This is a genomic window from Allobosea sp., assembly GCF_017308075.1.
Classification (GTDB): Bacteria; Pseudomonadota; Alphaproteobacteria; order Rhizobiales; family Beijerinckiaceae; genus Allobosea.
This window is the reverse complement of record NZ_JAFKFX010000026.1, coordinates 1-56,310: the sequence shown is the minus strand read 5'-3', so window position 1 is coordinate 56,310 and position 56,310 is coordinate 1. Positions and strand designations below refer to the sequence as shown.

Genomic DNA, 56,310 nt, shown 5'->3' with positions numbered 1-56,310 from the left:
GCCTGACCGGCATCGCCTGGCAGGGGGCCTGGCTCGTCTTCGCCGCCCTCGCCATAGTCAGTGTTCTCGTCGGTCGCATCGCGACAAGGCGCAAGGACGAGGAGCCCGATGCCGCCCACGGTCTCAACGATCGCGGTCGGCAACTGATTGGCCGGGTCTTCAAGCTCGAGGCGACCATGACCGGCGGCGAGGGGCGCGTCCGCGTCGGGGATTCCTCCTGGCGCGTCACCGGCCCGGAACTGCTCGCCGGCTCCGAGGTCCGCGTCGTCAGGGTCGAAGGCGCGACGCTGATCGTCGAGAAGGCCTGAACCGCCGCTGCTGCTCCCGTCTGCTTGCACCGAATGCGACGGATGGGCTTAACCCGCCATTGAGCCTTGCGCGTCCCTGCCATGGACCGGCATGGCCGGTGCTGGCATGACGACACCGCGCCGCGCTCCCTCGGGCCCGCGACAAGCCGGAGCGACACGTCATGAGCATCCCGCACGGACCGATCGACTTCTTACTCGCCGCCGCCCTCTCACTGCTGATCGCAGCCTTGGCAGCCGGCAGCGTCCTTGCCTGAATCCGAGCAGATTCAGGCGTGATTCATCCTGAATCGACCGTTCACCATCTTGCTGAACCGGCGATTCACCCGGGCCTTCGTCAAATCGCCTGCGAGGCGGCAGCTGCCGCGCAGGAGGTGAAGGACATGACCCGCCGGCAAGGGCCGATCGATTTCATTCTCGCGGCGGGTTTCTCGCTGCTGCTGATGCTGCTGGCGCTGCGCCCGGTCCAGGCGCGCGAGGTCGTGGAATTTCCCGACCATCGCTACCAGCCGGGCACGATCGTCATCCGCACCGCGGAACGGAAGCTCTACTTCATCGCCGCGCCCGGCCAGGCGCTGCGCTACACCATCGCCGTCGGCAAGGCCGGCAAGCAATGGCGCGGCGTGAAATACATCGAGGAGCTCGCAATCGAGCCTTCCTGGAGCCCGCCGGCCTCGGTCAAGCGCGACAATCCCTCGATTCCCGACATCATCCCGAGCGGCGCCCCCAACAACCCGATGGGCGCCCGCGTCATCGGCCTCGGCCCCGGCGGCGAATATGCCATCCACGGCACCAATAATCCGCGCTCGGTCGGCACCGCCGCATCCTATGGCTGCTTTCGCATGCACAACCGGGATGTGATCGACCTCTACGCCCGGGTCCGCATGGGCGCCCCGGTCGTCGTCATGCCCTGAGACGGCCGGCTTTACGGCAGGAAGCCACCCTGCCGTAAAGTCGCATCGGATTCGCCCGCCCCCCTCGCCTGCGGGAAGAAAGCCGGATATCGTTCGCCGCGCGCGACGCCAGTCTTGCTCAACTTCGAACCGCAGTGTCTCAGAGGGGCTACCGATGGATCATCTCGCCGACGTCAAGAAATTCGCCAAAAAGGCTGTCAACGAACCGGCCTTCGCCGGAATGTCGAAGTCCTATGCACTGGTCATGAGCAAGCCGGATACGCGCTATGTCGCCTGTTCCGACCCGGCCGAACTGGAGCGCGTCCGCGAGAACTTCCTGAAGAAGAAGCTCGGCCTGAATGGCGGCGATCTCGACGCCTCGATCAAGGCGGTCTGCGAGCACATGAAGGCCGACAAGACCAAATCGCGCCTGACCTTCTACTATCTTCTCGCCGAGCATTACGGAAAGCTCGATGCCTTCGTGAAGAAGTAGGAACCGGTTTCGCGGCCTGGCCGCAGGGCGCCTTCCGAAGGGGAGGCGCCTTTTTTATGGTCCGCCACCCGCCGTCTTCCATCCCCGCAGGCGAAACCGCGGCTGATCCCGCCAAACCCCCGGCATGACGCATCGCCGCGTCGGGGGATTTCGCCATGTTCTCGCTTTCCCGCACCGCCGTCGCCAGCAGCACCCCGGCCATTCTCGCCGGCCTCGAAGCCGCGCTCGTCGCCGTCATCGTCTTCGGCGCCGGTCTCGCGCTCGCCGTCACCATCGGCTTCTTCTGAAGGTGCCGCCATGCCGGCCCCGCAAACCTCCGTCGCCTCCCGGCCAGGCTGCCCGCATTTCGAGGTCGGGCGCGACCGCGAGGGCTTCTGGATCGCCGTCGATACACATGGGCGCGGCGGCGGCTATTTCGCCAGCCTCGACGCCGCCCTGCATTATGCCCGCTTCAGCGCCGGGCGCGAGCCCGGCGGGGTGACGCTGGCGACCCGCCCGCTCGAGCTGCTGCCGCCGCGGCTGTCCTGAGCCCGCGCGCTCAGCGATAAAGATCCTCGCGCGACAGCGGCAGGCCGGACGGGCCCTTGCGGCGCTTGGAAACCAAGGTCTGGTTGACCAGCGCGCCGCCGCGCTCGAAGGCGAGCGAGCAACCGGCGAGATAGAGCAGCCACATCCGCGTCCGCTCGGCGCCGATCTCGGCCTCGGCCTCGGCCTTGCGGGCGTTCAGCCTCTCCCACCACAGCCGCGTCGTGCGCTGGTAGTGCTCGCGCCAGCCCTCGACATCATGGACCTCGAAGCCGTTGCGCTCGAGATTGGCGATCGACATGCCCAAATGGTCGAGCTCGCCGCCCGGGAAGATATAGCGCACCAGGGCGCGGTATTCGGCCGGCATCTTGTTGAAGGCCTTGTCGGTCTTCTTCGCGCGGCGCGAAATGGTGTGGTGCAGATAGAGCCCCCGCGGCCGCAGCAGCCGGTTCACCGCCTGGAAATAGGTCGTGTGGTTGCGGATGCCGACCTGCTCGAACATGCCGATCGAGGAGATCTTGTCGAAGACGCCCTCCATCTGGGTGAAATCCTTGAGATGCAGCGTGACCCGGTCCTGCAGCCCGAGCCGCTCGACCTTCTCGCGCGCAAACTTCAGCTGCTCCTCGGCCAGCGTCACCCCATGCGCCTCGACCCCGTAATGCTGAGCGGCGTGGCAGATCAGGGCGCCCCAGCCGCAGCCGATATCGAGCAGCTTGTCGCCGGGCTTCAGCCGCAGCTTGCGGCAGATCATGTCGAGCTTATCGCGCTGCGCGCGGGCGATATCACCGTGATCCTCGGCGAAGTAGGCGCAGGTATAGACCATCTCCTCATCGAGGAAGAGCCGGTAGAATGCGTTCGAGACATCGTAGTGATAGGCGACATTGGCCTTGTTGGTCGCTGGGTCGCCATCGCGGGCGATCTCGTCGCCCTTGCGATGCGTCACCGCCGCCGAAGCCTTGCCCGGCGCGAAGATGAAGCGCCGGACCAGGTCGAAGACCGCCGCCTTCGAAATGCCGCGCGCCAGGCGCCCGACCTTGCCCTCCGGCCGCGCCGCGGCGAGGTCGAAGATCGAGCCGTTCTCGATCGCGATCCGGTCGGCGATATGCAGATGCAGCAAGGTGTCGAGCTTCGGCTTGCGCAACAGCGCCGCGACGACGCCGGAATCGCGGATCGCGATCATCAGCCCGTCCTGCGGCCAGTCGGCCGGCACGCGCGAGCCATCCCATAGCGAGAAGCCGAGTTTCAGCCCGAGCTTCGCATGGGCCTCGGACAGAAGCCGCCGGAGTGCCTCGATACGTTCGACGTCGCCACCCATGCCGATACCTTGCTCGTTGACCTTGCGGCCTTTAGGCCGCAGGACGCCGGCCATTGCAACCGCGTTCACGCATGCGCCCGGCAATGCACTGGCATGCACGCGGCGCAACAGCGCCATGCACCGCAGCATCGGCGCCCGCGAACCTGCACAATCATTAACCTGCGCTGATCCAAAGACGACGTGGCGCCACCGCGCCGACCGATTCTGGAGCCCATGATGTCGTCAGCCGACCATCTCAGCCGTCGTCTTGATTTCCTGAAGTTCGACGCCGAGACGCGCGCGCATATGGCCGATGTCGAGGATGTGGTTCGTGCCGCTCTGCCCGCGGCGCTCGACGCCTTCTATGATCAGATCGCCCGCTTCCCCGAGGCGAGCGCCTTCTTCAAATCGGCTGGCCAGGCCGACAAGGCCAAGAGCCGGCAGCTCGATCACTGGCGGGCCATCGCCAGCGGCCGCCAAGATCAGGACTATGTCCGCTCCGTCACCACCATCGGCGAGGTCCATGCCCGCATCGGGCTCGAGCCGCGCTGGTACATCGGCGGCTATGCCCTGCTGCTCGAGCAGATCATCGGCAAGGTGCTGGAGGAGCGCTGGCCGAAAAGCCGCTTCGGCGGCAGGATTCCCGGCGCGGCCCAGCGCGGCGCCGAGATCGGTGCCATCCTCAAGGCCGCCATGCTCGACATGGACTATGCCATTTCGGTCTATGTGCAGGCCTCCGAGCAAGCGCGGATGAAAGCCGAGGCCGAGGCCCGTGCCCAGGATGAGGCCAAAACCCGCCTGCGCGACAAGGCCATCGGTTATGTCGGCGCCGCCATGGCCGCGCTCGCCGAAGGCAACCTCAGCCACCGCGTGCCCGACGACATGCCGGAGGAATATGCCAGCATCCGCGAGCATTTCGACCATGCCATGAACCGGCTCGGCGAGATAGTCACGACCATCAAGGCGAGCTCGATCGCGATCGCGGCATCCTCGCAGGAAATCAATTCGGGCGCGGACGATCTCTCCTCGCGCACCGAGCAGCAGGCAGCCGCCCTGCAGCAGACGGCGGCCACCACCGAGCAGCTCAACGCCTCCGTCAAGAGCTCCGCCCAGTCCTCGCGCGAATCCCTCGTTCTGGCCGATAATGCCTCCAACGTCGCCCGCACCGGCGGCGAGATCGTCAGGGACGCGATCAAGGCGATGGAGCGGATCGAAGAGGCCTCGAAGAAGATCTCCGAGATCACCAGCGTCATCGACGGCATCGCCTTCCAGACCAATCTCCTGGCTCTGAACGCCGCCGTCGAGGCCGCCCGCGCCGGCGATGCCGGGCGCGGCTTCGCTGTCGTCGCGGCCGAGGTGCGCGCGCTGGCGCAACGCTCGGCCGGTGCCGCCAAGGACATCACCGCCTTGATCGGCTCGTCCGACGCCGAGGTCGTCGAGGGCGTGCGCCTGGTGCGTCAGGCCGGCGAGACGCTGGAGAAGATCGTCAATGCCTCGACGCAGGTCTCCTCGACCGTCGGCGAAATCGCGGCCGCGGCCGGCGAGCAGGCCAATGGCATCGACGAGATGGCCCGTACCGTCAGCCATATGGACGAGATGACCCAGAGCAACGCCGCCCTGGCCGAGCAGAGCGCGGCTTCCGCCCGGACCCTGCTCGAGCAGATCGAAAGGCTCAACCTGTTGATGAGCGCCTTCCGGACGACGGACAGCACAGCCGCGAAGCCCCCAGCTGACCGGCACGCCGCCTGAAGGCCTTTGACCAAGCCTCGCCGGCGCGCTCAGAAGTCGCTGGCGATGCCCTTCACTTCCCAGTCGTCATAGCGCACCGGTTCGAGACCGCCGCGCCCGGCGATCTCCTTGTCACGCCCGAGTTGCGCCGCCTTGGCATCGAGGGCGGCCCGCCGGGCCGCCGCCTCGGCGAGGGCGCGTTGCGCCGCCGGCGACAATGTCCTGGCGGCCGGCTGCTCGACAGCCTCGCCCTTCTCCGCTTTCGCGCCCATACTCGCACCATTCTCTTGCAGGATACGCCTCGTCTTCACCACATAGGGATGAATGCGGCGCCAGGCGAGGCCAGACCGGCGCAAAGGCTCGAACCCGCGAGGAAAAGCGATGAACTACGTCCGTACCGGCATGCTGATGGCGGCCTTGACCGCGTTGTTCGGCGCGGTCGGCTATCTGCTGGCCGGCGCCGGCGGCATGATGATCGCGCTCGGCATCGCGGTCGCGACCAACCTGTTCAGCTATTGGAACTCGGACAAGCTCGCGCTCGCCGCCCATAATGCCGAGGAAGTCGACGAGCGCCGCGCGCCGGAGCTCTACAGCATGGTGCGCGACCTCGCGGCACGAGCCAACATGCCGATGCCGCGCGTCTACATCATCCACGAGGACCAGCCCAACGCCTTCGCGACCGGCCGCAATCCGCAAAACGCCGCGGTCGCCGCCACGACGGGCATCCTGCGCACGCTCAGCTATGACGAGCTTGCCGGCGTGATGGCGCACGAGCTGGCCCATATCAAAAATCACGACACGCTGACCATGACGATCACCGCGACCATGGCCGGCGCGATCTCGACCATCGCCAGCTTCGGCATGTTCTTCGGCTCGCGCGACCAGCGTCCGAACTTCATCGTCCAGCTGCTCGTCATGGTGCTGGCGCCGCTGGCGGCGACGATCATCCAGATGGCGATCTCGCGCTCGCGCGAATACGAGGCCGACCGCCTCGGCGGCGAGATTTGCGGCAATCCGGCCGCGCTCGCCGACGCGCTCGCCAAGATCGCCGGCGGGGTCGCCCATATTCCCAACGAGACGGCGGAACAGAAGCCTGCTACGGCGCATATGTTCATCATCAACCCGCTGAGCGGACGCGGCATGGATTCCCTGTTCTCAACCCACCCCGACACCGGCAATCGCATCGCCGCGCTGATGGAGCAGGCGCGCGCCATGGGCCTTTCCGGCCAGGCCGGCGGCTTCCTGCGCGGCGCGGCGCAAAGTCCTTTCGGCAGCGGCCGCGAACCTGGGCCTTGGGGCTGAGATGGCACACTCCGAAACCGCCGCGCCCTCGCCCGAAGCAAAGCCGCGTGACGATGCCCCCGGGCTCGCCGCGCGCCGGCTGGCAGCGGAACTGATCGACGAGGTCCTGCGCGCCGGGACCGCCCTCGACGAGACCTATGAACGCATGGCTGCAATGGCGAAGCTGGAGCCGGCCGATGCCGGTCTCGCCCGCGCCATCGCCACGGTCGCCTTCCGCCGCCTCGGCGCGATCCGCCACATCATCGCTGCAAGGCTCGAGCGCGGCAGCCCGCGCAATGCCGGACCATTCGAGCCGATCATGGTCGCCGCGGCGGCACAATTGCTCTTTCTCGACGTTCCCGACCATGCCGCCGTCGACCTTGCCATCCGCCATCTCCACGAGGATGCGCGCTCGTCACGCTATGTCTCGCTCGGCAATGCCCTGCTGCGCCGACTGGCGCGGGAGCGCGACACCATCCTCGCCGAACTCGATCCCCTGATCGATGCGCCGGAATGGCTGGGCGAGAGCTGGATCCGCCATTACGGCGCCGAGACCGCCAGCGCCATCGCCCTGGCCCATGCGCAAGAGCCGCCGCTCGACCTGACCGTCAAAGCCGACGCCGCCGGCTGGGCCGAAAAGCTCGACGGCATCGTGCTGCCGACCGGCTCGGTCCGGCTGCGAGGCCGGGAGAGCGTCACCTCCCTGCCCGGTTTCGCCGAGGGCGAATGGTGGGTCCAGGACGCCGCCGCCGCCCTGCCGGCCCTGCTGCTGGCGGCCAAGCCCGGCGAGCGTGTCGCCGATCTCTGCGCCGCTCCCGGCGGCAAGACGGCACAGCTCGTAGCCGCCGGCGCCGAGGTCACGGCGGTCGACCGCTCCGGCCCGCGCCTGCGCCGCCTGGCCGCCAATCTGGAGCGGCTCGGCCAGAAGGCTCAGATCGTCACCGCCGATGCCGCCCGCTATGAGGCGGAGCCCTTCGACGCCGTGCTGCTCGATGCACCCTGCAGCGCCACCGGCACGATCCGCCGCCATCCCGACGTCGCCTGGACCAAGCGCCCCGAGGACATCGCCAAGCTCACCGCCCTTCAGGCACGCCTGCTCGACCAGGCCGCGAAGCTGACACGCCCCGGCGGCCGCCTGATCTACTGCACCTGTTCGCTCGAGCCGGAGGAAGGCGAGGCGCAGATCGCAGCCTTCCTCGAACGCCAGCCCGGTTTTGCCCGGCAACCGATCGCAGCGACGGAAATCGGCGGGATCGCCGAGGCCCTGACCCCTCTCGGCGAGCTGAGGACGCTCCCGCACCAGCTTGCCGGCGAAACGCCGCGGCTTTCGGGATGGGCGGGATTTTACGCATGTCGCCTGATCAGGCTATGACTTTGCCGGATTCGTCACATGGCGCGTGGCGAAAGGGCGGAACGGACAGCGGCATTGAAGAGCTGGTCTGAGCGGGGAGGCTTGGCACGCGCGGCGACCGCCCGCGCGGCAAAGCGCACGCGCGGGCAGATCGTCGGAGCCGTCCGCGCACTCTGGCCGTTCAGACGCATGAAGGCGAACCGCCTGCTCTTTGCGCCGCACGACCTGCGCACCGCCGACCCGACCACGGCAAGCGACATCTATTCCGGCTATTTCGCCTTCGCCGGCCGAACGGTGAACAGCCACGGCGAATCGCCTTTCGAGATCGAGCCGCCGACACCGGCCTGGGCGGAGGCGCTGCTCGGCTTCTCCTGGCTTCGGCATCTGCGTGCCGCCGACACCGCGATCGCCCGCGCCAATGCCCGCGCTTTGGTCGAAGAATTCATCGGCAACCGGCATGATCGCGGCGAGATCGCGCGCCGGCCGGCCGTCGCGGCACGGCGGCTGATCTCCTTCCTCTCGCATTCGCCGCTCCTGCTCGAGGGCGCCGACCATGTCTTCTACGAGCGCTTCGTCCGCCAGATCGTCCAGACCGCGGACCGGCTGCAGCTGGCTCTGGCCGGCGCGGTCGAAGGCGTGGCGCGCCTGCAATGCCTGATCGCAGTCTCCTTCGCGGCAATCAGCCTCGACGGCCAGGAGCGCCGCCTGCGGCGCCTCGAAGCGGCATTGTCGGACGAGCTGGAACGGCAGATCCTTCCCGATGGTGGCCATCTCAGCCGCAATCCGCGCATCATCATCGAATTGCTGCTCGACCTCTTGCCGCTGCGCGAGACCTTTGCAGCGCGCGGCCTGGAGCCGCCCCGCAGCATCATCATGGCGATCGACCGGATGATGCCGCATTTGCGGCTGTTCCGGCATGGCGACGGCGCGCTCGCCCTGTTCAACGGCATGGGCGCGACCCCGCCCGACCTGATGGCCACCCTCGCCGCCTATGACGACGCCCGGGCCCGGCCGATCGAGCATGCCGCCTATGCCGGCTATGATCGGCTCGCTGCCGGCACGGGCACGGTGATCGTCGATGCCGGCCCGCCGCCTCGCGGCGCGAACTCCGTCGAGGCCCATGCCGGCTGCCTGAGCTTCGAATTCTCCAGCGCCGCGCAGCGCATCATCGTGAATTGTGGTGCCAGCCGCTACGGCTCGCCGGAATTGCGGCTCGCCGCCCGCGCCACGGCAGCACATTCCACCGTGACCCTCGACGACCGCTCCAGCTGCGTCTTCGGGCTGGTGCTCGGCGAGCGGCGGATCACCGCCGGCCCCGCCGATATCCGTGCCGCCCGCCAGGAGACCGAGCAGGGCGTCGAATGGGTCGCCAGCCATGACGGCTACAAGCGGAGCTTCGGCGTCGTCCATACGCGTCGCCTGGTGCTTGCTCCGGGCGGCAACCAGTTGCTCGGCGAGGATGAGATCAGCCCCTCGCCGACCATGGCGAGTCTGCCCGCCGCCGCGCGCTTCCACCTCCACCCGAACGTCAAGCCGAGCCTGATCCGCGAGGGCCAGGGCGCGCTGCTGGCGCTGCCCTCCGGCGAGGTCTGGGCCTTCGAGGCTTCGGGCCTGCCCGTCACATTGGAGGAAAGCGTCTTTTTCGCCGCGGCCGACGGCCGCCGGCGCACCTCTCAACTGATCATCGAGTTCGACGCCGCCACGACTCCGCGGATTTCCTGGCGCCTTGCGAAGCTTGGCACCGCCGGACGGCTTCCCCCCGGGACCGATACGGAAGCGGAAGGCGGGCCGGCCCCGGTCGATCAGCCGCCGCAAGGCTGAGAGACGATAAGGACAGGGCCGGGTTGCCTCGGTTGTGCTTTGCAGCGAGGCGCTGGCGTGATAGGGCGCGCGAGACTTTTTGCGGTGTGCCGCGCAACTTTTGGACCTTTTTCCTCATGCCGAATGAACTTCGCCGCATCGAGCGCGCGCTGCTTTCCGTCTCCGACAAGACCGGCCTGATCGAGTTCGCACGGGCGCTCTCGCGCCTGGGCATCGCGCTGGTCTCGACCGGCGGCACCGCCAAGGCGATCGCCGAAGCCGGGCTCGCCGTGACCGACGTCTCCGACCTCACCGGTTTCCCGGAGATGATGGATGGCCGCGTCAAGACCTTGCACCCCAAGGTCCATGGCGGGCTACTCGCGATCCGCTCGCATCCCGAGCATCAGGCTTCGATGCTCGGCCATGGCATCAAGCCGATCGACCTCTTGGTGGTGAACCTCTACCCGTTCGAGGCGACCGTCGCGGCCGGCAAGCCCTATGACGACTGCATCGAGAACATCGACATCGGCGGTCCCGCGATGATCCGCGCCGCCGCCAAGAACCATCAGGACGTCGCCGTCGTCGTCGAGCCCAGCGATTATGCCGCTGTCCTCGCCGATCTCGAGGCTCACAAGGGCGCGACCACGCTGACGCTGCGCCGCAAGCTCGCGCAAAAGGCCTATGCCCGCACCGCTGCCTATGATGCGGCGATCTCCAACTGGTTCGCCGGCGAGCTCGGCGACACCTCGCCGGCCTTCCGCGCGCTGGGCGGTGCCCTCGCCGAGACCATGCGCTATGGCGAGAACCCGCATCAATGGGCCGCCTTCTACCGCACCCCGGAGCAGCGCCCGGGCGTCGCCACCGCGCGCCAGGTCCAGGGCAAGCAGCTCTCCTACAACAACATCAACGACACCGACGCCGCCTTCGAATGCGTCGCCGAGTTCGATCCGGCCCGCACTGCGGCCTGCGTCATCGTCAAGCATGCCAATCCCTGCGGCGTCGCCGAGGGCTCTTCGCTGCTCGAAGCCTATGAGCGCGCCCTCACCTGCGACCCCGTCTCGGCCTTTGGCGGCATCGTCGCGCTCAACCGCAAGCTCGACGCACAGGCGGCGAAGAAGATCGTCGAGATCTTCACCGAGGTGATCATCGCCCCAGACGCCGACGAGGAGGCGATCGCCCTCATCGCCGCCAAGAAGAATCTGCGCCTGCTCCTGACCGGCGGCCTGCCGGATGTCCGCAAGGCCGGCCTTGCCCTGCGCACCGTCGCCGGCGGCTTCCTGGCCCAGGCGCGCGACAATGCCGTGGTCGACGATATGGAGCTCAAGGTCGTCACCAGGCGCCAGCCGAGCGAGGCCGAGCTCGCCGATCTGCGTTTCGCCTTCCGCGTCGCCAAGCACGTCAAGTCGAACGCCATCGTCTACGCCAAGAACCTCGCCACGGTCGGTGTCGGCGCCGGCCAGATGAGCCGCGTCGATTCCTCGCGCATCGCCGCCTGGAAGGCCGGCGAGGCCGCCAAGGCGGCCGGCGTGCCCGAGAGCCTGGCCAGGGGTTCGGTCGTCGCCTCCGACGCCTTCTTCCCCTTCGCCGACGGCCTGCTCGCCGCGGCCGAGGCCGGCGCGACGGCGGTGATCCAGCCCGGCGGCTCGATGCGCGACGACGAGGTGATCAAGGCCGCCGACGAGGCCGGCCTCGCCATGGTCTTCACCGGCCACCGCCATTTCCGGCACTGAGACGAAACGGGAGAAGCCGGATGCACACCGTCAAGGTCATCGCCGCCGGCTTCGCCCTGCTCGGCCTCCTGCTCGTGCTGGCGCCGCGCCTGAACACCGGCGGGCGCCATCCCGTAATCTTCGCGATGCGGCTGTTCATCCCGCTCTGGTTCGTCGCCTCGGTGATCAACCTGATCGTCGGCATCAACAGCGCCGGCTACACCTTCCTGCAGGAGGCGCCGATCCTGCTCCTCGTCTTCGGCGTGCCGGCGGCGGTCGCTGCCCTGATCTGCTGGCGCTTCGACGGGAGAACACGGTGAGCCTTGCTTCGGTCCGCGCTTTCTTCGCGCAGCATGCCCCCGATATCGAGATCCTCGAAACCTCCGGCAGCAGCGCCACGGTGGCGCTTGCCGCCGAGGCCTTCGGCGTCGAGCCGGCCCGCATCGCCAAGACATTGTCGCTGCGGCTCGGCGAGCGCGTCGTCCTGCTCGTCACCCGCGGCGATGCCCGGCTCGACAACAAGAAGACCAAGGCCGCCTTCGGCACCAAGCCGCGCATGCTCGACCTCGAGGAGGTCGCGGCGATCACCGGCCATCCGGTCGGCGGCGTCTGCCCCTTCGGTTTGCTGAACCCGCTGCAGGTCTATTGCGACGTCTCGCTGAAGGCCTTCGGCGAGGTCGTTCCCGCCGCGGGCTCGACCCAGAGCGCCGTCCGGATCAGCCCCGAGCGAATGGTCGCGCTGACCGGCGCGCAATGGGTCGATGTCTGCCAGGAGGCAGCCACCCTGCCCGCCGAGGACGCCATCATCGAGCCGGCCTGAGGCCGCTCAGCCAGGGCTGCGGGCGATCAGCGCCATCGCCGCCGCCGGATTGCGGATCTTGGCGCCGCTGATCACATAAAGAAAGACGTCGCGCGGACGCCTTTCCGCCGCCGGCGCCAGCGCTTCGCGATCGGCGGGCATGCCGCCTTCGGACCAGGCGCGAGCACGCTCGGCCCAGAGGTCGAGCTGCTTCTCGGAATAGCCCTTCGGCTCGGCCTCGCTGGTGCCCATGATGCGGGCGTAGACGAAAGGCGCGGTGACGTCGGCGATCTCCGGATACTCCGAATCGCCGGCGCTGATCACGGCGACACCGTATTCGCGGAGCAGGGCGACAAAATCGGGCGAGCGGAAGCTCGGGTGACGGACCTCGACCGCATGGCGCAGGGCAATGCCGTCGACCTCCTTGGGCAGGAGCTTGAGGAAGGCCTCGAAATCGGCGGGATCGAAGGCCTTTGTCGCCATGAACTGCCAGTTGATCGGGCCGAGCTTTTCCTTCAGCTCCGCAATGCCCGAGGTCACGAACTTCTCCACTGACGGCCCGGCCTCGGCCAGGACGCGCCGATTGGTGCAGAAGCGTGAGCCCTTCAGCGCGAAGACGAAACCATCAGGCGTCTCGGCCCGCCATTTGGCGAAGCTTTCCGGCTTCTGCGAGCCGTAATAGGTGCCATTGACCTCGATCGAGCTCAGCTTGCTGCCGGCATATTCGAGCTCGCGCTTCTGCGGCAGGCCGTCGGGATAGAAGCTGGCGCGCCAAGGCTCGAACACCCAGCCGCCAATGCCGATGCGGATCTTGCCGCTGGATTTGCCGGGCATCTCGATCTCCCTTGCGATGGCTCGAGCGAAGCGCTCGCTCTGGTCCGGATCGTGCCGATCCGTCGATCATGGCAAGGCCATTATGGCAGCCGCGGCGCCTGAACGCGCACGGTTTCCTGCATCGTCCCGACAAAGGCTGTCAGCAGCGCACGCGAAAAACCCCGCAGGGCGAACCTGCGGGGTTTTCCGAATTTGGTTGCGGGGCACACAACCACCGATGCCGACATTCGTTAGAGGTGGTGAGCTGACGCTACGTGTCGTTTCCAAACCCTCAACATGAAACTTTCACTCCTAGGCGAAAGACCAAGATTAAGGCGCGTAATAGCGAGCGGGCGTCAAACCCACGGACCGGCCATCCCTCAGGTGTCCGCGTCGAGTATCCCTTCTCTTCCGGGCCCAGGCCGCCTACGGACCCGGGCCAGATAGGCGGCGTTCCGGCAGAACTCCGGTGCCGGCCCGGGCGCACCGCTATCGAGCCAGTCGCGGCACGCGCAGGCGTGAGGGCAGGACAGGCAAAGGCGGGCGGCCATGGCAAAAGTGCCGCCGAAATCGTCCTTGGCCGCCGCTCCGGGATCGACGCCCGCCCTCTCGATCATCTCGCGAAACAAGCCCGCCTGGCGCCGCACCCTTTCGAACCGGGGCCATCGCCGCGCCGCCTTCTGCCCTTGTAGCCGTGGATGCATGATGCGCTCCCTTGCAAGAGGGATGATGCAGGGTAGGCGCAGCCACCACCGGATTCTTTGACCCAGCACAAGGACGAGACGTCCCCAGCCTGACAATTTACGCTGGCGTTTCACCCCATCCGTAAATTTGGTCGAGATCGAATTCGCTCGCCATCAGGAGTCTTTTCGACGCAGGCGGTCAACTCGAGCCATCGCGCTGGTTAGCGTGGATGCATGGCCGCTCTCGGCGATCATGACGCATCGACGGCAATCCGGCAGGAGAGCTTGCTTTTGCACCGTGAGATCGAATCTCCGAAACTGGCAGCGGTCCTCATCGAGGCGGTGACGGGAATCGGCCTGGCCTTCGTCGACGAGGCAGGCCGGATCGGCAGCTGGAACACCGGCGCCGAGCAGATCACGGGCTGGAGCCGGGCCGAGATTCTGAGCAGCGACCTCGCATGCCTTTTCGTTGCTGCGGAGCCGGGCGTGACAGCCTCTCTGCTCGCCGCGGCGCAGGTGACCGGCGGGAGCGAGACACAGCGCATCTGCCGGCGCCGGGATGGGGCATCGTTCACCGCACAACTCTCGATCGCGACCGTGAAGGCGCAGCCCGGCTGCCCTCGCGGCTATGCGCTCGTCCTGCGCGACATCTCCGAACAGCTCCAGGCCGAGGAGGCCCACACGGTCCGCGAGGCGCATCTGCGCTCCATCCTCGAGACGATCCCCGACGCCATCGTCGTGATCGACGAGGACGGCCGGATCCAGTCCTTCAGCGCGGCAGCGGTCCGACAGTTCGGCTATGGTCGCAGCGAAGTCATCGGCGAAGACGTCAAGATATTGATGCCCAGCCCCTACCGGCATCATCACGACAGCTACATCAAGCGCTATCTCACCACCGGCGAGCGCAGGATCGTCGGCATCGGGCGGATCGTCGTCGGCCAGCGCAAGGACGGCTCGACCTTTCCGATGGAGCTCGCCGTCGGAGAGATGCATTCGGGCGGCCGGCGCTACTTCACCGGCTTCATCCGCGACCTGACCGAGCGCCAGAAGACCGAAACCCGCCTGCAGGAGCTGCAATCCGAGCTCGTCCACATGTCGCGCTTCACCGCGCTGGGCGAGATGGCATCGACGCTGGCCCATGAGATCAACCAGCCGCTGACGGCCATCGCGAACTACCTGAAGGGGTGCCGCCGGATTCTCCAGCGCATGGAAGGCGAAACCGCCCGCCTGCTGGAGGACGGCGTCACGAAAGCGGCCGATCAGGCGCTGCGCGCCGGCCAGGTGATCCGGCATCTGCGCGAATTCGTGCAGCGCGGCGAAAGCGAGCGCCGGATCGAGCCTCTCGCCAAGCTGATCGAGGAGGCCAGCGCGCTGGCCATGGTCGGCGCCCGCGAAAGGGGGGTGCACATCGCCTATCTCCTCGACCCCCGCGCGGCCTTTACGCTGGCCGACCGCATCCAGATCCAGCAAGTGCTGCTGAACCTGATCCGCAATGCGATCGAGGCGATGGATGGCGAGGAGCGGCGCGAACTGATCGTCGAGTCCCGACGCGTCAGCGAGGAGATGCTGGAGATCTCGGTCCGCGATACCGGTACGGGCCTGGCTCCCGAAATCATAGACCAGCTTTTCCAGCCTTTTGTCACGACCAAGCAGCATGGCATGGGCGTCGGGCTCTCGATCTGCCGCACCATCGTCGAGGCGCATGGCGGAAAGATCTCGGCTGTGTCGGAGCGGGGACGCGGAACCTGCTTCACCTTTTCACTACGCGCCGTCGACCCGGAGGAGCTGGCTCATGCAGGGTGATGCCATCGTCCATATTGTCGACGATGATCTGGCTGTCCGGCAGTCGCTCTCGTTCCTGCTGGCTTCCGACGGGTTTCCAGTCAGGCTGCACGAATCCGCCAGCCAGTTTCTCGACAACGTCAGGGAGGCGCCGACGGGCTGCATCATCACCGATGTGCGCATGCCGGGGATCGACGGCATTGAATTCCTCCGCGGCCTCGCCCTGCGCGGCTTCAGCCTTCCGGTGATCGTGATGACCGGCCATGCGGATGTGTCGCTCGCCGTCGAGGCGATGAAGGAGGGGGCTGTCGACTTCATCGAGAAGCCCTTCGACGACGAACTGCTGCTCGCCGCGGTGCGCGCGGCCCTCGACCGGCACCAGCGCAGGACGCAGCGCGAGGCGCAGGGCATCGACATCCTGGTGCGCCTCAAATCGCTGAGCGAGCGCGAGAAGCAGGTGCTCGACCGTCTCGTCGAAGGCAAGGCCAACAAGGTGATCGCGCATGAACTCGGCATCAGCCCCAGAACGGTCGAGATCTACCGGGCCAATGTCATGACCAAGATGCGGGCTGCGAGCCTGCCCGAGCTCGTTCGCTTCGCCCTGCTGGTCGGCGACAACGCCCCCTGAGATCGTGCTGCGTCGTCGGGGACGGCTCGCGTAAGGTGTATTCCTGACTTGGACGCTGCGGCGGGCCGACGCAGACTGTCGGCATGCCATCCCGGCGCGATCCGAGCCGCGGATCGCCCGGAGCAAGGCATGCCATGTCTCCCGAAGGATGCGTGATCATCGTCGATGACGACGATGCCGTCCGGCAGTCGCTGACGTTCTCCCTCGCGCTCGAAGGCTTCCAGGTCAGGGCCTTTCGCAACGGCGAGGAGCTGCTCGCGGAACAGGAACTGCCGGCACGCGCGTGCATGGTCATAGACTACTGCATGCCTACGCTCGACGGGCTGGCGCTGGTCGGCCGCCTGCGGCAGAGCGCCATCGCGTTGCCCGCCATCCTGATCACGGCGAAGGCCAGCGCCGAAATCCGTCGGCTGGCGACGTTGTGCGGCTGCCGCGCCGTACTGGAAAAGCCGCTCGAGGATAGTTCGCTGGCGGACTGTATCAGGGACGCGCTGGCCAGCGGCGGCAGCGAAGCTTTTCGCAAGCAGGGATGAGACGGGGACGCCCTGGATGTCAGGCCTCGACCCCGGCCACGGCCTTGCGGCACCAGTCGGCGATCTCGCCGGCATCGAGCGGCAGCGTGGCGAAGGTCTCGCCCGCGAAAGCCCGCCACTGCGGCAGATACTGGCGGTTGACGGCGATGACGGTCGGGATGCCCGCGGCAACCGCCATGCCGATCTCCTCGCGCAGGCCGCGGCCCTCGCCTTCGTGCTTGCCGAAGCGGTTGACGAACAGCACGTCCGGCCGCGCCTCGACAGCCTCGCACAGCCACCCGGCAGCGACGGTCAGGCCCGCCGTATCGAGCCGGCAGCCGCGCGCCTGAGGGCCGCGATCCTCGAAGATGCAGACCTGCCGCTGCATGCCGATATCGTCGAGATAGAGCGTTGCGCAGGCCTTGCCGCAGCCGGGCACGCCATGTTGCAGCAGGCCGCGCGGCTTCAGGCCACCGGCCTCGAGGCGCGCGACCGCCTGTGCGATGGCCGGGTCCGGCGCCTCGTCGCGCTCATGCACGAGAACCAAGATGCCGCATTCCTCGGAGCGGGTATCCACGTTTCGACCTCCTGTCATCCTTGCTTCGCGACGCGGCGTGCGCGGCGCTTCACGGCACGCCCTCGCTGCGCAGGCCGCCCGCTGCGTCGCAGCCGCAGGCCGCCTTGCCGCCGAGCAGGCGCAGCGCACTCGCATGGATATGCTCCGACCAGTCGTCGACGGGGGCCGGGTCGAGCGGCGTCTGCTCGGCCTGCATCTTGTCCGGCCCGTCGCGGCTGACGCCGAGATCGCGCACCAGCCCGTCCTTCAGGCCGTAGATCCAGCCATGGATGCGCAGGGTGTGCCCGGCGGTCCAGGCCGCCCGCACGATCGGCGTATGCGCGACGCGCTCCACCTGCGCCTCGACATTGAGCTCGCAGAGCAGGTTGAGCCGGGCCTCGTCGCTGGCGCCGGCGTCGAAGCGGGCCCGCTCGCGTTCGTAGACCTCGACGACCGGTGCGAGCCAATGGTCGACCAGCGCCCCGGTCTGCCGTTCCAGAGCCCGGCGCACGCCGCCACAGCCGTAATGGCCGCAGACGATGATGTCCTCCACCCCCAGCGCCTCGACCGCGAACTCGATCACCGACAGCAGGTTAAGGTCGCCGGTATGCATGACGTTCGCAATGTTGCGATGGACAAAGAGCTCACCCGGATCGAGCCCGACGATCTCGTTGGCCGGCACGCGCGAATCCGAGCAGCCGATCCAGAGGAACCGCGGTTCCTGCAGGGCGGAGAGACGGCGGAAATAGCCGGGCTCCTGGCGCGTCTTGGCGATCGCCCAGTCGACATTGCGGTCGAACAGCGCCTGGATCGAAACCTCAGCCATGGCTGCGCCCGCCGAGCACGATGCCGCGCCGGGCCGCCATGCGCCGGCCCAGCCCGTCGCGGTCCCCCGCGGTCAGGCGCAGCTCCGCCAGCGGAATCAGCACCGCATTCTCCACCGTGAGATGGCGGCGCTGGCCGCGCGAGAAGCTGGCCAGTGCGGTACGGAAACCGGCTCCGTCCCAATCAGCGGTTCCCCGCGCCCGCAGCCCGCCCGCAATGATCCCGGCCAGCCGGTCGTCCTCGGCGTGCTCCCGCGAGAGCAGGCCGAGCAGCCGCTCCGCGCCGTCCCGCGGCATGGCGCGCCGGCGGAGCAGCGGAAACAAGTCCTCCTCCTCGTCGAGGACGTGCAGTGGCAGCTCATGCTCGATGCAGTGCAGGATCGCGTCAGCGGGGATGGCCGCAGAGCCCGGCGCTTCGGCGATGCCGTCGAGCAGCCGGCACAGGTCGCGCAGACGATGATGCTCGGCGACGATGAACTCGAGCGGGCGCGCCAGCAACTCGCTGCGGACCGGGGCCAGTACATCGGTCTCGGCGGAAAGCTCAGTGACCGTGGCCGCAGGCATGAACCGTTTCCTTCGGCGGACGAAGGGCAAAGTGCAGGATGTTGCGCAGGCAGGCCTGGCCGGGATCGGTGGTCCGGCCCATGACGCCGATCAGGGAAACCCAATCCTCGTCGGAGGCCTGGCTGGAGAAGAGGTTGACGGCGCGGGCGGCGAAGCCGCCGGGCGTGAGCCCCTCGGCCGAGGCGGCCGTTTCGACACGGGCCAGCAGCACGAGATCGCCCAGCCCCACCAGCGTCTGCATCGCCATGGCTTCGTCGTCGAGGCGGGAGATGATGTCTCCAAGCAGCATGGCAATCGCCTCTCAGTGGACGTTGAGCTCGCCCGGCGACGGCAGGTCGATACCCTCGATCCGGGCGCGGCCGAGCAGCCGCGCGACATATTGCGCCTGTGCCCGCTGCCGCACCGCTTCGCCGAGATAGGCCGCGATCCGCTCCTGCACGAGCTCGAAAGGCAGCAGGCGGCCCGCAATGGCCCTGTCGAGCCGGATGATGTGGAAGCCATAGGGCGTCTCGACCGGCTCGTGACCGATCGTGCCCGGCTCCATCGCCGCCAGGGCCTTCTCGAACAGTGGCGTCGTCTGGCCGCGGCCGATCTGGCCGAGTTTGCCGCCGAGCTCGGCGGAAGGGCAGGCGGAATGCCGGCGCGCCAGCTCGGCGAAGCGGCCGGGCGCCGCCGCCAGTTCGGCGATGGCGGCGCCAGCCTGCCGCCGCGCGCGCTCGTAGGCCTCGGCATCGTCACCCCGCGCCGCGAACAGGATATGCGACGCCTCATAGAGATCGGAGCTGCGGAAGCGCCCGGCATTGCGCTCGTAATAGCGCCGGCACTCCTCCTCCGTCGGCTCAGGCACGCTGATGTCGCGCTCGACCAGGGCGCGCATCCGCGCCTCGTCCTCGGTCTCGCACCGGCCTTCCCCATCCGTCATCGGCTCGGCTTCGATACCGAGCCGGACGACCTCCTGACCCAGGGCCTCGCGGATGACCAGCGCCAGGGCAGCGGCCTTCCAGGCGGCTGCAGGCGACGAGGCCGGGTGGTTCTGGACCTCGCGCGAGATCATCGCCCGAGAGATCACGGCTCCGTTGACCTTGATCGGGGCCTTCGGGGCTGTGGTGACTGGCTGGGCCGAGCAGGACGACATGGCGGATATCCCGGGATGGGTTGCGTGCCGAGGCGGATACGTCGGTCAGCGGCGGGTTGCGCGGACCGGGGCGGGAACAGCCCCCTGGCCGGCAAGGGGCCGCTTCTTGGTACGCACGATCTGGTAGCCCGTCCGGCCGAGATACCAGACCGGCGCCGACCAGATGTGGACCAGGCGGGTGAACGGGAAGACGAGGAAGATCGTCATGCCGAGCAGAAGATGCGCCTTGAAGATCGGGTGCACGTCGGCGACATAGGTCGAGGCGCCCGGCTGCAGGGTGAGCGTCCCCTGGGCCCAGTTCATGAACTTGACCATCTCGTTCCCGTCCATATGGCCGAGCGACAGCGGAATGGTGAGAAGGCCGAGGATGAGCTGGGCATAGAGCATCAGCAGCACCGCAATGTCCGAAAAGGACGAGTTCTTGCGGATCCGCGGATCGAACAGGCGGCGATGGAGCAGCAGGCTCAGGCCGAGGAAGCACATCAGGCCAGCCAGCCCGCCAACGACGATCGCCAGCCCCTGCTTGAAGCCGTGCGAGATGCCCAGCGCGTCGAAGACGGCGATCGGGGTCAGCAGCCCGCCGGCATGGCCGAGGAAGATCACGAGCACACCGACATGGAACAGGACGGAGCCCGCGACGAGCTGTCTGCGGCGCAGGAGCTGGCTCGAATCCGCCTTCCAGCTGTATTGCTCGCGCTCGAAACGCACCAGCGACCCGAGCAGGAAGACCGTCAGGGCGAAATAGGGATACCAGCCGAACAAGATATGGTTGAGCGTCGCGTTCATGACGGCTGCTCCTCAATCGCGGGGTGACGCATAGGTGAAGCGGGTCTTGGGCCGCCGCACGGTGGCGACGCCGAGTCCGGGGGCCGGCCGCTTGGCCTGGCGCAGCTTGGCGGCGAGGTTCTCGACGCCGCAATCGGCACCTGCCCCGGGGCCGAAGCGGACCTCCTCCTCCTCCCAGGCGGCATCCAGCGCAGCCAGGTCGTTCGGGTCCTGCTCCGTCTCGGGCACGATCGCCTCGAACACCTCCGGCGCGGGCTTCGTCGCCGCGAGCGCGACCAGCGCCTCGAAGACGACGGCATAGGGCGTTTCCCGCTTGCGCAGCCGCTCGCCGAGCACCGTCATGACATGCGCCGGATCGGCCAGCACCACCCTCGCCTCCTGCGCCGGCAGCAGCGAGCAGTATTCGAGGAAGAGCGGCACGAAATCCGGCAGCTCCGTGCCCTCGATGGTGAAGCCGGCCGCCTCGTAGACGCTTTTCAGGTCGACCATGGCCTGGCCGCGGTCGCGGCTTTCGCCATGGACATGCTCGAACAGGTGCAGCGACAGGGAGCGCGTCCTGTCGAAGAGCATCACATAGCGCTCCTGCGCATCGTAGAGGTCCGCCTCCTCCAGCATGCGCAGGAGCGGCTCCAGCGCCGCCGGATCGACGACAGCCTCTTCCGCCAGCACCGAGCGGATCTCCGGAATCGCCGCCACCAGCTCCCGGCTCGGATAGTTCAGCAGGGCGGAGAAGGCCTTGAGGGTTTTCATCTGATGTCTCCGGGCAGCTCGCTCGCCGAGTGCTGCCGGAACGTTACCGGCTTGCGAAAAGCGCGACGTTGAGCTGCGGCAAACGGAATTCGGGCGAAATCCGCAGCCCGTCGCAGGGCGGGCTGCGGGGGAAGCAGATTGCGTCAGGCGACTTCCATCGGCGTCTTCGCCGGCTTGGGCGAACCGAACAGGTTGGTGCCGCTCGTGCCGCCGGCGCAGCCATTGCCGAAGGAGAAGCCGCAAGAGCCGCGCAGATCGTAGGCATCCTCGATCCCCATCTCGCGATGGTTGGTCGGGATGACGAAGCGATCCTCGTAGTTCGCGATCGCCATGATCTTGTACATTTCCTCGACCTGCGCGCCGGACAGGCCGACGGCCTTCGCCAGCGTTTCGTCGATGACGCCGTCGATGGTCTTGGCCCGCATATAGGCCCGCATCGCGAGCATGCGCTCCAGGCCGGTGACGATCGGCTGTTCCTTGCCCGCGGTCAGCAGATTGGCGAGGTATTTGACCGGGATGCGCAGGCTCTTGACGTCCGGCATCTCGCCATCGATCCCGATCTTGCCTGCCGACGCCGCCGAGGTGATCGGCGAGAGCGGCGGCACGTACCAGACCATCGGCAGCGTCCGGTATTCGGGATGGAGCGGGAAGGCGATCTTCCACTCGATCGCCATCTTGTAGACCGGCGAACGCCTGGCGGCTTCCAGCCAGGCCTCGGGCACGCCCTCGCGCCGGGCCGCCTCGATCACCGCCGGATCATGCGGGTCGAGGAAGATGCCGAGCTGCTCGTCGTAGAGGTCCTGCTCGTTCTCGGTCGAGGCGGCGGCCTCGATCCGGTCGGCGTCATAGAGGATCACGCCGAGATAGCGGATGCGGCCGACGCAGGTCTCGGAACACACCGTCGGCATGCCGGCCTCGAGGCGCGGGTAGCAGAGCGTGCACTTCTCCGACTTACCGGAAGACCAGTTGTAGTAGATCTTCTTGTAGGGACAGGCCGAGACACACATGCGCCAGCCGCGGCACTTGTCCTGGTCGATCAGGACGACACCGTCCTCCTCGCGCTTGTAGATCGCGCCCGAGGGGCAGGCCGAGACGCAGGCCGGGTTGAGGCAGTGCTCGCACAGCCTCGGCAGATACATCATGAAGGTGTTTTCGAACTGGCCATAGATCTCCTGCTGGACGCCGTCGAAGTTCTTGTCGAGCTTGCGCTTCGAGAACTCGCCGCCGAGGATCTCCTCCCAGTTCGGGCCCCACTCGATCTTCTCCATCCGCTCGCCGGTGATCTTCGAGCGCGGGCGGGCGGTGGGGAATGCCTGGAGCTCGGGCGCCTTCTGCAGGTGCCCGTAATCGAAGTCGAACGGCTCGTAATAGTCGTCAATCTCCGGCAGGTCGGGATTGGCGAAGATCTTAGCCAGGACCCGCCATTTCGAGCCGATCCGCGGTTCGATCCGGCCGTCCTTGCGACGGCGCCAGCCGCCGTTCCACTTGTCCTGGTTCTCCCATTGCTTGGGATAGCCGATGCCTGGCTTGGTCTCGACGTTGTTGAACCAGGCGTATTCCATGCCTTCGCGATTGGTCCAGACGTTCTTGCAGGTCACCGAGCAGGTGTGGCAGCCGATGCACTTGTCGAGGTTCAGCACCATCGCGATCTGAGCGCGGACTTTCATGTCGATATCCTCTTACTCGGCGGCGTGGAGCTTGGGGCCGCGCCGGGCGCTGCCTTCGTCGAAGGGGCCTTCCAGCCAGTCGACCGAGCCCATCTTGCGGACGACGACGAACTCGTCGCGGTTAGAACCGACGGTTCCGTAGTAGTTGAAGCCGTAGGAGAGCTGCACGTAGCCTCCGATCATGTGGGTCGGCTTCAGGACGGCGCGGGTGACCGAGTTATGGATGCCGCCGCGCTGCCCGGTGATGCCGGAGCCGGGCGTGTTCACGATCTTCTCCTGCGCATGGTACATCATGCACATGCCGTCCTTGACGCGCTGGGAGACGACCGCCCGCGCCGAGATGGCACCGTTGACGTTGAAGACGTCGATCCAATCATTGTCGACGATGCCGGCCTTCGCCGCGTCCCGCTCCGAGATCCAGACCACAGGCCCGCCGCGATTGAGCGTCAGCATCAGCAGGTTGTCGGAATAGGTGGAGTGGATGCCCCATTTCTGGTGCGGCGTGATGAAGTTCAGCACGATCTCCCGATTGCCGTTGGCGACCTTGCCCTGGACCGGCGTGATCGTCTTGAGATCGACTGGCGGGCGGTAGAGGCAGAAGCCCTCGCCGAAGGCCCGCATCCAGAGATGGTCCTGGTAGAGCTGCTGGCGCCCCGTCAGCGTCCGCCACGGGATCAGCTCGTGGACGTTGGTATAGCAGGCGTTGTAGCAGACCTTCTCGGATTCCAACCCCGACCAGATCGGCGAGGAGATGATCTTGCGCGGCTGTGCGACCACGTCGCGGAAGCGGATCTTCTCGTCCTCCTTCGGCAAGGCGAGATGCTCATGGTCGCGGCCGGTCGCCTTGCCAAGGCTCTCCCAGGCCTTGACCGCGACCTCGCCATTGGTCTCGGGCGCCAGCATCAGCAGGACCTCGCAGGCGTCGATCGCAGTGTCGATCCGCGCCAGGCCCTTGGTCGGTCCCTCCTCGGCGACGACGCCGTTGAGCTCCTTGAGCAACTCGACCTCGTGCTCGGTGTTCCAGGCCATGCCCTTGCCGCCATTGCCGATCTTGGACATTAGCGGGCCGAGAGAGGTGAAGCGCTTGTAGAGATTGGGATAATCGCGCTCGACCACGGTGATGCTCGGCATGGTCTTGCCGGGGATCGGATCGATCTCGCCCTTCTTCCAATCCTTGACGTCGAAGGGCTGGGCGATCTCGGCCGGCGTGTCGTGCATGATCGGGGTCAGCACCACGTCCTGCTCGACGCCGAGCACCTCGGGCGCCACCTTCGAGAAGCTGGCAGCGATGCCCTTGTAGATCTCCCAGTCCGAGCGCGACTCCCAGACCGGATCCACCGCCGCCGTCAGCGGATGGATGAAGGGGTGCATGTCGGAGGTGTTGAGGTCGTCCTTCTCGTACCAGGTGGCCGTCGGCAGGACGATGTCCGAGTAGACGCAGGTGGTCGACATGCGGAAGTCGAGCGTCACCAGCAGGTCGAGTTTCCCTTCGGGCGCCTCGTCGTGCCAGACGACCTCCTTCGCCTTCTGCCGCCCCTCCTCGCCAAGGTCCTTGCCAAGCACGCCGTGGCTGGTGCCGAGCAGGTGCTTGAGGAAATACTCATGCCCCTTGCCCGAGGAGCCGAGCAGGTTCGAGCGCCAGACGAAGAGGTTGCGCGGCCAGTTCTTCGGATTGTCAGGGTCCTCGCAGGACATCCTGAGCTCGCCCGATTTCAGGCCGCCGGCGACATAGTCCTTCGGCTCCAGCCCGGCGGCCTTCGCCTTGGCGGCGATGCCCAGCGGGTTCTGCTCGAGCTGTGGCGCAGAGGGCAGCCAGCCCATCCGCTCGGCCCGGATGTTGTAGTCGATGATCGCGCCGTCCCAAGGGCCGGCCGGCGCCGTCGGGGAGAGGATCTCCTTCACGTCCAGCGTCTCGTAGCGCCACTGGTCGGTATGGGCGTAGAAACAGGAGGTCGAGTTCTGCTGCCGGCTGGGGCGGCCCCAGTCGAGTGCGAAGGCGAGCGGGGCCCAGCCCGATTGCGGCCTGAGCTTCTCCTGGCCCACATAATGCGACCAGCCCCCCCCCGACTGCCCGACGCAGCCGCACATGACGAGCATGTTGATGGCGCCGCGGTAGTTCATGTCCATGTGGTACCAATGGTTCATCGCCGCGCCGATGATGATCATCGAGCGCCCATTGGTCTTTTCGGCGTTGCGGGCGAATTCGCGTGCGACCGTGATGATCTGGTCGCGCGGCACGCCGGTGATCTTCTCGGCCCAGGCCGGGGTATAGGGCACGTCGTCGTCATAGGAGTTGGCGACGTTCTCGCCGCCGAAGCGGTCGACGCCGTAATTGGCCAGGAACAGGTCGTAGACGGTGGCGACCAGCGCCTCGCCTTCGGCGAGCTTCAGCTTCTTCACCGGGATGCGGCGCTCCAGCACGCTCGCATGATCCGTTCCGGTGAAGTGGTCGTGCTCGATATTGCCGAAATAGGGGAAGGCGACGTTCTCGAAGCCGTCGGCGACATCGTAGAGCGAGAGGCGCAGATCGACGGGGGCGCCGTCCGAGCGCTTGGCCTCGAGGTTCCACTTGCCCTTCTCGCCCCAGCGGAAGCCGACGGAACCGAGCGGCGCCACGAGCTCGCCGCTCGCCGCATCGAAGGACAGCGTCTTCCATTCCGGATTGTTGGCCTCGCCCAGGCCACCGTCGAGATCGCTCGCACGCAGGAAGCGCTCGGGCACCAGCCGGCCATCCTGCTCCACCAGCCGGACCAGCATCGGCATGTCGGTGTAGCGCTTGGCATAATCGGTGAAGTAGGGGACCTGCCGGTCGACATGGAACTCGCGCAGGATGACATGGCCCATCGCCATGCCGAGCGCGGCATCCGTGCCCTGCTTCACCGAGACCCACAGATCGGCGAATTTCGAGGCCTCCGAATAGTCGGGGCAGATCACGACGCTCTTGGCGCCGCGATAGCGCGCCTCCGTGTAGAAATGCGCGTCGGGCGTGCGGGTCTGGGGCACGTTCGAGCCCCAGAGGATGAGGAAGCCGGAATTGTACCAGTCGGCCGATTCCGGCACGTCCGTCTGCTCGCCCCAGGTCTGCGGGGAAGCGGGCGGCAGGTCGCAATACCAGTCGTAGAACGACATGCAGACGCCGCCGAGCAGCGAGAGGTAGCGCGCCCCAGCGGCATAGGAAACCATCGACATCGCCGGGATCGGCGAGAAGCCGAAGACGCGGTCGGGGCCGTAGGTCTTCGCCGTATAGGCGTTGGCCGCCCCGATGATCTCGTTGACCTCGTCCCAGCTCGCCCGCACGAGGCCGCCATGGCCGCGCCTGGTGGTGTAGGCCGCGCGCTTCTGCGGGTTCTCGACGATCGAGGCCCAGGCCGCGACCGGCGTCATCAGCACGCGCGCCTCGCGCCAGAGCTTGAGCAGCCGCGAGCGGATCAGCGGATACTTCACCCGGTTGGCCGAGTAGAGGTACCAGGAATAGGAGGCGCCACGGGCGCAGCCGCGCGGTTCATGGTTGGGCAGTTCGGGGCGGGTACGCGGATAGTCGGTCTGCTGCGTTTCCCAGGTGACGATCCCGCCCTTGACGTAGACCTTCCACGAACAGGAGCCGGTGCAGTTCACGCCATGGGTCGAGCGCACGATCTTGTCGTGCTGCCAGCGCTTCCGGTAGCCCTCCTCCCAGCGCCGGTCCTCGTTGGTGGTGATGCCGTGGCCGTCCGAGAAAGCGTCGACGACCCGGTTGAAGAAGGTCAGTCGGTCGAGAAAGTGGCTCATCTCAAATCCTTTCGGCCTCAGGCGCGAAGCCGTCCTCTGGAGCGAGGGAACGCTGGCGCTGGTGGTAGCCGGGCCGGGCCGCAGGGCCCATTTAGAGTTTTTCCTAAGTAGTCTTGCGGAGGTCCGGGCCGGGCAGCAGCCCGGACCTTCACGGGGTTCAGCTGGCCGGCTGGGCCGCGACCGCGCTGGAGGAGCGCACGCGCTCGACATCCCAGAGCAGGCCGCCGCGGCGCGTGTAGACCGCCCAGGTCAAGAGCACGCAGGTGACGTAGAAGCCGAGGAAGCCGTAGAGCGCCGCCTCGATCCCCCCGGTCGCCGCGATCGAGGAGCCATAGGCCTTGGGGATGAAGAAGGCGCCATAGGCCGCGACCGCCGAGGTGAAGCCGATGATCGCCGCCGATTCCTTCTCGGCCTGCTTGACCTGCTCGCCGGGGCTGAGCTGTGGCTCGAGCCGCGGGATCTCCTTGCGCATGATCGCGGGGATCATCTGGAAGGTCGAGGCGTTGCCGACGCCGGTCGCAAAGAACAGCACCAGGAAGCTCGCGAAGAACACCGGGAAACTGTGCTGCGCCAGGCCGAAGAGCGCACCGCCGACGCCGGCCATCATCAGGACGAAGACCCACAGCGTCACCCTTCCGCCGCCGAAGCGATCGGCGATCCAGCCGGTCAAGGAGCGCGAGAGTGCTCCGACCAGCGGGCCGAGGAAGGCGAGCTGGAGGGCGTTGATCTCGGGGAACTGCGTCTTAGTGACCAGCGGGAACGCGGCGGAATAGCCGATGAAGGAGCCGAAGGTGCCGGTATAGAGCCAGCACATCACCCAGTTGTGCCGGCGCCTGAAGATCACCGCCTGCTCCGCGAAGGAGGCCTTCATCGAGGCGATGTCGTTCATGCCGAACCAGGCGGCGAAGGCGGAAGCCGCGATGAAGGGCACCCAGACGAAGCCGGCATTCTGCAGCCAGAGCTGGGTCGTCCGTCCCGCCTCGGTCGCGAGCTGCGGCTCGCCACCGAGCGCCCCGAAGACGCCGGCGGTGATGACGAGCGGGATCACGAACTGGACCACGCTGACGCCGAGATTGCCGAGCCCGGCATTGAGCGCGAGGGCGTTGCCCTTCTCGGACTTCGGGAAGAAGAACGAGATATTGGCCATGGAGGAGGCGAAGTTGCCGCCGCCGAAGCCGCAGAGCAGCGCGAGCCCGAGGAAGACGACATAGGGCGTGTTCGGATCGCGCACCGCATAGCCGATCCCGACCGCCGGCAGCATCAGCGACCAGGTCGCGACCGTCGTCCACAGCCGCCCGCCGAAGATCGGCGGCATGAAGGAATAGAACACGCGCAGCGTCGCTCCCGACAGGCCCGGCAGAGCCGCGAGCCAGAAGAGCTGGTCCGTGCTGAACTTGAAGCCCACGCTCGGCAGCTTCGCCACGACGACCGACCACACCATCCAGACCGCGAAGGAGAGCAGCAGGCTGGGGATCGAGATGAACAGGTTGCGGCGGGCGATGGCGCGCCCGCTCTGCGCCCAGAACTGCGGGTCTTCAGGGCGCCAGTCCTGCAGCGTCTTGCCGGTCAGCGCGCCGGCAAGCTCCGGCGAATGGATCGGCTGCATCTCAGGCAGCTGCGGCAGCTTGGCCAGCTCCTTGCCGGCGACGCCTTCCTCCATGGTGCGGACGGCCATGTGCATCCAGACCAGGGAGACCGTCACGATCAGGAAGAGCAGCATGAAGCAGCTCGTCCAGATCCCGGTCAGGTCGTTGAGCACGCCGAAGGCGATCGGCAGGATGAAGCCGCCAAGGCCGCCGATCATGCCGACGAGGCCGCCGACCGCGCCGACATTCTGCGGATAATAGACCGGGATGTGCTTGAACACGGCCGCCTTGCCGAGGCTCATGAAGAAGCCGAGCACGAAGACGAGGCCGATGAAGACCGGCAGGCTGACCTCGGTGTGGAAAGCGATCGGCCCGGAGATGCCTTTCACGACATAATCCGTCGGCGGATAGCTCAGGAGGAAGGTGCAGCCGATCGAGACCAGGAAGGTCCAGTACATGACGCGCCTTGCGCCGTACTTGTCCGAGAGATGGCCGCCATAGGCGCGGAAGATCGAGGCCGGGACCGAGTAGAAGGCGGCGATCATGCCGGCGGCCTTGATGTCGAGCCCGTAGACACCGATCAGATATTGCGGCAGCCACAGCGACAGCGCGACGAAGGCGCCGAAGACGAAGAAGTAGTAGAGCGAGAAACGCCAGACCTGGACGTTCTTGAGCGGCTCGAGTTCGAGCCAGGCGCTCTTCGGCCGCTCACCCGTGCGCCTCCGCTCGACGATGACGGGATCGTCCGCGGTTCCCAACCAGAACAGCACGGCCATGACGACGAGCCCAGCCGCCCAGATCTGCGCCACGCTCTGCCAGCCATAGGCGATGAGCACGAAGGGCGCGACGAACTTGGTCACGGCCGCTCCGACATTGCCCGCCCCGAAGATGCCGAGCGCCGTCCCCTGCTTGCCTGCCGGATACCAGCGCGAGACATAGGCGACGCCGACCGCGAAGGAGCCGCCCGCGATGCCGACGCCGAGCGCGGCGAGCAGCATCTGCGGATAGGTCTGGGCGTAGGACAGCAGGAAGGTCGCGCCGGCGCCTGCGAGCATGACCAGCGAGAAGACGCGCCGCCCGCCGTAATAATCGGTCCAGATGCCCAGCACGACGCGGATGAGCGAACCCGTCAGGATCGGCGTTCCGACGAGCAGGCCGAACTGGGTCTCGCTCAGCCCGAGCTCCTGTTTGATCCGGACGCCGATGATCGAGAAGATCGTCCAGACCGCGAAGCAGGCGGTAAAGGCGATGGTCGAGAGCCAGAGCGCTCTCCCCTGCTCGCCCGGAGATATGGCTGACTGACGTTCCATGGTTCCGGCCTCAATCGGCAGAAGTGCCGTCGACCGCGAACCAAGTCCAAAATCACCCTGCAGAAGTTGCGGCAGATCAACAATTTGCCGCGTTCACCCGCAAACCGTGTCCGCACTTAAGGGGTTTTGCGGAGGGCATAGGCGATCGCACACAAGATTCTCCGTACATCGCTTTGCAACCTGCCCTGTATGCTTGACGCAAGAGCGGCATTATTCGCGCTGCCAAGACCGTGAAGCATCATTCGCCGTCTCCTCGGCGACGCTACCGTCCGGCCGGCAGGGCGACGATCCGCACGAGACGACGACAGGGCCGCCGTTCTGGAGATCCTCGAGGCGAAATCAGCGCCTGCCGGAGAGTTGCACCACCCCGGCGGTGAATCCGAACGGCGTTCCATCCGGCGTCAGCCGGATTGCTGGCCCACGATCTCGACCAGGCGCCGAGCGTTCGTCTGGATATGCTGGTTGTTGGAATCGATTTCCTTCAGACCGTCGGTGAGCGCCGCCTGAAAGGTCTCGAGATCCGCGATCAGTTCGCTCAACCCGCTCTGGATGACCGTTTGGCGCGCGCTTTCCACTTTTCCCATGATCCGCGTCACCTCCAGGCCGGCCGCGAGCCGCCTCATCTCGGCACAATCCTGGCGAAAGCTGCTGACGCGGTCATTGATCGCAGTCAGACCGTCGATCGCCTTCTGCCGATAAGCGATCCGCTGATCGTCCAGGAGCCGCATCTCCTCGTGTTGATCCTGCCCCTCCAGATCGACCGACAGGGCAATTTCCCGAGAAAACTGCTCTGCAGCCTCACGCTGGATCGTTGCCGTGCAAACGAAGAAGAAGCCGTTGTTTATCGTCCGGAGCACGCCAGCCGCCGACGCGATGAACCGATCCATGTTGCTCCTGATCTCGCTGGAAATCAGGCTGTAATTGCTGGAGATGGTATCGATGACTGCTCCGGACTGGCCGAGATGCGCCGCCTGGACGCGCAGATTGACAGGCACGTGTTCGCTTCGGGCGTAGGCTGCGAAGATCAACCCGGCCTGATGCAGGAGCGATCGCGCAGCCGCCACCAACTCGCCGAAATAGGTGATCACGGCATCCGGATGGCAGCCCAGATGCCGATTGCGCGCCATGATCTCCTGGCTCAGCGCCGCCGCCATGAATGAGGCGTAGTCCTCGAAGCCGAGCACGGCGAGACGCTGCAGCAAGACCTCGGCGCCGATCCGGGCGCCCGCCTTGTTGTCGCTGACGGTCGCAATGAGCGACGCGTATTCCTCCGCGACCGCTGCGGATAATGGGCTGCTCGGCTTCAACCGGACGGACAGATAGCCGCCCTCGATCGGCGTGACGACCGCGAAAACCCAGTAATAGCGGCCGTCCTTCGCCCGGTTCTTGACATAGGCGCCGACCGGCTCGCCCCGTTTGATCATGTCCCACAACAGCCAGAACACGCCTTTCGGCATGTCGGGGTGCCGGATGATATTGTGCGGCCTCCTGATAAGCTCGCTCCACCCGTAGAGGCTCACCCGTTGAAATACGCTGTTGCCGGCCAGAATAACGCCGCGCTGGTCGGTCCGCGAAAAGAACAGCTCCTCGAATGCGAACGGAACCTCGTTGTCGACGATCGGAACTCTGGCGCGAATGCCCGTCATCTCGGAATCCATTCGCCCCCCCAAAGCCCAGCAGCGGCCAGCGGCGAAGGCGCGTCGACAATCGCCAGAACGTCGCATTCCCCCAGGGACCGAGGTATCTCAGACTGGCAGGCGCGATCGTATTAAGGTCTGTTACGTAAGGGGAATCTCGGTTTCGCTGATGGCACCGATGAGCGTCCGGCAACGCACGCCGAGAACCTCGCCGGCCCGGCACCAAGGCCTCATTCACGGCGCGCCCTCGTCGGAAGCCGGAGGAGAGCGGGGCCGTCGATCAGAGGATTGGGAATGCCGGTCTGAGCCTGCACATGGTCGGCCAGCGATAGGCCTCATGGAACGTGCCGAAATCGATGATGAGATCGGACTTCTCCGCAAGCAGGCGCTCGAGGGTCAGCGCAGTGCCCCGCCTATGCCGACGATGCAGACAATCAGGTCTGCCCTGTCGGAATTCCTGCCGATGGCCTGCCGGGCGGAGCGAGGAAGCCGTTGCGCAGCAGCACGGCCAAAGCCTGCTTCCCCGCCAGGTGGGCAGCGAGGGCATGCGCCGCCTCCCCGCTCGCACGCGCAACGGCCAGGCCGTAGCTTGCGGTGACCGCGCAGTCCCCGGGCAGCGCAACGACCGCACATGGGCCGGCCCGGTCGAGACCCAAAGTGCCGGAGCGGTAGCCCAGGACGATATCCGCCTGTCCCGTCTCGATCAGCCAGGATCCGGGCGCGCGCCCCGCAGGCACCTCCGAAACGAAGCCGCTGCCGAGCAGCGGACGCGCCTTGCCGGCGAGCGTTCGCCCCGTGCCCGGCCGGATCCGGTCGACCCGTTCGAAGACCGTCCGGGCATAGTCTCCCGAAGGATCGGCACCGGGCGTCGAGGTCGCCAGCACCAGTCCCGGATCAAGCATCGCGTCGATCAGTCCGACCGTGCCGATGGCGAGGTCGCGCCGAACCACTGCGCAGATCTCATTGCGGGCAAAGCAGATCGGCTCGCCGAAAAGTCCCGCTTCGAACAGGCGGCGGGGATGCTCCATATTGGCCGAGGCGAAAACGTCCGAGCTCTCCCCCGTTTCGATCCGTCGACGCAGCAGACCGGCCGGGCCGAGAGCGCCTCGACGCGTGTCGCATGGGCGTGCTCGAACAGCGGCAGCAACTCACCAAGAGCACGGCGCAAACTGCCGGCCGCATAGAGCGTCACGGATCGCACCGCCACGGTCTCATTCGGCATGACGATCTCCCGGAATGGGCTTGCCCCCGCGCGCGACCTGGCTTCGGAAGATCGGGGCAAAGGCCGTCAATTCCCTGCCTTCGGCAGTGAAACGCAGCAGGCGCACCGGCACCTTGTAGAGCTCCGCGAGATGTGCCTCCGTCATGATCTCGACCGTCGGGCCGATCAGGTGTCGCTCGTCGTCGTGCATCAGGAGCACCTTGTCCGAGATCGCGAAGGCATGGTCGGGGTGGTGCGTCGTGAACAGGACCGCGAGCCGCCGGCTGTCGGCGATCGACCGGATGAGGGCGATCACCTCGTCCTGATGGTGCAGATCGAGCGCCGCGGCCGGTTCGTCGAGCAGCAGGATCGGCGTCTCGCCCGCGAGCGCCTGGGCGATCAGCACGAGCTGCCGCTCGCCCCCGGAAAGCGAGTTGAAGGAGCGTTGCGCCAGCCTCGCAATGCCCAGTTCGGTCAGGCAGGCGAAGGCGATCTCGCGATCGTTCCTGCCCGGTGTGCGCAGCAGCGGGATGTGCCGCGTGCGCCCCATCAGCACGATGTCGAAGGCACTGTAGGAAAAGGCCGGCATGAATGCCTGCGGCACGAAGCCGATGGCGCCCCTTGCCCTGATGCTGCCGGTGCTCGGGTGGATCAAGCCAGCCACCGCCCGCAGAAGCGTCGACTTTCCGCGCCCGTTAGGGCCGAGCACGGCGACGATCTCGCCGGCCGCAATCGTGAGATCCAACTCACGGAACTGCCAGCACCGGCCATCATAGGAATGGCCGGCCTGTGTCGCCTGGATGCGCGGCTCAGCCATGGCCACGCTCGGGACCGGCGGCACGCAGGAAGACGAGTGCGAAGACCGGCGCGCCGATGAGGGCCGTCAGGATTCCGAGCGGGATCTCGCTCTGGCTCAGCGTGCGCGCGACATCGTCCACCAGCACCATGAACAGGCCGCCGGCCAGCATGGCGCCGGGGAGCAGAACGCGATGGTCGGGACCGACCAGCATCCGCGCCAGATGCGGTATGACGAGGCCGATCCAGCCGATCACGCCGCTGACGGCGACCTGTGCGGAGACGATCAGCCCGATCAGCGTCAGCACCAGCCACCGCGTCGGCTCGGCGCGGATACCGAGCGCCCTTGCCTCCTCGTCGCCAAGCGACAGGATATTGATGCGCCAGCGCAGCAGCAGGAGCAGGAAGGCGCCCGGAGCGAGCGCGCTCAGCATCAATGCGAGCTTGCCGTAGTCGGCCGTGGCAAAGGATCCAAGCAGCCAGAACACGATGCGCGGCAGCTTCTCCTCGGCATCGGCGAGATATTGCGCCAGGCTCACCAGCGCCCCGAAAAATCCGCTGACGACGACGCCGGCGAGCACGAGGACCAGCATGTTGCGCCGCGCCACCAGTGCATTGAGCGCGTAGACCATCAGCAGCGCCAGCATGCCGAAGAGAAAGGCCAGCGTCAGCAGGAGCCCGCGCGACTCGCTCATCAGGATCGCGAGCGTGCCGCCGAAGGCCGCTCCGGTCGAGACGCCGATGATGTGCGGCCCGACGAGCGGATTGCGAAACACGCCTTGAAGCGCCGCCCCGCACAAGGCGAGCCCGGCCCCGGCCATCAGCGCGGTCAGGACGCGCGGCAATCGCACGGTCAGAACGACATGGCGCTCGATCGCGTCCGTGCCGTCAAAGGCGAGCAGAATTTGCCCGACCCGGGCGGGAGAGATGCCGAAGGGGCCGATACCGAGGGAGGCCAGCAGCCCAACCAGAAGCGCGACCGCGAGCAGCCCCAGCATGAAGCCGGGGCCGACCCGATGCGGTCCGCGCGCCGCTCTCTGGCGATCTGTGCCCGCAGTCAATGGAAGGCGTCGTAGCCGGTGCGGTAGAAGCGCCTGTAATAGGCGTCCGCCTCGACCTGCATGTCGATGTCGGCGAAGCGCTCGGGATAGAGTTTCTTGGCCATCCAGAGTTCGCCCAGTGCCATCGCCTCCGGCATCGGATACCCCCAGGCCTTGGCATATTCCGGCATCAGGTAGACGCGACCCGCCTTGACGGCCTGGATCGGTTGCCAGGCCGGGGCGCTCTTGATCTCGCCGACCACGGCGGGATAGCGCTCCTGCACGAAGATGACGGCGGGATTCCATTTCAGGACATCCTCCATCGTCACCTGCTTGAAGCCTTGCAAGCTGGCCGCGACATTGGCTGCGCCCGCACGCTTCATCATGATGCCGGTATACTTGCCCGATCCGTAGGTGCTCAGATCGGGATTGGCCATGTAGGCCGTCACCCGCTGCGTCGGCGCCACCGAGGAGAGACGTTCGGCGACGAGCTTCCGCTTGGCCGTGGCGGTCGCGATCAAGGCTTCGGCCTCGTCCCTGCGATCGAGCACCGTGCCGATCAGCCTCACGCCTTCGGCGAAGCCGCTCTCATAGGCGGCCTCCTCATCGGCAACCACCGGACTGACCTTGGTCGCCTCCCCCTGCGGCGCCGCCAGAAGTGAAATCGCGACGACGGGAATGCCCGCCCTCTCGATCTGGCCGATCATCTCCGCCGGAGCGTAATTGGTGACGAAGACGACATCGGGCTTCAGTTGCAGGAGCGCCTCGATGTTGACCTTGGTCAGGCTGCCCGGCATCGGCAGCCTGGCCAGTTCGGGAGCCAGCCGCACGTAGTTCGCGCCGAGCTGCTGCTTCCACTGGTCCAGGATGCCGACGATCTTGCCGGTCGCGTTCATCTGGACGGCGAGATTGAGCGTCTGGTGCTGGAGCACAACGGCGCGGGAGGTGCCGTCCGGCAGCGTCACCTTCCGGCCGAGCTGATCGGTGACGATTCGTTCGGCATGGCCCGGAGCGGCCAGAAGCGGCACGAGCAGCAGAGCCAGGAGGGCCGCGAAACGCAGATGCATGATAATCTCCTTGACGCAGGCGAACAGCGGCGAAACCCGACAGGGCCGAGGCAGACACCCAGATCGCTATATTAAAACGGGGATAACGCTTGGCCCCTCCCGGGCGACAGGCGACGAGGCGAAGGATCAGATCGGATTCCGGCCCGGCTGCTGCGTCCGAAGCTGGCTGGAACCGTCGCCCTGATGGATTCTCCGCGGCGTGAGCACGATTTTCCGGGCCGATTTTCCGAAGAAGTGGTAGCCGGAGCCGCCTTCGGAAATGACGTCGAGGAATGCGTCCGGATCCGTGATCTCCACACCTCCGAGGATGTCGCAGCCGCGCCTGAAGAAGGCATCCGGCAGCATCGAGACGGTCGGACCGACGACCGCTACGCGCGCCGTCGGCTTGGCCAGGCCGAGCAGCAGATCGAGTGTCTCGTTGATCAGCGTCGTCCCGGTGATCAGCAGCACATCGGCCTGCGGAATGACGTCGGCGGCCTGTTCCGCCGGACGGAAGAACGGGATCTCGACCGGCTTCAGCGTTGCGGGATCCTTCTCAAGCACCAGATAATCGGCCCCGAGCTGGCGCAGCGAGCGCAGGAACGGGGCAAACGCACCGACCACGACGACTTTCTCTCCGGCGTCGATCTCCGCCGCGTCGAAGGCGTCCACGTCGGAGAGCACCTGCGCACCGGGCGAGCCGCAGCGCTCGGCGGCGGCCTGGGCCAGAGCGTTGACGGCTGCGATGCCGAGCGCTCGGCGCACGCCGGTGCTGCCGACGGCCTCCTCCATCAAGGTTGCGGCCTTGCGGCCTCTCAGCTTGCCCGGAAACGGCATGGCCATCGCCGAACTCGGGCAGCAGACCGCCTCCGGGATGTCCTTGATCGGCGTCGCCGCGCTGCCTGCATGGCCCGTCGACAGCTTCACGCCGGAAAAGAAAAGGCCCACCACCGCCCTCTCGATCACGATCTCGTCGAGATCACCGAGGCGGCTGCGCACGCAGGCGATGGTTTCCTCTAGGATGTCCCTGGACATGCTGCCTCCTCTGTGGCTCACCGCCCGCCTTCAGTAGCGGTGCGTGATCTCGAGGCCGTGGGTGGTGGCGAACGCATCGAGACGCCGGCCGTGCTCGGGGAACTGCGTCTCGTCCCAGTCGAGACGCCATTCCTGGTGTTCCTCGTTGAAATACGCCTCCGGGAACTCCTCGCGGAAAAGGCGGGTCAACGCGCCATCGCGCGGCAGGTTGAAGGCATGGCTCGGCGGCTTGTCGTATTTGTGGGGATAGGTCGCGTGGTGCATGGCCTGTTCTCCGATGAGTGGATCGCGGTTCGCTCGCGGCGAAGGAGACGGGCGGCTAGTGCTTGCCGCTCGCCAGTATGGTCTCGACCTGCTTGTCGCTCAGCTCGGCGCGGAAGAAGGTCGCGTAGAAATTCCTGACCTCCGCGACCAGTTCATCATGGGGAAAGAGGTCCGGGTGGAACGCGCTCGCCGCCCATAAGACCGTGAGGATCTGCTCGACCGTGCGGTTGCCCCAGGTATGGGCTCCCATGGGTGTGACCAGGATGCGGCCCGCCTTCACGGCATCGAGTTGCGACAGGGCGGCATGCTTCTTGAGGACCTCGACATGCCCCGGCTCGAACAGCACGATGAACCGGGGATTGGCCGCGATCACTCTCTCCATGGATAGGCTGAGGACTTCCTCCGCGCGGCCGTCATCCGTGACGCTGCGGGCGCCCCCTGCCCGCAGCCACCACTCCGCGACGAGATGGGGCTGCGTCATGTTGCCGGGATTGAGATAGAGGGCGGTCGGCCGCTTGTCCTGCGGCAGCGCATCGACCTTGACGGCGATGCGCTTCAACGTGGCATCGAAATAGCGTTCGTATGTTTCGCCGATCTGTGGATTTCCGAGCAGGTCTCCGACCAGCTTGACCCCGGACTTGACGTCTTCGGGCGTCTGGATGCGCAGACGCACGACCGGGACGCCATTGCGGCCGAGCACGTCGGCCGTCGATTGCTCGAAGGTCAGTGCCACCTGCGGCTGCACGGCGAGTATCTTCTCGACGTCGGGGGAATAGTTGGAATCCTGCAGCTCAGGGCCGGTCTTGAGTTGCGGAGCGAACACGAACTGCCATGACCAGCGCTTCGGGTTGAACCGGACCGGCAACCCCATCGCAAGCGTGTCCGCCTTTCCCACGGCGAAGACGAAACTGTTGATGACCGGGACCGAGCCGATGGTGATCACGCGCTCGATCTTGTCCGGCACCGTCACGGTACGCCCGGTCATGTCGACGACGTCGCGCGCCGAAGCGGCGCCCGCGAGGATACTCGCGCCGATTGCCGCCACGATGCCGATTGCCAACCTACGCATCTTGCATGATCTCCTGCTGGTGATGTCGGGACAGAACGGGGACGCAGGCACGCGTGCCGTCGAGCTCTTCGAGAATGCGGACGGGCGCGCCGTAGAGTTCCGACAGGAACCGGGCGGAGAGCAGCTTGCGCGGCGCGCCACTGCCGATGATGCGCCCGTCACGAAGCCCGATGACGCGGGAACCGACCAGCATGGCGTGGTCGGGATGATGCGTGCTCATCAGGATCGCGTAGCCGGCGCGCGCGAGCCCGGAGACGATATCGAGGATCCTGATCTGATTGCCGAAATCGAGACTGGCGGCAGGCTCGTCCATGATCAGGATCGATGCCTCCTGGGCGAGCGCACGCGCCAGCAGGCAGAGCTGGCGCTCGCCGCCGCTGATCGCCGCGAAAGGCCGATCGGCCAGATCGGCGATGCCGACGCGCGCGAGCGCCTGCGCGGCCATCTCGCGATCGCGCTCCCCCGGCGTCTCCAGCAGCCCGAGATGGGCCGAGCGGCCCATCAGGACCATGTCCTGGACGCGATGGCCGAAGACGGACTGCACGGTCTGTGGGACATGCGCGACCCTGGCGGCGAACTGCCGGGCGCCAAAGGCATGCGTCGGGACGCCATTGATCGTCACGGTTCCGCCCGACGCCGACAGATTGCCGAGAAGACAGCGTATCAGCGTCGTCTTGCCGGCGCCGTTCGGCCCGAGCAGACAGGCGACCTCCCCCGCCGTCAGCATGAAGCTGATCCCGGCGAGCTTGGGGCCACCACCCGGAAAGTGGAAGGACAGATTGTCGACCGCGAGCGTCACGACCAGGCGACCTTCGTGCGCAGCAGCAGGGCGAGGAACAGCGGGGCGCCGATCACGCTGGTGACGATGCCGAGCGGCAGCTCCATCGAACTGGCAGCCCGCGCGAAATTGTCGACCAGCAGGACGAACAGCGCCCCCGAAACGATTGCGACCGGAAGCATGCGCTCGAAGCTCGGGCCCGCCAGCATGCGCGCGATATGCGGCACCACCAGCCCGACCCAGCCAACGATTCCCGCCACGCTGACGGCAGCCGCCGTCATCAGCGTGGCGGCGAGCACCAGCAGAAGCCGCATCCGGCCGACATCTATCCCGAGATTGCGGGCCTCCTCCTGGCCAAGGCTCATGACGTTCGCCTGCCAGCGCAGCGCGTAGAGCAGGCCCAGGCTCGCCAGGATCGTCGCCGCGGCGACCGGCAGATCGTCCGGCGTGATCTTGTTCAGACCGCCCAGAAGCCAGAAGGTGATGATTGGCAGGACGTCGACAGGATCGGCGAGGATCTTCAGAACTGAGATCATCGCCTGGAAGAAGGCGGCGATGACGACGCCGACGAGGACCAGGACGACGAGTGAATGACGATTGATCGCCTGGCCGATCAGGAAGCAGAGCGCGACCGCGGCCAGCCCGGTCGCAAAGGCGGCTGCCTGGATCACCAGCGCACCGAGGTTGAGCATGACCGCAACCGACGCGCCAAAGCCCGCGCCCGCTGAAACGCCCAGTATGTCGGGGGAGACGATCGGATTGCGGAAGAGATTCTGATAGGCTGCGCCGGCCGCGGCGAGTGCGGCGCCCACCAGCATGGCGGCGCAGATGCGCGGAAGCCTGACGCCGAGGATGATGAGCTCCTCCGCCGGGCTCCAGCTCGGAATGATCGGAACAACGCGGGAAACGAGGATCGCGACGACGCGATCAGGCGGGATGGTCACCCGCCCGATTCCCATTGAAAGGACCGCCAGGCAGGCGAGCAGAAGCAGCAGAGCCGCCAGCACGAGCCGATCGCGGCGGCCGGCAGCACCGCTGCCCGCCGCTGAAATCGCAGCCGTTTCGGGCCGCCCTAGCATTTGTCGACATGGGATATCGCGACGCCGTTCTCGGTGAAGAAGGCCTCGAGGCGGGCATTGGACTCCGCATAGGTGCCCTTCTTCCAGACCATGCGCCACTCCCCGGCGACATCGTCATAGCCGGCGCTCGGGAAGGCCTGCTCGAAACGCTCGACCAGCGCGCCACCACGCGGCAGCCCGATGCCGTGCAGCTCGCACATCTTGGTCAGGGTAACGGGGGTCGAAACCGTCTCGTTCATCATGAAACCTCCATTTCGTTATATTCGACTGAATATAACGGTTGGCACTCTAAGGAGCCTCGCCGGAATGGCAAGGCGTCTGCGGCGACGCCGCCTCTCCCGACGAGCCCTATGCGCGACGGGGTTTCCGCGACATCGCGATGCTTCCCGAAACCTAGGCGACTCCCGGCTTGGGTGGAGCCAAGGGAGCGAAGAGAAAACGAGCCGGCTTCACGTCGAGCAGCGGCGTCCCGTCGACACAATCCAGGCCGCGGACCAAGAGCGCCGGCCCTTCGCGCGCCAGCAGGGTGACGATCGACGTACCGATCGGATTCGGCCGGACCGGAGAGCGCAGCGCGAAGGTGCCATGCACGCGGCCGTCATTGGCGGGGCTCTGCAGCACGAGGTCACGGCGCGACTCGTGGAGCCAGTAGAGCACTTCCAGCTGCGTGAATGCCTCGGTGCCCAGAAGCGCCTCATGCCAGGGCTCGAAGAATTCGAGCCTGCAGACCGGACCGTCCTCACGTCCCCGGCGCGGGCATTCCCGGCGCGTCGCCCAGGGCGTCCGGACACGGCCGATGAAGACGAGCCCGGCATCGATGGCGGGCGGGACCGCGACGGCCATCTCGCCGCGCCGCATGTCGGGATCCATCAGCATCGCGGCTCACCCGACCGCTGCCATACATCGGACGGCCTGCAGCCTTCGGGCCAATCGCTTGTTCGTACCTTCATCGCAGTTCCGATATCGAAGCCACGACACGAATGTCTCTATCCGTATCCAGGCGCTTTCAGGAAACGCTATAGTCAGACAAATATAACGGTGTGCGATTCGGAACGTTGCGTCAGATCAAAGAGTGTCAGGGTCCACCCCGAAACTCATGCTGCCGACTGGTAGGGCGGGCCGAGCATGGCCTCGCTGATGCAGAGTTCGGGCAGGGCACGCACGAGGCCTGCTGTCGCCATCAGCGCCAGTTTGGCCGAGAGCGGTAGCACAAGGTCTCGCCCGTTGTGGCGCAGCCTAGCGATGACGAAGACGGCCATCACTGCGAATCCGAGCACCTCGGCGCGCAGCACGCACGGCCGAAGCCGGCGCGACGAGCAGCAGCCCGACCAGTCCAACTCTGGCACAATTTCTGGCTGCGTCCGCAGACGCGGAATGGACGATCGCGATAGCCGCCGCGTCGCTGCGCATGCCATGGCTGCTACTTGAGGACAACCGCGATCCGTTCGGTATGTCAGCTCATGTCCGGATCGCAGCGGAGAGGAATCCAAAGGCAGAGATCGGCCTTCTGACCGGCGTCCGGCATTCGCCCCATCAGACAGAAGGCAGGCGTCCGGACATGATCAGGGACTTCCTGGCGCTTTCCCGGAACCTTGAGAACCGGCGAGGATCATCTCGGCTAGCCTTGAGCGCTTCTCAGCGCAATCGCCTCGGTGAAAATCGGCTCCCAAGCCATGATATGGCCGGTCATCAACGCCTCCGCCTCGCCTTCGAGACGCAGCTTGATGATCTCAATGATGCGGTAGTGCTCCGGCACTGACGCCTTCTGCCGTTCAAGGCCGTGCTGCGATCGGATTCCATATAGGCGCATCCTGTCGCGCAGGCGCAGGACGATATCGGCCAGCACTTCGTTGCCCGCCAGCGCCAGCAACTCGGCATGGAAAGCCCGGTCGGCGGCGAGATAGCGGGGCACGTCCCCCGTTTCGACCGAGTCGGCGATGGCATCGGCCTGTGCCTGCAACTCCGAAAGGTCTCCGGCCCCCATTCTGACCAGTTTACGAAAAGCGGAGGCCTCTAGCTGCGTGCGAACCTCGAAAATGCCGCGCAGTTCGTCCAGCGAGGGATCTACGACCCGGAAGCCGCGATTGCGCATCGGTTGGAGCAGCCCGTCCGAAGTGAGCTGGAGCAGGGCCTCGCGGATCGGCGTCGTCGAGATGCCGAGCGTGCGCGCCAGCGAGGGCACCGAACAGACCGTGCCCGGCGGCATCTCGCCCGAGACGATCGCGATCCGCAACTGATCGACGACCTGTTCGCGCAGATTGGCGTCTCCCGAGATCAGCTGCATCCGTTCCCCACCTTGCGCCGAACAGTCTGCGCTCTCTGCCATGAGCACACCGGATATGGCGAGTCGCATCTCTGACTTGAAGTAGCGCGTCACGCGTAATACACTACCTTATGTCCGATGTGCGGAATGCCGAGATCAAAGAGGGCTATTGCACCCTGTGCCGCTCCCGCTGTGGTTCGCTGAACCATGTGTTGGACGGGCGCCTCGTCGCGGTTTCGCCCAATCCGACCCATCCCACCGGGGCGGCACTCTGTGCCAAGGGCCGGGCGGCGCCGGAGCTGATCGAAAGCCCGCTGCGGCTGACCAGGCCGTTGAAGCGGACCACGCCGCGCGGCGCCGATTCGCCGGGCTGGGTCGAAATCGAGTGGTCGGAGGCGCTCGACACGATCGCTAAGCGGCTCGGCACGATTCGCCGTGAAACGGGGGCGGAGACGGTCGCCTTCGCGGTGACCACGCCGAGCGGCACGCCGATGGTCGACAGCTTCGAATGGGTCGAGCGCTTCATCCGCTGCTTCGGCAGCCCCAACCTGATCTATGCCGTCGAGATCTGCGGCTGGCACAAGGATTATGCCCAGGCCCTGACCTATGGCCGCGGCATCGGCGCTGCCGATTACGACCATGCCGACGCCATCGTGCTCTGGGGCCACAACCCGACGCGGACCTGGCTGGCGCAGGCGACCCGCATCGCCGAGGCCCGCAAGCGCGGCGCGATCGTCGCGGTGGTCGATCCCAAGCGCGGCGGCGCTGGCGAGAGTGCCGATCTCTGGCTCGGTATCCGGCCGGGCGCCGACGGGGCGCTCGCCATGGGCGCGATCCACCATCTCGTCATCAAACGCAGCTATGACGACGCCTTCGTCCGGCAATGGACGAACGCGCCGATGCTGGTCGATCTCGCGACGGAGCGCCTGCTGCGGGCGGGTGATCTCTGGCCGGACGGCGCGGCTGACGCCTTCGTGCTGCTGCGGCCGGATGGTTCGCCTGTGGCCTATGACACGCGCGAGGCGCTGGTGCGGCCGCAGGACATCGTCCTCGATGGCGAAGCGACGCTGCAGGGCGCGGACGGCCGGACAATCGCCTGCGCCACCGTGATGCGGCTCCTGGCGCGCGAGGCTGCCGCCTTCACGCCCGAGCATGTCGCCGGGATCACCGGTCTCGCGACCGATGACCTCGCCCGCTTCTACGCGCTGTTCGAGGGCTCGCCGCGGCTCGCCTATCATTCCTGGACCGGCGTCGGCCAGCACTCCAATGCGACCATGATCGAGCGCGCCATCGGCACGCTCTATGCGCTGACCGGCGCGAGCGACCGTATCGGCGGCAATATCTGGACGAGGCCGCCGCCGTTCCGCGCGGTGAATGACTATGCGCTGCTGCCGGAGGCACAGCGCCGCAAGGCGCTCGGCCTCGCTGAGCTGCCACTCGGCCCGCCGGCCAAGGGCTGGATCACCGCGCGCGATTTCTGCCGGTCGGTGCTCGAAGGCGAGCCTTACCGCGTCCGGGCGCTGATGAGCTTCGGCACCAATTTCGTGGTGTCACAGGGCGATTCCGCGCGCAATCGCGCAGCGCTGCAGGCACTCGAATTCCATGTCCATGTCGACATGTTCATGAACCCGACCGCCGAGCAGGCCGATATCGTCCTGCCGGCGAGCATGCCCTGGGAGCGCGAGGCGCTCCGGCTCGGCTTCGAGATCACGCAGGCGGCGGTCGAGCACATCCAATTGCGCCAGGCTATGGTGCCGCCGCGCGGCGATGTCCGGGCCGATTACGACATAGCCTTCGACCTGGCTTGCCGCCTCGGTCACGCCGAGGCCTTCTTCGGCGGTTCGATCGAAGCCGGCTGGAACCACCAGCTCGAGCCGCTTGGGCTGAGCGTCGCGCAATTGCGGAAAGCGCCGGGCGGCATCCGCGTGCCGCAGCCCAATCCGGAACGCAAATACACTGTGGTTCGCAAGGAGGGCTGCGTCACCGGTTTCCCGACCGCGAGCCGCCGCGTCGAGATCTATTCTGAACAGCTGCTCGCACTGGGCCACCCGGCTTTACCCCGACATGTCGAGCCGGCGAGCGCGGAAGGGCGCCCGGCCGAATTGCCATTGCTGCTCTCGACCGCGAAATCCGGCTGGTTCGTCCACTCATCGCACCGACATGTCGCCTCGCTCAGGCGCAAGGCGCCTGACCCGTCGGTCGAACTCAGCCCGGCGGACGCGCAGGCACGCGGCATCACCGCCGGCGATTGGGTGATCATTCGCACGCATGATGGCGAGGCGCGCTTAAGGGCGAAGCTGGACCCGACCTTGCCGACCGGAACCGTGATCGCCGAGTTCGGCTGGTGGCAGGCCTGCACTCCGCTGGGGCGCTCCGGTGGAGCAATCACGGGAGCGGCGACATGCAATATCAACGCGATCCTGTCGGACCGCGACCGTGACCCGATCAGCGGTTCGGTGCCGTTGCGGGCCGTGGCCTGCGAGATCGCCCTGGACGAGGCCGCCTCGCGCGGCTGGTGGGCTGGCGAGCGCGCCTTCCGCGTAGCGGCACGCCGTCGCGAAGCGAGCGACGTCCTCGCTTTCAGCTTGGCGCCTCTCGATGGCGAACCGTTACCCGGCTTCTTGCCCGGACAGCATGTCCAGGTGACCGAGCCCGAGACGGGGTTGTCGCGCAGCTATTCATTGACCGGGCCGACCGAGAACCCGGCCGAATACGAAATCGCGGTGCGCCGCATCGCGGCAGGTGGCGACGGCACGCCGCCCGGCCGGATGTCGACGCGCCTGCATGAACTCGCGCCGGGCAGTATCGTCACCTTGCAGCCACCAGCGGGGATTTTTACCCCGCCTTTGACCGGCGATCGCCCGGTGATCCTGGTCGCGGCTGGTGTCGGCATCACGCCCTTCGTCGGCTATCTCGCGGCGCTTGCACGGATCGCGCCGGAGCAGCGTCCACCCTCCGTCGAGCTCGTCTATATCTGCCGCAACGGAGCCGAGCAGCCCTTCGGCGACTGGCTGCGGATGATCGCCGCCCGAATCCCGGAGCTGCGGGTGCTCCGCGCCTTCACCCGGCCACGGCCGCAGGATCGGCTCGGCCGCGATTTTGACCATGCCGGCCGGCCGGACATCGCAGAGCTCGGCCTCGCGCCTGGAACGCGCCAGCCGCTCGCCTATCTCTGCGGGCCCGACGGCTTCGTCACCGACACCAGGGCCGCTTTGGCCAGCACCGGACTGCCGGGCTTCGACGTGTTCAGCGAGGTCTTCGTCTCGCAGATCGAGATACCCTCAAACCTGGCGCCGCGCCGCATCGTGCTGGCGCGCAGCGGGACATCCTTCGCCTGGTCGGCGCAATCAGGCAGCCTGCTCGATGCCGCCGAGGCGGCCGGGCTGTCGCTGCCGAGCGGCTGCCGCAGCGGCCAATGCGAGAGCTGCCGCCTGCGTGTCGTCTCCGGCACCGCCAGCCATCTCTCGCCCTATGACGGCGAGCCCGACGATTGCCTGACCTGCTGTGCGGTGCCGCTCAGCGACCTCGTTCTCGACGCCTGAAGCAGACCAACGGCGGCAAACCGCCATAAGAGGGGACAATGACAGATTCGATCCTGAACGAACGCGCGGCGGCGCCGCGCGAAGGCGCCCTCGTGCGCCTGTCACAGAGCATGGTGGCCTTTTCCGAACGCTGGTTCCCGGACGCCTATATCTTCGTTCTGCTGGCGACGGTGGCGGTGGCGCTGGCGGCGATCGTACATGGCGGTTCGCCGGTCGCGGTCAGCACCGCCTTCGGTGAAGGTTTCTGGAGCATCATTCCGTTCACCATGCAGATGGCGCTCGTCGCCATCGGCGGCTACATCGTCGCGCTATCGCCGCCTGTCGCGGCGCTGATGCGCCGGGCCGCCGCCGTGCCGACGACTGGCCGCGGCGCCGTCGTCTTCGTCGGCGTGGTCAGCATCCTGCTCTCGCTGGTCAACTGGGGCGTCAGCCTGATCTTCTCCGGCCTGCTGGTGCGCGAGATCGCGCGGCGCAGCGACATCCGCCTCGACTATCGCGCAGCTGGTGCAGCCGGCTATCTCGGGCTTGGCTTCGGCTTCACGCTCGGCATCAGCTCCTCGGCGGCGCAATTGCAGGCCAATCCGGCGAGCATCCCGCCCTCGCTGATGCCGATCACCGGGGTGATCAGTTTCTACGAGACGATCCTGACCTGGCAGAACCTCTTGGTGATCGTGGTCGGCACGCTGCTTTCAGCGGCGATCTGCTACTACACCACCCCGTCCGACGCGGCGGCCAAGACCGCCGCCGATCTCGGCGTCGATCTCACCGACGTCAAAGCCGAGCAGAAGCCGACCCGGCCGGGCGACTATCTCGAATTCAGCCCGCTTCTAACGATCCTGATCGTCGTGCTGGCGGCCGGCTGGTTCTACGAGACCTTCAAGTCCGGCAACCCGCTGATCACCATGTCGGGCCTCAACACCTACAACTTCGTCTTCCTGCTCGTCGGCGCCCTGCTGCACTGGCGGCCGCGCAGCTTCCTCGTCAGCTTCTCGCAGGCCATGCCGAGCGTCGCCGGCGTGCTGCTGCAGTTCCCGTTCTATGGCGGCATCGCCTACATGCTGACCCGGGTGAAGGCCGAGGGCGCCTCGCTCTCCGACACGATCGCGCACTGGTTCGTCAGCCTCGCCAGCGATGCCAGCGTGTTCTCCTTCATCGTCGGTATCTATTCGGCGATCCTCGGCTTCTTCATCCCCTCTGCCGGCGGCAAGTGGATCATCGAGGCGCCCTACATCATGAAGGCCGCCAACGAAATCGGCGCGCATCTCGGCTGGACGGTGATGGTCTACAATATCGCCGAGACCTTGCCGAACTTCATCAACCCGTTCTGGATGCTGCCGCTCCTCGGCGTGCTCAAGCTGAAGTCGAAGGACCTGATCGGCTACACCTCGATGCAGTTCTTCATCCACTTCCCGGTGGTCATGCTGCTCGCGGTCGCCCTGATGCACACCTTCACTTACCGCGCGCCGATCATCCCTTAGGCGTCCAATTCTATGGCGGGAAATCCATAGCTGGCCATCAGCCACCGTCTCAGACTGCTGTAAAGCTTGGCGGTTCCGATCGCCGAGCTTTCAGCCTCAGCCTGAGGTTGCCAGGGAATCCGCTAGCTGGCGTTGGGCCATGGTCAATGAGCGGACATTCAATCCGGCACCCGGCCAATCGGGCGGGTTGTCATCTCGAATCTCTGCTTCGGCTTCTTAACCGAACGACGTCCTGATCGCGCTCCAAAGTGCTTTCGCCTGCTCCGCGATCGCTCCCGAAAGCTCCCGGGCCAAGCGCGAACGGCTTTGCCAGGCGGGAAAAACGAAACCGTAGCGCAGCTCGATGGCAGGCCGGAAGGGCCGGAAGACCAGGCCGGGCGCTCCGCTCGAATGAGCGACGAAGGGGTCCGCGACGCAACAGCCGAGGCCGCGCGCTGCGAGCTGGCATGCGATCATGCCGCTCTGCGTCTCGAAGCGCGATTCGGGCGCAACTCCAGCCTCGTCCGCCTGGCGTTCTATCTCTTTCTGGATCAGCGAGCGGCGGTGGGTCGCGATGAAGCTGGTCTTGGCGAGGTCCGCGACCGTGACCGCCTCCAGCCGCGCCAGCGGGTGACTGTCCGCCATGGCGGCCACGGCCTCGATACGCAAGAATTCTTCGGTCTCGAAGCCGGCATGGCTGATCGGGAGAACGGTGACAGCGAGATCGAAGTGCTCCTGGCCGAGCCAGCTGTCGATATCGATGCGGACGCGTGAATCGACGCTAGCCGTGAAGCGTGGGTCGCTTCGGGAGAGCTTGGCCACGGCATCGATGACGATGGCTTCGGCGACATGCGGCGCGGCGAGCACGCGGATGTGGTGGCGCCCGCCACGGCGCAGCTGGGCGGCGAAGCGTTCAAGTCCGTCATGTCCCTGCAGCAGCCGCTCCGCATGCTGATAGAACTCGCGGCCTTCGGCGGTCAGGCTCAGGCGCTTGTTCTGCCGATCGAACAGCTGGAAGCCGAGCTCGCTCTCGAGCGCACTGAGCAGTCGCCCGATCTGCGGCTGGGTGCGGCCGAGCCTTGCCGCGGCCCGCGATACGGTGCCTGTCTCGACGAAGGCCCTCAGGGCCTCCAATCCCCGCAGCGCCGCCATCCGATCTATTTAATATGCGAATTAAGCATGATGTTCTCTTTATTACGCATTTGACGCATATGTCGAGGGTTTGCGACGCTCGAATTTCGAAGTGGAACGGTTTGAGACGGGCAACTTTCATGGCGAGCGAGAATGCGGCCTGGCGCGTGACCCCGCAGGCCTATCTGAAGGACCGCAAGCGCCCCTATGGCGTGTCGAAGAAGCCGTTCTCGCACTATGTGACGATGCCGGATGGCTGCCGGCTCGCGGTCGATGTCTATCTTCCGCAGACGCCGGAGGGAGTGGCTGCCGAGGGACCGTTCCCGGCGATCACCATCTTCACCCCCTATTACCGCCGGTTCGCACTGGCCGATTGGAGCAAGGGCGACGAGGTCACGCCCGGCTCATTCCGCTATCGCGACAATTTCGTGCCTGCCGGCTACGCGCTGGTCGTCATCGACGTGCGCGGTACGGGAGCGAGCTTCGGAACGCGCGACAGCTTCCGTTCGCCGCGCGAGCGCGAGGATTGCCGCGCCATCGCCGACTGGATCGTGGCGCAGCCCTGGTCGAACGGCGCGATCGGCGCGACCGGCGTGTCCTATCTCGGCGCGGCGGCGGACTTCCTGGCCAGCACGGGCCACGAGGCCGTGAAGGCGATCGCACCGCTTTTCGCGGTCTGGGACACCTATTCGGACCATTACTATCCGGGCGGCATCCTCCTGAAGGAGCTGGCGCGGGTCTATGACGACCTGATGATCGCCATGGATCACGACCGGCGCGACCTGTTGAAGAACATCTCCTACTACGCCAACCCGAATTATGCCGGCCCGCAGCCGGTGGACGAGGATGCGGACGGGGCGCTCTGCCGGCAGGCGATCACCGAGCATATCGGTAATTTCCACATGCCGGACTTCATCACCGAGTTCAAATTCAAGGGCGACACGTTGCCCTATGATCCGCAGTTCACCTCGGCCAAGTTCAGTCCCTACGGCTTCTACGAGGGCATCGATCCCGATGTCGCAGTCTATTCGGTCTCAGGCTGGATGGACGGCGCGGGCTATGCCAACGGCTCGATCAGCCGCTTCCTGACACTGCCGAACGCCAAGCGCCATCTCCTGCTTGGTCCCTGGGACCATGGTGCGCGCATCGACTGCTCGCCCTGGCGGCCGAAGGTCGAGCCGGACTTTCCCGTCGTCGGCGAGGTGCTGCGCTTCTTCGACGAGTACCTCATGGGCCTCGACACCGGTCTCCGCGACGAGGCGCCGATCCATTACTACGCCATGCATGAGGAAGCCTGGCAGGAGGCCGCGTCCTGGCCGCCGGTCGAGACCAGCGAGACGCTGCATCTCGACGAAGGCGCGCGCCTCTCGCCGCAGGCCGGCGCCGCGGGGGCGGACGACTACCAGGTCGATTTCAGCAAGGGCACCGGCGGCCAGACCCGCTATGAGCGGATCGCCGCGATCGATAGCCGCGATTATTACATCGATTGGCAGGGCCGGGACGAGGCGATGCTGCGCTACGATTCCGCGCCGCTGGAGCGGGATTGGCAAGTATCCGGCCATGTGATCGCCGACCTGCAGGTGGCGTCGAACGAGCCGGACGCCGCGGTCTTCGTCTATCTCTCTGAGGTCGAGGCGGACGGCATGGTCCGTTACGTCACCGAAGGGCTGCTGCGGGCGCTGCATCGCAAGGAAAGCGAGTGCCCGGCGGAGCATCGCACCAGCTGGCCGTTCCGCAGCTTCACGCGAGCCGATGCCGCGCCGATGCCGATCGGCGAGCCGCAGCGCCTGCATTTCGCACTGCTGCCGACGTCGTGGACCTTCAGGGCAGGGAGCCGCATCCGCATCGCGATCGCGGGCGCCGATGCCGACCATTGCGGGCAGGTGCCGCATGGCCGCCCGCCGAAGCTGACACTGCATCGCGGCGGCACCCGGAATTCGACAATCAGATTGCCGGTGAGACGCGCGGTCTGAGAAGGTCGCAAGCGATCATTCCCGGCCATGAGGAGAGGGCCGGGAATGGAGACTGATCCTGAAACGGGACGGAGGGGAACGATGATGACGACTCGGAGCATGGCGGCCGCGTTGACTGTCGCGGCAGCGCTCGGCCTCGGTGCCGGCACCGCCCAGGCCGGCAAGGCGGACGACACGCTGGTCTTCGCCTCGGCCAGCGAGGTCGACACGGTCGATCTCTACTATCAGAATCTACGCGAGGTCGTGATCATCGCACAGCAGATGTGCGACACGCTGATGTATCGCGATCCGATCAAGGGCGAATATAAGCCGCTGCTCTCGACCGGCTATCGCTGGATCGACGACAAGACGCTTGAGTTCAAGCTGCGCAAGGGGCTGAAGTTCTCGAACGGCAAGGAACTGACGGCTGCCGACGTTGCCTACACCTACAACCATGCCCGCCAGCCGGACAGCGGCGTGGTCACCCGGCTGCTGGTGGACTGGATCGAGAATGTCGAGGCGCCCAGCACCGACACGGTGATCTTCAAGGCCAAGGCGCCCACGCCTGCTGCGATCGAGTATTTCTCAGGCATCACGCCGATCTATCCCGAGGGGCACTACGACAAGGCACCGACCGTCAACACCGGCGGTAAGCCGCGGCGCGATTGGGGAGCGGTCCAGCCGGTCTGCATCGGCCCCTATAATCTCAAGGAGTTCAAGTCCGGCTCCTCGGTGACATTGGTCAAGAACGACGCCTATTTCGCCGACAGCCCGAAGGGCAAGCCGGCGATCGGCACGCTGATCTACAAGACCATCCCCGACACCGACACGCAGCTCGCCGAACTCGTTACCGGCGGCCTCGACTGGATCTGGGGCGTGCCGTCCGAGAACGCCAAGCAGCTTGCCGCGATGCCGAACGTCACGGTCAAGGCCGCGCCGACGACGCGCATGTCGTTCCTCTCGCTCGACGCGGTCGGCCGCTCCGGCGACAATCCGATGAAGGATGTCCGCGTCCGCCGCGCGATGTTCCACGCCATCGACCGGGCGGCGATCTCGCGTGATCTCGTCGGCGACGGCTCCGAGGTGCTGCGCTTCATGTGCGACGCACGCCAGTTCGGCTGCGACGCCAAAACCGAGGAATATGCCTACGATCCCGCCAAGGCCAAGGCGCTGCTGAAAGAGGCCGGGCATCCCGACGGCTTCACCATCCCGATCTACGCTTATCGCGACCGACCCTATACCGAGGCGGTGATGAACTATCTGCGTGCGGTCGGCATCAAGACCGACCTGCGCTATCTGCAGTGGCGCGCGCTGCGGCCGATCCTGCAGGAAGGCAAGGCCGAGGTGGCCCATCTGAGCTGGGGTTCGCAGGGCGTGCTCGACGCCTCGGCCTCGGTCAGCAACTATTTCAAGTTCAGCACCGATGACTATGCCCGCGACGAGCAGGTGCGCGACTGGCTCCAGGCGGCGGACACGACTGTCGATCCGGAGAAGCGCAAGGAACTGTACGGCAAGGCGCTCGCCCGCATCAACGAGCAGGCCTATATGGTGCCGCTGTTCAGCTACGGCCGGACCTACGCCTTCAACGCCGAACTCGACCTGCCGGTGACGCCGGACGAGCTGGCCCACTTCTACCTGGCACGCTGGAAGAAGTGAGCAGGAAAGCGGTCGCCGCCGTCTGATCGAACATCATGTTACGTTTTCTCGCGCGGCGGCTGCTCGTCACCCTGCTGGTGATCGCCTGCACCTCGGTGCTCGCCTTTTCGCTCGTCCATCTCTCCGGCGATCCCGCCGCAGCGATGGCGGGCGAGGGGGCTTCTCCGGCCGATGTGGAATCGATCCGCCGGCTCTACGGTTTCGACCAACCGATCCACACGCAGTACTTCGCCTGGATCGGCAAGATCCTGACCGGCGATTTCGGCCGGTCCTTCTATCTGCGCCAGTCAGTGATCACCGTGCTCGCAGAGCACGCCCCGGTCACCGCCAAGCTCGGCCTGTCGGCACTGGTCTTCGCGCTGCTGCTCTCCATCCCACTCGGAATCCTCGCTGGCCTCCATCGCGATACGGCGCTGGACCGTTTCGCGCTCGGTCTGGCGGTTGCCGGGCAGGCGCTGCCTTCATTCCTGTTCGCGCTGCTCTTGATCTACATCTTCGGCGTGCAGCTGCGCTGGCTACCGATTTCCGGCTCGGCGACATGGCTGCATTTCGTGCTGCCCTCGGTGACGCTGGGTTATTACGCCGCTCCCGCCCTCATGCGACTGACGCGCTCGGGCATGATCGACGTCATGCAATCCGACCATGTCCGCACGGCGCGGGCCTATGGGCTTCCGGCTTGGCGCGTGGTGCTGCTTCATGCACTGCGCAGTGCCATCATCCCGGTCGTCTCGCTGGCGGCGGTGCAGCTTGGCTTCATGCTCGGCGGCTCGATCGTCGTCGAGACGGTCTTCTCGCTGAAAGGGCTCGGGCTCCTTGCCTGGCAATCGATCCAGCGCTCCGACATCGAGGTGATCCAGGCCATCCTGCTGCTGATCGCTCTGATCTATGCGCTGCTGACATTGCTGGCGGACCTGCTCAACGCCCTGATCGATCCGAGGATCCGCATCTCATGACGGCGGCGACACTCACCACGATGAGCCCCCGCCGGCTCGCTTTGCACCGCCTGCTGCGGCATGGCAGCTTCTGGTTTGGAGGTGGTGCGATCCTGCTGATCCTGCTCGTCGCACTCGTCGGGCCGCTGTTCACGCTTGATCCCGTCGCACAGAATCTCGGCGCCCGCCTCGTCCCGCCGGTGTGGGACGTGCGCGGCAGCTGGGCGCATCCGCTCGGCACCGACCAGCTCGGACGCGACTTGCTGGCGCGCCTCGTCGACGGCGCCCGCATCTCGATGTTCATCGGCATCGCGACGGTGCTGGTCTCGGGCCTCATCGGCACGGCGATGGGCATGGCCGCCGGCTATTTCGGCGGCCGGGTCGATCTCGTCATCAACTTCCTGATCACGATCCGACTGACGCTTCCTGTCGTGCTGGTCGCGCTCGTCGTGGTCGCGGTCGTCGGCTCCTCGCTGAGCGTGCTCGTCGTGGTGATCGGACTCCTGCTCTGGGACCGGTTCGCGGTGGTGACCCGCAGCGCGACGCAGCGGCTGGCGCATAGCGACTTCGTCATCGCGGCGCGCGCCATCGGCTCCTCGACGCCGCGCATCCTGCTGGTCGAGATCCTGCCCAACATTGTCGGGCCGCTGATCGTGGTCGCCACCGTCGAGGTCGCGCATGCGGTGCTGCTGGAGGCGGCGCTCTCCTTCCTCGGCCTCGGCGTCAAGCCGCCGCTCGCCTCCTGGGGACTGATGGTGGCGGAATCGAAGAACCAGCTGCTGTTCCGCCCCTGGCTGATCGCGATCCCCGGCGTCGCACTGGTGACGCTGGTGCTGGCGATCAACCTGCTCGGCGATGCGCTGCGCGACGTCGTCGCGCCGGAGGGCCGGGCATGAGCACTCCCAGGGAGAGCGCGCTGATCGCGCTCGAGGACCTGAAGATCACGATTCCGACCGCGCAGGGGCGCGTGCTGCAGCCGGTGCGCGGCATCACGCTGTCGGTCGCGCGCGGCGAAACGCTGGCGATCGTCGGCGAATCCGGCTGCGGCAAGAGCCTGACCGCCCTTTCGCTGATGGGGCTCGTGCCGAAGCCCGGGCGCGTCGATGCCACGCGGCTGAGCTTCTCCGGACAATCGCTAATCGATCTGCGCGAGACGGAATGGCGCAAGCTGCGCGGACCGCGCATCGCGATGATCTTCCAGGATCCGATGACCTCGCTGGATCCCTGCTACACGATCGACAGCCAGATGACCGAGGTGATGCGCACGCATCGGCGCATCGGACAGACGGAGGCGCGAGAGCGGGCGGTTGCGCTGCTGGCCCGGGTCGGCGTCCCGTCGCCGGCAGCCAGGCTCGAACAATACCCCCACCAGCTGTCCGGCGGCCTGCGCCAGCGTGTCATGATCGCGATGGCGCTGTCTTGCGATCCGGACCTGATCATCGCCGACGAGCCGACGACGGCGCTCGACGTCACCACCCAGGCGCAGATCCTCGGGCTGCTGGCGAAACTCCAGGCGGAGACCGGCGTCGGCATCGTCCTGATCACGCATGATCTCGGCGTGGTCGCAACGATGGCCCACCGCGTCGCGGTGATGTATGCCGGCCAGGTGGTCGAGACCGGCGAGACCTCAGCCATCCTGAGCGCCCCGGCGCATCCCTATACCGAAGGCCTGCTGCAGGCGATTCCGACGCCGGGACGCACCGCGCGCGGCGCGCTGCTGGGGTCGATACCGGGGATCGTGCCGCCGCCGACAGGCGAGGTGGAGACCTGCCTGTTCATGGAACGTTGCCCCTATGCGCGGCCGGTCTGCGCCGTCCCGGTGCCGCTCGTACCGCAGGATGGCGACCGTGCGCTACGCTGCATCCGGTCAGTGGCAGAGCGGGCCGGCGAACCGGGTTTCGAGGAGCGGGGCGAGGTGGTGTCGTGAGCGCGCAGGCCGCACTGAGCATCGTCGGCGCGACGCGCGATTACGCCGTCGCTTTCCACGGCGAAAGGCGCACCCTGCGGGCGTTGCGCGGCATCGATCTCGAGGTCCGGCAGGGCGAGGTCGTCGCGATCGTCGGCGAATCCGGCTGCGGCAAGACCACGCTGTCGCGGCTGATGCTGGGCATCGAGGCGCCGAGCAGCGGTTCCGTCACCGTGGCGGGGAAGCCGATCGCGTCCTATCACCGGATCGTGCGAGCGGGGCTGATCCAGCCGGTCTTCCAGGATCCCTATTCCTCGCTCAATCCGCGCCAGACGCTGGGCAGCATCATCGCGGCACCGCTCGTCGTCCGCGGCGAGGGCAATGCCCGCAGCCGGCAGGCCGCCGTGGCCGAAATGATGCAGGCGGTCGGACTGCCGCCGCACCTGCTCAACGCCTATCCGAGCCAGATTTCGGGCGGGCAGCGCCAGCGCGTCGCCATCGCACGCGCGCTGATCGCACAGCCGCGTATCCTGATCTGCGACGAGCCGACCTCGGCGCTCGACGTCTCCGTGCAGTCGCAGATCATCAACCTGATCGGCACGTTGCAGAAGAAGCTCGGCCTCACCGTACTGCTGATCAGCCACAACCTCGCCGTGGTCTATCATATGGCGGAGCGGGTGGCGGTGATGTATCTCGGCACCCTGGTCGAGACCGGTCGGACGGAGGAGCTGTTCGCACGGCCCCGCCATCCCTATACGCGCTCGCTGCTCGACGCAGTCCTGCCGCCGACGCCGGGGCGACGCCCCGATTGGTCGGAGGCGATCGCCGAGCCGCCGAATCCTGTCGACCCGCCGCCCGGCTGTCCGTTCAACCCACGCTGCCCGCGGGCGAGCGATCTCTGCCGCACGCAGATGCCGGAGCCGACCGGGACCGCGGGCGGAATGGTCCGCTGTCACCACCCGTTCGAAGCGGCAGCGTGACGCCTCGCCGGAAAGATAATGCGATCAAGCGGCGTGAAACTGGCTCGGCGTCGCAAGCCGGTAGCCGGGGGCGTCGATCTTTTCGCTGCCTTTAGCGAAGCCGACCGGACCAGCGCGGCGTACCGCCGGATCACCACGCGGGTTAGTTCGAGCTGGCACAATGCGCCACTCCCGCTGCCCGGGCCGTTGCCCGGCTGAGACGCCCCTGCAGACGAAGGTGCCTGACGTCTGGAATAGGCAGCTCCAGCGCTGTCGCCTATCGCTGAACGAGCCTGCCCGAAACCAGGCGTTCAGACGTCGGCAATGGACCATTCCTCCCACTGCATGTCGGCCTGAAGGGCACGGCGAACGCCCTCGCCCCGAGGGACCTAGGCGAGAAGGCGAATCGCCGCAAGAGGGGGCGCCTGGAGGCCAGCAAGTCCGGTGGCGGGCTGCGCTATGGCTACAAGGTCGAGAAGCAGGTCGTCGAGACGATCGCAGACGGCATGATCCCGTCGATGAAGCAGAAGAAGAGCGGGTTGGCGGCCGGCAAGAAAGTGCTGACCGCCCTGCTCGGGGATGTTTCAGTAGGCGCGCCGAGCGCTCCTGCCGAGCGTTTCGGTGATCTTCGCGAGGCTGCGCGACGAAATCGGTACGGTCCTGGAGTGGGCGCAGCGGCAATCCGTTGAAAGGCGACAAAAACAAACACTCCCGGAGCAGAGCTCTCGGGAGTGTTTGTCTCAGTGGTTGCGGGGGCAGGATTTGAACCTACGACCTTCAGGTTATGAGCCTGACGAGCTACCGGGCTGCTCCACCCCGCGTCAAACCAGTCACGCTGTAACCGAAATCGTCATCGGCAGCAGCGTTCTGAATTTCATCATTGTTCAGAGGGGATATCCTTGACAGGCCCGGCGACGACCTACTCTCCCGGGTCTTGAGACACAGTACCATCAGCGCTGAGGAGTTTAACGGCCGAGTTCGGGATGGGATCGGGTTCTGGCTCCACGCTCTAGCCACCGGGCCGGC

General features: G+C 66.5%; 51 protein-coding genes, 1 tRNA gene, 1 rRNA gene and 2 pseudogenes (1 of these 55 only partly in view). 24 read left to right on the top strand and 31 right to left on the bottom strand.

Annotated features, from left to right (window positions below; genetic code table 11):
* The 5 genes from J0J10_RS07135 to J0J10_RS07115 all read left to right on the top strand — a co-directional run.
* Positions 1 to 308, top strand: the 3' portion of a protein-coding gene (locus J0J10_RS07135) for an NfeD family protein (RefSeq protein WP_291645870.1). Its footprint begins 139 nt before the window's first position; the window shows 308 of its 447 coding nt (coding positions 140-447); the start codon falls outside the window, past its left edge; it ends in the stop codon at positions 306 to 308.
* Between the two features lie 380 nt (positions 309 to 688).
* On the top strand, positions 689 to 1,219 hold the full coding sequence (locus J0J10_RS07130; protein WP_291641500.1) for a L,D-transpeptidase: 531 nt from the start codon (positions 689 to 691) through the stop codon (positions 1,217 to 1,219).
* A gap of 154 nt (positions 1,220 to 1,373) precedes the next feature.
* On the top strand, positions 1,374 to 1,691 hold the full coding sequence (locus tag J0J10_RS07125) for a DUF2853 family protein (protein ID WP_291645869.1): 318 nt from the start codon (positions 1,374 to 1,376) through the stop codon (positions 1,689 to 1,691).
* 155 nt (positions 1,692 to 1,846) lie between these two features.
* Positions 1,847 to 1,978 carry a hypothetical protein gene (locus tag J0J10_RS07120; protein ID WP_291645868.1) on the top strand — a complete coding sequence of 44 codons (132 nt, stop codon included), beginning with the start codon at positions 1,847 to 1,849 and terminating at the stop codon, positions 1,976 to 1,978.
* Positions 1,979 to 1,988: 10 nt separating this feature from the next.
* Positions 1,989 to 2,219 (top strand): hypothetical protein, encoded by a 231-nt coding sequence (locus tag J0J10_RS07115; RefSeq protein WP_291645867.1) that lies wholly within the window; start codon positions 1,989 to 1,991, stop codon positions 2,217 to 2,219.
* Positions 2,220 to 2,229: 10 nt separating this feature from the next.
* Here the strand turns inward: J0J10_RS07115 and J0J10_RS07110 are convergent, their stop codons facing one another.
* On the bottom strand, positions 2,230 to 3,600 hold the full coding sequence (locus J0J10_RS07110; RefSeq protein ID WP_291645866.1) for a class I SAM-dependent methyltransferase: 1,371 nt from the start codon (positions 3,598 to 3,600) through the stop codon (positions 2,230 to 2,232).
* A 147-nt stretch (positions 3,601 to 3,747) separates the two neighbouring features.
* Here J0J10_RS07110 and J0J10_RS07105 point away from each other — a divergent pair, with 147 nt between their 5' ends.
* Positions 3,748 to 5,259 carry a globin-coupled sensor protein gene (locus tag J0J10_RS07105; protein ID WP_291645865.1) on the top strand — a complete coding sequence of 504 codons (1,512 nt, stop codon included), beginning with the start codon at positions 3,748 to 3,750 and terminating at the stop codon, positions 5,257 to 5,259.
* A gap of 29 nt (positions 5,260 to 5,288) precedes the next feature.
* Here the strand turns inward: J0J10_RS07105 and J0J10_RS07100 are convergent, their stop codons facing one another.
* Complete coding sequence (locus J0J10_RS07100; RefSeq protein WP_291645864.1) at positions 5,289 to 5,510, bottom strand: DUF1674 domain-containing protein; 222 nt, start codon at positions 5,508 to 5,510, stop codon at positions 5,289 to 5,291.
* Between the two features lie 109 nt (positions 5,511 to 5,619).
* On the opposite strand from J0J10_RS07100, the gene htpX reads away from it, so the two are divergent.
* The 6 genes from htpX to J0J10_RS07070 all read left to right on the top strand — a co-directional run bounded on the left by htpX (position 5,620) and on the right by J0J10_RS07070 (position 12,199).
* Positions 5,620 to 6,540: a zinc metalloprotease HtpX gene (gene htpX / locus J0J10_RS07095; protein WP_291645863.1), complete on the top strand. Its 921-nt coding sequence runs from the start codon at positions 5,620 to 5,622 to the stop codon at positions 6,538 to 6,540.
* Between the two features lies 1 nt (position 6,541).
* The gene (locus J0J10_RS07090) at positions 6,542 to 7,891 is read left to right on the top strand and encodes an RsmB/NOP family class I SAM-dependent RNA methyltransferase (RefSeq protein WP_291645862.1); all 1,350 of its coding nucleotides are present in this window, start codon (positions 6,542 to 6,544) and stop codon (positions 7,889 to 7,891) included.
* Between the two features lie 168 nt (positions 7,892 to 8,059).
* The gene (locus tag J0J10_RS07085; protein ID WP_291645861.1) at positions 8,060 to 9,691 is read left to right on the top strand and encodes a heparinase II/III family protein; all 1,632 of its coding nucleotides are present in this window, start codon (positions 8,060 to 8,062) and stop codon (positions 9,689 to 9,691) included.
* A 116-nt stretch (positions 9,692 to 9,807) separates the two neighbouring features.
* A complete protein-coding gene (gene purH, locus J0J10_RS07080; protein WP_291645860.1) occupies positions 9,808 to 11,400 on the top strand; it encodes a bifunctional phosphoribosylaminoimidazolecarboxamide formyltransferase/IMP cyclohydrolase in 1,593 nt (530 codons plus the stop codon).
* Between the two features lie 20 nt (positions 11,401 to 11,420).
* Positions 11,421 to 11,699, top strand: coding sequence for a hypothetical protein (locus J0J10_RS07075; RefSeq protein ID WP_291641477.1), 279 nt, complete (start codon positions 11,421 to 11,423; stop codon positions 11,697 to 11,699).
* Positions 11,696 to 12,199, top strand: a complete 504-nt coding sequence (locus tag J0J10_RS07070; protein WP_291645859.1) for a YbaK/EbsC family protein — start codon at positions 11,696 to 11,698, stop codon at positions 12,197 to 12,199. The genes J0J10_RS07075 and J0J10_RS07070 overlap by 4 nt, the downstream gene beginning before the upstream one ends.
* Before the next feature lie 6 nt (positions 12,200 to 12,205).
* Here the strand turns inward: J0J10_RS07070 and J0J10_RS07065 are convergent, their stop codons facing one another.
* The gene (locus tag J0J10_RS07065) at positions 12,206 to 13,012 is read right to left on the bottom strand and encodes a DUF72 domain-containing protein (protein ID WP_291641473.1); all 807 of its coding nucleotides are present in this window, start codon (positions 13,010 to 13,012) and stop codon (positions 12,206 to 12,208) included.
* Positions 13,013 to 13,371: 359 nt separating this feature from the next.
* Complete coding sequence (locus J0J10_RS27015) at positions 13,372 to 13,695, bottom strand: DUF6455 family protein (protein WP_366825030.1); 324 nt, start codon at positions 13,693 to 13,695, stop codon at positions 13,372 to 13,374.
* 270 nt (positions 13,696 to 13,965) lie between these two features.
* Between J0J10_RS27015 and J0J10_RS07060 the strand changes: the two genes are divergently transcribed.
* The 3 genes from J0J10_RS07060 to J0J10_RS07050 all read left to right on the top strand — a co-directional run bounded on the left by J0J10_RS07060 (position 13,966) and on the right by J0J10_RS07050 (position 16,617).
* Positions 13,966 to 15,477 (top strand): PAS domain-containing sensor histidine kinase, encoded by a 1,512-nt coding sequence (locus J0J10_RS07060; RefSeq protein ID WP_291645858.1) that lies wholly within the window; start codon positions 13,966 to 13,968, stop codon positions 15,475 to 15,477.
* Entirely contained in the window at positions 15,467 to 16,084 is a 618-nt protein-coding gene (fixJ, locus tag J0J10_RS07055) for a response regulator FixJ (RefSeq protein ID WP_291641469.1), read from the top strand. Before J0J10_RS07060 ends, fixJ begins: the two co-directional genes overlap by 11 nt.
* Positions 16,085 to 16,236: 152 nt before the next feature.
* Positions 16,237 to 16,617, top strand: a complete 381-nt coding sequence (locus tag J0J10_RS07050) for a response regulator transcription factor (RefSeq protein WP_291645857.1) — start codon at positions 16,237 to 16,239, stop codon at positions 16,615 to 16,617.
* A 19-nt stretch (positions 16,618 to 16,636) separates the two neighbouring features.
* On the opposite strand, the gene J0J10_RS07045 is transcribed toward J0J10_RS07050, so the two are convergent.
* From J0J10_RS07045 to J0J10_RS06930, 24 genes and pseudogenes are all read right to left on the bottom strand, one after another.
* Positions 16,637 to 17,173: a DUF2478 domain-containing protein gene (locus J0J10_RS07045; protein WP_291645856.1), complete on the bottom strand. Its 537-nt coding sequence runs from the start codon at positions 17,171 to 17,173 to the stop codon at positions 16,637 to 16,639.
* A gap of 220 nt (positions 17,174 to 17,393) precedes the next feature.
* Positions 17,394 to 17,978: pseudogene (locus J0J10_RS07040) on the bottom strand (carbonic anhydrase); the annotation flags it as partial.
* Complete coding sequence (locus J0J10_RS07035) at positions 17,971 to 18,540, bottom strand: hemerythrin domain-containing protein (protein ID WP_291645855.1); 570 nt, start codon at positions 18,538 to 18,540, stop codon at positions 17,971 to 17,973. The pseudogene J0J10_RS07040 and the gene J0J10_RS07035, both read right to left, overlap by 8 nt.
* A complete protein-coding gene (locus tag J0J10_RS07030; RefSeq protein WP_291641458.1) occupies positions 18,518 to 18,829 on the bottom strand; it encodes a hypothetical protein in 312 nt (103 codons plus the stop codon). Before J0J10_RS07030 ends, J0J10_RS07035 begins: the two co-directional genes overlap by 23 nt.
* A 12-nt stretch (positions 18,830 to 18,841) precedes the next feature.
* Entirely contained in the window at positions 18,842 to 19,675 is an 834-nt protein-coding gene (locus J0J10_RS07025; protein ID WP_291645854.1) for a peptidylprolyl isomerase, read from the bottom strand.
* 45 nt (positions 19,676 to 19,720) lie between these two features.
* Positions 19,721 to 20,461 (bottom strand): respiratory nitrate reductase subunit gamma, encoded by a 741-nt coding sequence (narI, locus tag J0J10_RS07020; protein WP_291645853.1) that lies wholly within the window; start codon positions 20,459 to 20,461, stop codon positions 19,721 to 19,723.
* A 12-nt stretch (positions 20,462 to 20,473) separates the two neighbouring features.
* Entirely contained in the window at positions 20,474 to 21,211 is a 738-nt protein-coding gene (gene narJ, locus J0J10_RS07015) for a nitrate reductase molybdenum cofactor assembly chaperone (RefSeq protein WP_291640312.1), read from the bottom strand.
* Positions 21,212 to 21,354: 143 nt separating this feature from the next.
* The gene (gene narH / locus J0J10_RS07010) at positions 21,355 to 22,878 is read right to left on the bottom strand and encodes a nitrate reductase subunit beta (RefSeq protein WP_291645852.1); all 1,524 of its coding nucleotides are present in this window, start codon (positions 22,876 to 22,878) and stop codon (positions 21,355 to 21,357) included.
* Positions 22,879 to 22,890: 12 nt separating this feature from the next.
* Positions 22,891 to 26,646, bottom strand: a complete 3,756-nt coding sequence (locus J0J10_RS07005; RefSeq protein ID WP_291645851.1) for a nitrate reductase subunit alpha — start codon at positions 26,644 to 26,646, stop codon at positions 22,891 to 22,893.
* A gap of 157 nt (positions 26,647 to 26,803) precedes the next feature.
* Complete coding sequence (locus tag J0J10_RS07000) at positions 26,804 to 29,542, bottom strand: nitrate/nitrite transporter (protein WP_291645850.1); 2,739 nt, start codon at positions 29,540 to 29,542, stop codon at positions 26,804 to 26,806.
* Between the two features lie 401 nt (positions 29,543 to 29,943).
* Positions 29,944 to 31,188: a PAS domain-containing protein gene (locus J0J10_RS06995; RefSeq protein ID WP_291645849.1), complete on the bottom strand. Its 1,245-nt coding sequence runs from the start codon at positions 31,186 to 31,188 to the stop codon at positions 29,944 to 29,946.
* 425 nt (positions 31,189 to 31,613) lie between these two features.
* Positions 31,614 to 32,312: pseudogene (locus J0J10_RS06990) on the bottom strand (substrate-binding domain-containing protein); the annotation flags it as partial.
* A gap of 78 nt (positions 32,313 to 32,390) precedes the next feature.
* The gene (locus tag J0J10_RS06985; protein WP_291645848.1) at positions 32,391 to 33,197 is read right to left on the bottom strand and encodes an ABC transporter ATP-binding protein; all 807 of its coding nucleotides are present in this window, start codon (positions 33,195 to 33,197) and stop codon (positions 32,391 to 32,393) included.
* The gene (locus J0J10_RS06980; protein WP_291645847.1) at positions 33,190 to 34,173 is read right to left on the bottom strand and encodes a FecCD family ABC transporter permease; all 984 of its coding nucleotides are present in this window, start codon (positions 34,171 to 34,173) and stop codon (positions 33,190 to 33,192) included. Before J0J10_RS06980 ends, J0J10_RS06985 begins: the two co-directional genes overlap by 8 nt.
* Before the next feature lie 59 nt (positions 34,174 to 34,232).
* A complete protein-coding gene (locus J0J10_RS06975; protein WP_291645846.1) occupies positions 34,233 to 35,282 on the bottom strand; it encodes an ABC transporter substrate-binding protein in 1,050 nt (349 codons plus the stop codon).
* Between the two features lie 126 nt (positions 35,283 to 35,408).
* Entirely contained in the window at positions 35,409 to 36,296 is an 888-nt protein-coding gene (locus J0J10_RS06970) for a DUF364 domain-containing protein (RefSeq protein ID WP_291645845.1), read from the bottom strand.
* Between the two features lie 30 nt (positions 36,297 to 36,326).
* A complete protein-coding gene (locus J0J10_RS06965; RefSeq protein WP_291640331.1) occupies positions 36,327 to 36,560 on the bottom strand; it encodes a hypothetical protein in 234 nt (77 codons plus the stop codon).
* 55 nt (positions 36,561 to 36,615) lie between these two features.
* Positions 36,616 to 37,629, bottom strand: a complete 1,014-nt coding sequence (locus J0J10_RS06960; protein ID WP_291645844.1) for an ABC transporter substrate-binding protein — start codon at positions 37,627 to 37,629, stop codon at positions 36,616 to 36,618.
* Positions 37,622 to 38,428 carry an ABC transporter ATP-binding protein gene (locus J0J10_RS06955; protein WP_291640335.1) on the bottom strand — a complete coding sequence of 269 codons (807 nt, stop codon included), beginning with the start codon at positions 38,426 to 38,428 and terminating at the stop codon, positions 37,622 to 37,624. Before J0J10_RS06955 ends, J0J10_RS06960 begins: the two co-directional genes overlap by 8 nt.
* Positions 38,425 to 39,486 carry a FecCD family ABC transporter permease gene (locus tag J0J10_RS06950; protein WP_291645843.1) on the bottom strand — a complete coding sequence of 354 codons (1,062 nt, stop codon included), beginning with the start codon at positions 39,484 to 39,486 and terminating at the stop codon, positions 38,425 to 38,427. Before J0J10_RS06950 ends, J0J10_RS06955 begins: the two co-directional genes overlap by 4 nt.
* Positions 39,480 to 39,725, bottom strand: a complete 246-nt coding sequence (locus tag J0J10_RS06945; RefSeq protein WP_291640339.1) for a hypothetical protein — start codon at positions 39,723 to 39,725, stop codon at positions 39,480 to 39,482. The genes J0J10_RS06950 and J0J10_RS06945 overlap by 7 nt, the downstream gene beginning before the upstream one ends.
* Before the next feature lie 154 nt (positions 39,726 to 39,879).
* Positions 39,880 to 40,362 (bottom strand): tRNA (N6-threonylcarbamoyladenosine(37)-N6)-methyltransferase TrmO, encoded by a 483-nt coding sequence (tsaA, locus tag J0J10_RS06940; protein ID WP_291645842.1) that lies wholly within the window; start codon positions 40,360 to 40,362, stop codon positions 39,880 to 39,882.
* Positions 40,363 to 40,580: 218 nt separating this feature from the next.
* The gene (locus J0J10_RS06935; protein ID WP_291645841.1) at positions 40,581 to 40,745 is read right to left on the bottom strand and encodes a hypothetical protein; all 165 of its coding nucleotides are present in this window, start codon (positions 40,743 to 40,745) and stop codon (positions 40,581 to 40,583) included.
* A gap of 359 nt (positions 40,746 to 41,104) precedes the next feature.
* Complete coding sequence (locus tag J0J10_RS06930; RefSeq protein ID WP_291645840.1) at positions 41,105 to 41,770, bottom strand: GntR family transcriptional regulator; 666 nt, start codon at positions 41,768 to 41,770, stop codon at positions 41,105 to 41,107.
* 110 nt (positions 41,771 to 41,880) lie between these two features.
* Here J0J10_RS06930 and J0J10_RS06925 point away from each other — a divergent pair, with 110 nt between their 5' ends.
* Together J0J10_RS06925 and J0J10_RS06920 are read left to right on the top strand one after the other, a co-directional pair.
* Complete coding sequence (locus tag J0J10_RS06925) at positions 41,881 to 45,291, top strand: molybdopterin-dependent oxidoreductase (RefSeq protein WP_291645839.1); 3,411 nt, start codon at positions 41,881 to 41,883, stop codon at positions 45,289 to 45,291.
* 38 nt (positions 45,292 to 45,329) lie between these two features.
* A complete protein-coding gene (locus tag J0J10_RS06920; RefSeq protein ID WP_291645838.1) occupies positions 45,330 to 46,769 on the top strand; it encodes a short-chain fatty acid transporter in 1,440 nt (479 codons plus the stop codon).
* Between the two features lie 216 nt (positions 46,770 to 46,985).
* Here J0J10_RS06920 and J0J10_RS06915 read toward each other — a convergent pair whose 3' ends face one another.
* Entirely contained in the window at positions 46,986 to 47,900 is a 915-nt protein-coding gene (locus J0J10_RS06915) for a LysR family transcriptional regulator (RefSeq protein ID WP_291645837.1), read from the bottom strand.
* Positions 47,901 to 48,019: 119 nt separating this feature from the next.
* Between J0J10_RS06915 and J0J10_RS06910 the strand changes: the two genes are divergently transcribed.
* From J0J10_RS06910 to J0J10_RS06880, 7 genes are all read left to right on the top strand, one after another.
* On the top strand, positions 48,020 to 49,852 hold the full coding sequence (locus tag J0J10_RS06910) for a CocE/NonD family hydrolase (RefSeq protein WP_291645836.1): 1,833 nt from the start codon (positions 48,020 to 48,022) through the stop codon (positions 49,850 to 49,852).
* Between the two features lie 81 nt (positions 49,853 to 49,933).
* Positions 49,934 to 51,487: an ABC transporter substrate-binding protein gene (locus tag J0J10_RS06905; protein ID WP_291640358.1), complete on the top strand. Its 1,554-nt coding sequence runs from the start codon at positions 49,934 to 49,936 to the stop codon at positions 51,485 to 51,487.
* A 35-nt stretch (positions 51,488 to 51,522) separates the two neighbouring features.
* Positions 51,523 to 52,440: an ABC transporter permease gene (locus J0J10_RS06900; protein WP_291645835.1), complete on the top strand. Its 918-nt coding sequence runs from the start codon at positions 51,523 to 51,525 to the stop codon at positions 52,438 to 52,440.
* Positions 52,437 to 53,315: an ABC transporter permease gene (locus tag J0J10_RS06895; protein ID WP_291645834.1), complete on the top strand. Its 879-nt coding sequence runs from the start codon at positions 52,437 to 52,439 to the stop codon at positions 53,313 to 53,315. The genes J0J10_RS06900 and J0J10_RS06895 overlap by 4 nt, the downstream gene beginning before the upstream one ends.
* Positions 53,312 to 54,346: an ABC transporter ATP-binding protein gene (locus J0J10_RS06890; protein WP_291645833.1), complete on the top strand. Its 1,035-nt coding sequence runs from the start codon at positions 53,312 to 53,314 to the stop codon at positions 54,344 to 54,346. Before J0J10_RS06895 ends, J0J10_RS06890 begins: the two co-directional genes overlap by 4 nt.
* Entirely contained in the window at positions 54,343 to 55,305 is a 963-nt protein-coding gene (locus J0J10_RS06885; RefSeq protein WP_291645832.1) for an oligopeptide/dipeptide ABC transporter ATP-binding protein, read from the top strand. The genes J0J10_RS06890 and J0J10_RS06885 overlap by 4 nt, the downstream gene beginning before the upstream one ends.
* A 497-nt stretch (positions 55,306 to 55,802) precedes the next feature.
* Positions 55,803 to 55,973 (top strand): hypothetical protein, encoded by a 171-nt coding sequence (locus J0J10_RS06880; RefSeq protein ID WP_291645831.1) that lies wholly within the window; start codon positions 55,803 to 55,805, stop codon positions 55,971 to 55,973.
* Positions 55,974 to 56,028: 55 nt separating this feature from the next.
* On the opposite strand, the gene J0J10_RS06875 is transcribed toward J0J10_RS06880, so the two are convergent.
* Both J0J10_RS06875 and rrf read right to left on the bottom strand, forming a co-directional pair.
* Positions 56,029 to 56,105 (bottom strand) — tRNA-Met (locus J0J10_RS06875).
* An 85-nt stretch (positions 56,106 to 56,190) separates the two neighbouring features.
* Positions 56,191 to 56,305 (bottom strand): 5S ribosomal RNA (gene rrf, locus J0J10_RS06870).
* Positions 56,306 to 56,310 lie beyond the last annotated feature (5 nt).

Excerpts from the sequence above, each read along its gene's own strand:
- narJ (WP_291640312.1), bottom strand. The coding sequence starts at position 21,211 with ATGAAAACCCTCAAGGCCTTCTCCGCCCTGCTGAACTATCCGAGCCGG.
- J0J10_RS07125 (WP_291645869.1), top strand. The coding sequence starts at position 1,374 with ATGGATCATCTCGCCGACGTCAAGAAATTCGCCAAAAAGGCTGTCAAC.
- J0J10_RS07030 (WP_291641458.1), bottom strand. The coding sequence starts at position 18,829 with ATGCTGCTTGGAGACATCATCTCCCGCCTCGACGACGAAGCCATGGCG.
- htpX (WP_291645863.1), top strand. The coding sequence starts at position 5,620 with ATGAACTACGTCCGTACCGGCATGCTGATGGCGGCCTTGACCGCGTTG.
- J0J10_RS27015 (WP_366825030.1), bottom strand. The coding sequence starts at position 13,695 with ATGCATCCACGGCTACAAGGGCAGAAGGCGGCGCGGCGATGGCCCCGG.
- J0J10_RS07100 (WP_291645864.1), bottom strand. The coding sequence starts at position 5,510 with ATGGGCGCGAAAGCGGAGAAGGGCGAGGCTGTCGAGCAGCCGGCCGCC.
- purH (WP_291645860.1), top strand. The coding sequence starts at position 9,808 with ATGCCGAATGAACTTCGCCGCATCGAGCGCGCGCTGCTTTCCGTCTCC.
- J0J10_RS07075 (WP_291641477.1), top strand. The coding sequence starts at position 11,421 with ATGCACACCGTCAAGGTCATCGCCGCCGGCTTCGCCCTGCTCGGCCTC.
- J0J10_RS06975 (WP_291645846.1), bottom strand. The coding sequence starts at position 35,282 with ATGCATCTGCGTTTCGCGGCCCTCCTGGCTCTGCTGCTCGTGCCGCTT.
- J0J10_RS07000 (WP_291645850.1), bottom strand. The coding sequence starts at position 29,542 with ATGGAACGTCAGTCAGCCATATCTCCGGGCGAGCAGGGGAGAGCGCTC.
- tsaA (WP_291645842.1), bottom strand. The coding sequence starts at position 40,362 with ATGCTGATGGATCCCGACATGCGGCGCGGCGAGATGGCCGTCGCGGTC.
- J0J10_RS07120 (WP_291645868.1), top strand. The coding sequence starts at position 1,847 with ATGTTCTCGCTTTCCCGCACCGCCGTCGCCAGCAGCACCCCGGCCATT.
- J0J10_RS06980 (WP_291645847.1), bottom strand. The coding sequence starts at position 34,173 with ATGCTGGGGCTGCTCGCGGTCGCGCTTCTGGTTGGGCTGCTGGCCTCC.
- J0J10_RS07065 (WP_291641473.1), bottom strand. The coding sequence starts at position 13,012 with ATGCCCGGCAAATCCAGCGGCAAGATCCGCATCGGCATTGGCGGCTGG.
- J0J10_RS07005 (WP_291645851.1), bottom strand. The coding sequence starts at position 26,646 with ATGAGCCACTTTCTCGACCGACTGACCTTCTTCAACCGGGTCGTCGAC.
- J0J10_RS06960 (WP_291645844.1), bottom strand. The coding sequence starts at position 37,629 with ATGCGTAGGTTGGCAATCGGCATCGTGGCGGCAATCGGCGCGAGTATC.
- J0J10_RS07035 (WP_291645855.1), bottom strand. The coding sequence starts at position 18,540 with ATGCCTGCGGCCACGGTCACTGAGCTTTCCGCCGAGACCGATGTACTG.
- J0J10_RS06965 (WP_291640331.1), bottom strand. The coding sequence starts at position 36,560 with ATGCACCACGCGACCTATCCCCACAAATACGACAAGCCGCCGAGCCAT.
- J0J10_RS06890 (WP_291645833.1), top strand. The coding sequence starts at position 53,312 with ATGAGCACTCCCAGGGAGAGCGCGCTGATCGCGCTCGAGGACCTGAAG.
- J0J10_RS06905 (WP_291640358.1), top strand. The coding sequence starts at position 49,934 with ATGATGACGACTCGGAGCATGGCGGCCGCGTTGACTGTCGCGGCAGCG.
- J0J10_RS07115 (WP_291645867.1), top strand. The coding sequence starts at position 1,989 with ATGCCGGCCCCGCAAACCTCCGTCGCCTCCCGGCCAGGCTGCCCGCAT.
- J0J10_RS06915 (WP_291645837.1), bottom strand. The coding sequence starts at position 47,900 with ATGGCGGCGCTGCGGGGATTGGAGGCCCTGAGGGCCTTCGTCGAGACA.
- J0J10_RS07105 (WP_291645865.1), top strand. The coding sequence starts at position 3,748 with ATGTCGTCAGCCGACCATCTCAGCCGTCGTCTTGATTTCCTGAAGTTC.
- narI (WP_291645853.1), bottom strand. The coding sequence starts at position 20,461 with ATGAACGCGACGCTCAACCATATCTTGTTCGGCTGGTATCCCTATTTC.
- fixJ (WP_291641469.1), top strand. The coding sequence starts at position 15,467 with ATGCAGGGTGATGCCATCGTCCATATTGTCGACGATGATCTGGCTGTC.
- J0J10_RS06950 (WP_291645843.1), bottom strand. The coding sequence starts at position 39,486 with ATGCTAGGGCGGCCCGAAACGGCTGCGATTTCAGCGGCGGGCAGCGGT.
- J0J10_RS07130 (WP_291641500.1), top strand. The coding sequence starts at position 689 with ATGACCCGCCGGCAAGGGCCGATCGATTTCATTCTCGCGGCGGGTTTC.
- J0J10_RS07090 (WP_291645862.1), top strand. The coding sequence starts at position 6,542 with ATGGCACACTCCGAAACCGCCGCGCCCTCGCCCGAAGCAAAGCCGCGT.
- J0J10_RS06935 (WP_291645841.1), bottom strand. The coding sequence starts at position 40,745 with ATGGCCGTCTTCGTCATCGCTAGGCTGCGCCACAACGGGCGAGACCTT.
- J0J10_RS06925 (WP_291645839.1), top strand. The coding sequence starts at position 41,881 with ATGTCCGATGTGCGGAATGCCGAGATCAAAGAGGGCTATTGCACCCTG.
- J0J10_RS06910 (WP_291645836.1), top strand. The coding sequence starts at position 48,020 with ATGGCGAGCGAGAATGCGGCCTGGCGCGTGACCCCGCAGGCCTATCTG.
- J0J10_RS06900 (WP_291645835.1), top strand. The coding sequence starts at position 51,523 with ATGTTACGTTTTCTCGCGCGGCGGCTGCTCGTCACCCTGCTGGTGATC.
- J0J10_RS06995 (WP_291645849.1), bottom strand. The coding sequence starts at position 31,188 with ATGACGGGCATTCGCGCCAGAGTTCCGATCGTCGACAACGAGGTTCCG.
- narH (WP_291645852.1), bottom strand. The coding sequence starts at position 22,878 with ATGAAAGTCCGCGCTCAGATCGCGATGGTGCTGAACCTCGACAAGTGC.
- J0J10_RS07025 (WP_291645854.1), bottom strand. The coding sequence starts at position 19,675 with ATGTCGTCCTGCTCGGCCCAGCCAGTCACCACAGCCCCGAAGGCCCCG.
- J0J10_RS06920 (WP_291645838.1), top strand. The coding sequence starts at position 45,330 with ATGACAGATTCGATCCTGAACGAACGCGCGGCGGCGCCGCGCGAAGGC.
- J0J10_RS07085 (WP_291645861.1), top strand. The coding sequence starts at position 8,060 with ATGAAGGCGAACCGCCTGCTCTTTGCGCCGCACGACCTGCGCACCGCC.
- J0J10_RS06970 (WP_291645845.1), bottom strand. The coding sequence starts at position 36,296 with ATGTCCAGGGACATCCTAGAGGAAACCATCGCCTGCGTGCGCAGCCGC.
- J0J10_RS06880 (WP_291645831.1), top strand. The coding sequence starts at position 55,803 with ATGAAGCAGAAGAAGAGCGGGTTGGCGGCCGGCAAGAAAGTGCTGACC.
- J0J10_RS06985 (WP_291645848.1), bottom strand. The coding sequence starts at position 33,197 with ATGGCTGAGCCGCGCATCCAGGCGACACAGGCCGGCCATTCCTATGAT.
- J0J10_RS06895 (WP_291645834.1), top strand. The coding sequence starts at position 52,437 with ATGACGGCGGCGACACTCACCACGATGAGCCCCCGCCGGCTCGCTTTG.
- J0J10_RS06945 (WP_291640339.1), bottom strand. The coding sequence starts at position 39,725 with ATGAACGAGACGGTTTCGACCCCCGTTACCCTGACCAAGATGTGCGAG.
- J0J10_RS06930 (WP_291645840.1), bottom strand. The coding sequence starts at position 41,770 with ATGCAGCTGATCTCGGGAGACGCCAATCTGCGCGAACAGGTCGTCGAT.